The organism is Pseudomonas sp. NBRC 111131, assembly GCF_001320525.1.
Taxonomy (GTDB): domain Bacteria; phylum Pseudomonadota; class Gammaproteobacteria; order Pseudomonadales; family Pseudomonadaceae; genus Aquipseudomonas; species Aquipseudomonas ceruminis.
This window is the reverse complement of sequence record NZ_BCBH01000016.1, coordinates 57,672-112,163: the sequence shown is the minus strand read 5'-3', so window position 1 is coordinate 112,163 and position 54,492 is coordinate 57,672. Positions and strand designations below refer to the sequence as shown.

Here is a 54,492-nt window from a genome sequence, read left to right as displayed (position 1 = left end):
GGCGCCTGTGGCTTGAGCTTGCAAGGGGGTGAAGCGTTGGCCGACACGCTGCACGTAGAGCCACGCCGCCTGGTGATCGCCGTGCTGGTCCAACCAGTGTTGCCATTGCGTGTGCACCTGCGGGCCGGCGTGCTCGTCCTGCAGTTGCACGTACCAGTGCGCGGCTTCCTGCAGGCTGGCATGGCTGAGTTTCTGCACCGGTGTGGTCATGGCGTCACTCCACCAGCAAGCCGTCGAGTTCGGCCTCGAGGATGGCGCAGTGCAGCAATGCCTGAGCCAGGTATTTTTTGACCATGCGTTCACTGACACCGATGTGCAAGGCGATCTCGCGGTAGGCCAGGCCGTCGATCTGGGCCAGCAGGAAGGCCTGACGCACCCTGGCGGGCAAACGCAGCAACAGGGCGTCGACCTCGTGCAGGGTCTCGACGATCAGTGCCCGTTGCTCGGGGGACGGCTGCAGGGCAGGGGGCTGCAACGCCAGGTGCTCCAGCCAGGCCTGCTCCAGCTTCTGGCGGCGCCAGTGGTCGATGCACAGCCCGCGGGCGATGGTTGCCAGGTACGAGCGCTCACCCGCCTGGCCATCGAACTGGCGCGGGCGATGCAGCAGACGCACGAAGGTGTCCTGCACCAGGTCTGCTGCATCCGGGCGATTACCCAGGTGCCGGTGCACAAAGCCCAGCAGCCAGCGCGAGTGGCTCTGGTACAGGGTATGGATCGAGTTGTTCAACTCAGGTATCGAAACCACGGCGGCATCCGGCGCAAGCGCTGACTGGGTGCGAATGAGAAATGCTCGCAATATAGGGGTGCCGGCCAAATACTGCAATCGGCGTATTGCACAGCGAAATGCGCATGAGACAACCTGCCGCCTTGCCTCGAGCCACGCAATTTGTTTGTGCTGGCATTTCAGATACAATCAACGAAACGATTCAGCCTGTCGGTCAATTCGACAAAAGCCTGGGTCGTTTTCTGGTTCTTTAAGTCGCTGAACAATGATCACAAAAAGCCTGCGCGGAAGAACACGAAGCACCTGGGTCAGCCACAGGCCCGTCCTCCGTTCTACAGACTGGAATTGATCAATGTTCAAGAAAGCTGGCAAGACCTTGCTGGGTCTGGCTGTCGCTGCGAGCTTCATGCAAGCGCACGCCGCAGAAACCAAGAAAGTCGATGTGCTGCTGGTCGGCGGCGGCATCATGAGCTCCACCCTGGCCGTGTGGCTGCACGAGCTGGAGCCGAGCTGGTCGATGGAGATGGTCGAGCGCCTGGACGGCGTCGCCGAAGAAAGCTCCAACGGCTGGAACAACGCCGGTACCGGCCACTCCGCGCTGGCTGAGCTGAACTACACCCCGGAAGACAAAGACGGCAACGTCAACATCTCCAAGGCCATCGAAATCAACGAAGCCTTCCAGATCTCCCGCCAGTTCTGGTCGTGGCAGGTCCGCCAGGGCGTGCTGAAGAACCCGCACTCGTTCATCAACACCACCCCGCACATGAGCTTCGTCTGGGGCGATGACAACATCAAGTTCCTCAAGAAGCGCTACGAGGCGCTGCAGGCCAGCCCGCTGTTCCGCCCTATGCAGTACTCCGAGGACCACGCGCAGATCGCCAAGTGGGTCCCGTTGATGATGGAAGGCCGCGACCCTAACCAGAAGCTGGCCGTGACCTGGACCCCGATTGGTACTGACGTCAACTTCGGCGAGATCACCCGCCAGTTCGTCGGCCACCTTAAGACCCAGGAAAACTTCGACCTGAAGCTGTCCAGCGAAGTGCAGGACATCACCCGCAACAAGGACGGCTCCTGGCACGTCGAGTACAAGAACCTGAAGGACGGTACCGAGTCGGCCACCGACGCCAAGTTCCTGTTCATCGGTGCCGGCGGCGGCGCGCTGAAGCTGCTGCAGAAGTCGGGTATTCCTGAAGCCAAGGAATACGCAGGTTTCCCGGTTGGCGGCTCGTTCCTGGTAACCGAGAACCCGACCGTTGCCATGCAGCACATGGCCAAGGCCTACGGCATCGCCTCCACCGGCGCGCCACCCATGTCGGTACCGCACCTGGACACCCGAGTGCTGGACGGCAAGCGCGTGATCCTGTTCGGGCCATTCGCCACCTTCTCGACCAAGTTCCTGAAGAACGGCTCGTACCTGGACCTGCTGAGCAGCACCACCCTGCACAACGTATGGCCGATGACCAAGGTCGGTATCGAGCAGTACCCGCTGGTCGAGTACCTTGCAGGTCAGCTGATGCTGTCGGACGAAGACCGTTTCGATGCACTGCGCACCTACTTCCCGAACGCCAAGAAGGAAGACTGGAAGCTGTGGCAGGCCGGTCAGCGCGTGCAGATCATCAAGCGTGACGCAGAAAAAGGCGGCGTGCTCAAGCTGGGTACTGAAGTCGTAGCCTCCGAAGACCGCACCATCGCGGGTCTGCTGGGCGCATCGCCAGGTGCTTCGACCGCAGCGCCGATCATGCTGAACGTGCTGGAAACCGTGTTCAAAGAGAAAGTGGCCACCCCGCAGTGGCAAGCCAAGATCAAAGAGATCGTGCCGAGCTACGGCACCAAGCTCAACGATTCGGCTGCTGCCACCCAGAAAGAGTGGAACTACACCGCTGAAGTACTGCAGCTGGAGAAGCCGCCGGTGATCGACCAGAGCGTCGGCACCAGCACCGGTGCTACCCAGCCGGTTGAAAGCAAGCCAGAGAACGACATGGCGCTGTAAGCGGCAGTGTTGTGATCGAAAGCCACGGGGGTGACCTCGTGGCTTTTTTTTTGCCGTATCGGCCGCTTAGCGACTGAATCCGCGAAGCGATCAGTGTTGATTCAGCGCTGGCGCAGAATGCACGCCAGCAACCCGGGGAACCGTTCGTCGAGCATTTCGCAGCGCAGCGAATTCATATGGGTAGTGCCCACATTGCGCGTATGCACCAGCCCCGCATCCCGCAACACGCGAAAATGATGGGACATGCTCGATTTCGGCCGCCCGCCGTCCAGTTCGCCGCAACTGGCTTCGTCAACGCCCGCCAGGTGGCGCACGATCTCCAGGCGCACGGGGTCGCTCAAGGCATAAAGCAGGCGCTCGAGAATCAGGTCTTCAGGGTTGGGGTGTTTGTAGGCTCGCATAGTGGCCATGATAACGGGGGTTTCATTAATTGCCATAGTTCGATTATGATCGAACTATCGTATTCAGATGAACCGGAGTCTTTCCATGTCCGCACTGTTCCAACCCTATACCCTCAAGGACGTCACCCTGCGCAACCGCATCGCCATTCCGCCGATGTGCCAGTACATGGCCGAGGACGGCATGATCAACGACTGGCACCATGTGCACCTGGCCGGTCTGGCCCGTGGCGGGGCCGGTTTGGTGGTGGTCGAAGCCACCGCAGTATCGCCTGAAGGGCGGATCACCCCGGGTTGTGCCGGGATCTGGAGTGATGCCCATGCCCAGGCCTTCGTGCCGGTGGTGCAGGCGATCAAGGCCGCAGGTTCGGTGCCAGGCATCCAGATTGCCCACGCCGGGCGCAAGGCCAGCGCCAATCGCCCGTGGGAGGGGGACGACCACATTGCCGCCGACGACGCCCGTGGCTGGGAAACCATCGCCCCGTCGGCCATCGCCTTTGGTGCTCACTTGCCCAAAGTGCCGCGTGAAATGACGCTGGACGACATCGCCCGGGTCAAGCAGGATTTCGTCGACGCCGCCCGCCGTGCGCGTGATGCCGGCTTCGAATGGATCGAGCTGCACTTCGCCCATGGTTACCTGGGGCAAAGCTTCTTCTCTGAACATTCCAACCAGCGCACCGACGCCTACGGTGGCAACGTTGAGAATCGCAGCCGCTTCCTGCTGGAAACCCTGGCGGCCGTACGCGAGGTCTGGCCGGAAAACCTGCCGCTGACCGCGCGTTTCGGGGTGCTGGAATACGACGGTCGCGACGAGCAGACCCTGGAAGAATCCATCGAGCTGGCGCGTCGCTTCAAGGCGGGTGGCCTGGACTTGCTGAGTGTCAGCGTAGGCTTCACCATCCCCGACACCAATATCCCGTGGGGCCCAGCCTTCATGGGGCCGATCGCCGAACGCGTGCGCCGCGAAGCGGACCTGCCCGTGACCTCGGCATGGGGCTTTGGTACGCCGCAGTTGGCGGAAGGGGCACTGCAGGCCAACCAGCTCGATTTGGTATCGGTGGGGCGCGCCCATCTGGCCGACCCGCACTGGGCCTATTTCGCTGCCAAGGAGCTGGGCGTGGATAAAGCGTCCTGGACCTTGCCCGCACCGTATGCGCACTGGCTTGAGCGTTACCGCTGAGGGTGATCCCTGGTGCCAACCATGGTGCACTTGCTCTGGGCATCGCCTTGAGGGCCGCACAGCGGCCCTGTTTCAAAATCGGTCCAGCCGATAGGCCTTCACCTCGGCACCAGGTTCCCGCTCAGCCAACCGCCCCAGCCATTGCGCCGTCACCGCCGCCTGGGTCAACCCCAAGTGCTGATGCCCGAACGCAAGCAGCACCCGCCCATCGCACACCCGATCGATGACCGGCAATGAATCGGGCAGTGAAGGCCGCAGGCCCATCCACGGGGTTGCGCCCTCGGCATCCAGGTCCCGCTGGAACAAACCCTTGCTCAAACGGTGCAACTGCCAAGCGCGCTGCATGCTTGGCGGTGCATCGAGCCCGGCGAACTCCACGGTGCCGGCCAGGCGCAAACCGTCGGCCATCGGTGTCATGATGAACTTGCGCTCCAGCGACGTGACGGCAAACGGCAGGCGCTGGCTTTCCCCCGGCAACATCAGGTGATAACCACGTTCGGTGTCCAGCGGTACGCGTTTGCCGGTAAGGGCCTGGGTCAGGTGCGCAGAGTGGGCGCCGCAGCTGATCAGCACCTGGCGCGCGTGGAACGTGCCCTGGTCGCTGCTCAACGTGACGCCTTGGCCATGCAGATGTCCCCCGTTGACCTGTGCCTGGACGAAGCGTACGCCGTTGGCCTGGGCTGCCTCGAACAGTTCGCAGACCACCCGATATGGGTCCAGAAAGTGCCCAGTACGCGGGAAGAACAGCCCACCCCGGATCGACGGGCTCAATTGCGCTGCTGCAGCGCTGACACTGGCAGCCGACCAGAACTCCACCGGCACCCCCTGCTGCTGCATGCGTGTTTGCAAAGCGTGCAACGCCTGGTGCGATTCAGGCCGCTCGAACACCAGCAGCGAGCCATCTTCCTTGAACAGGTCACTGCGCCCGATCGAGCCGAGCAAGCGCTGCCATGCACCCAGGCTGCCTTCGTTGAGCGCGCGGATGCCGGCCACGCTGCGCCGCAATGGCGCCGGCCGCAAGTTGAGCAGTAGCCGGGTAAACCAGGGCAACGCCTTGGGCAGGTACTTCCAGTCCAGGCGCAGCGGGCCCATCGGGTCGAGCAGCATGCGCGGCAGGCGCTTGAGGATCGTCAGGTCAGCAATTGGGAACACCTGCTCGGTGGCCAGGTGCCCGGCATTGCCGTAGGAGGCACCGTGGCCGGGTTGCTGGCGGTCGATCAGCAGCACCCGGCGGCCTTGGCGTGCCAGCTGCAGGGCGCAGGCGACGCCGACGATGCCGGCGCCAACCACGGCGATATCGCTATCAGTAGACACAGCGACCATGGCTCAGCGTTCCCGCCTGCCGTCGAGCAAACGTTGCAGGTGCAACGGGTTGCCATGCTTCAACGCCTGCGGCAGCAAGGCATCGGGGAAGTCCTGGTAGCACACGGGGCGCAGGAAGCGCAGGATCGCCGCCGTGCCTACCGAGGTGCTGCGAGCATCGGATGTCGCCGGAAACGGCCCGCCGTGGACCATCGCATCGCACACTTGCACCCCAGTCGGCCAGCCGTTGACCAGGATGCGCCCGGCCTTGCGCTCAAGGGTGGGCAGCAGATTGCGTGCACTGTCGATATCGCCATCGTCCAGTTGCAGGGTAGCGGTCAATTGCCCTTCCAGGTGCTCGGCTACCTGGCGGACCTGCTCGTCGCTTTCGCAGGTGACCACCAGCGAAGCGGCGCCAAACACTTCAGCTTGTAGTGCAGGGTCGGCCAGGAATGCATCGGCCTGGGTGACGAACAGCTGCGCCTGGCATTGGTTAGGCCCTTGTTGCAGTTGGCCGCTGGCGGCGACCTGGGCGTTGGCGTTGTTGGCCAGGGCGCCAATACCGGCTTCATAAGCACTGAAAATGCCAGGGGTGAGCATGGTTTGCGCCGGCACTTGCCGTATGTGCTCGCTGGCAGCGGTGATGAAGCGCTGCAACGCTGGGCCTTGGCGGGCTATGACCAGGCCGGGGTTGGTGCAGAATTGGCCGGCGCCCTGGGTCAGCGACGCGACGAAGCCCTGCGCCAGGGCCTCTGCCCGCGCCTGCAAGGCCGCGTCGAACAGGAACACCGGGTTGATCGAGCTCATCTCGGCATAAACCGGTATCGGCTCCGGGCGAGCCTGGGCAGCCTGGCACAGCGCAAGGCCGCCGCTGCGCGAACCAGTAAAGCCAACGGCCTTGATGCGCGGGTCGCTGACCAGGGCAATGCCCACTTCGCGGCCCGCGCCATACAGCAGCGAGAATACGCCCTCCGGCAGGCCGCACAACATCACGGCCCGGGCCACTGCCTGGCCGACCAGCTCACTGGTACCGGGGTGTGCGCCATGGGCCTTGACCACCACCGGGCAGCCGGCTGCCAGGGCCGAGGCGGTGTCGCCACCCGCTACCGAAAAGGCCAGGGGGAAGTTACTGGCGCCAAACACTGCCACCGGGCCCAGTGCCACCTGGCGTTGGCGCAGATCGGCGCGGGGCAAGGGTTGGCGCTCGGGTTGGGCGTTGTCGACCCGTACATCAAGCCATTCGCCGCTGCGCACCACCCGGGCGAAGGTCCGCAATTGGCCACAGGTACGGCCACGTTCACCTTGGATGCGCGCCTTGGGCAATCCGCTCTCGGCCACGGCGCGGTCGATCAGCACCTCGCCCAGTGCTTCGATCTGTTCGGCGATGGTTTCGAGAAATGCAGCGCGTTGTTCAAGCGAGGTTTCGCGGTAGCTGTCGAACGCGGCCCAGGCCAGTGTGCAGGCCTGGGCCACGTGTTCGCCGGTGGCTCCGGCGTAAGCGGGCTCAAGGGCCAGGTTGGTGGCCGGGTTGATGGCGTGGATCGCTTCGCGGCTGCCGGTTACGGCATGCTGGCCGATCAGCAGGTTGCCTGTCAGGGTCATGGTACGTCCTCTGGAATTGAAGTCGGTATCAAGGGGCGCCGCTGCGCCTTTAGGGGCGGGTGTAGCCGCCCTACAGGCGCAGCGGCGCGTCCTTGCAATCAGGTCAGGTTCTGTTCGGCGGACCAGCTGGCGTACCAGGTGCGGAACAGCGCGTACTGCTGCTCGGCGTAGTGACGTTGGGCCTCGGTGAGTGCGTCGGTCTCGTTGAAGTGCAGGGTGTATTCGCTGTCGCCGTTGAGCACCATCAGGTGCTTGTAATACAGCACCAGGTCGCAACCTTCATCGAACGACGACAGCACTGCCAGCGCCGCCTCCAGCTCACGCGCCAGGCGCCGCGCCCTGGCATCGCCCTTGGCGGCCTGTTTGCTCAGGCTTACCAGTTGCAGCACTTCACGCGGCAGGGCGTTGCCGATGCCGGTGATGGCACCGGTGGCGTTGCAATTGACGAAGCCATGCACCACCTGGGTATCGACGCCGACCATCAAGGTCACGTCGTCGTCCTTGGAGGTGATGTGTTCGGCGGCGTAGCGCAGGTCGGCAGCGCCGCCGAACTCCTTGAAACCGATCAGGTTGGGGTACTCGCGGCGCAGTTCGAAGAACAGGTCGGCGCGGGTGGCGAAGCCATAGTAGGGGCTGTTGTAGATCACCGCTGGCAGCTTGGGTGCGGCCTGCAGGATCGCGGCAAAGTGGTGCTTCTGGGCAATCAGCGAGGCGCCGCGCGACAGCACGCGGGGGATGACCATCAGGCCCGCGGCACCGACCTTGGCCGCATGGGCAGCATGGGCCACGGCCTCACGGGTATTCACTGCCCCGGTGCCGACGATGGTTGGGATGCCCGCGGCCACCAGACGCGCCACGCCTTCCTGGCGCTCGGCCTCGGTCAGCAGCGGCCAGTCGCCCATCGACCCGCAGTACACCACGGCGCTCATGCCGGCCTCGATCAGTTGCTGGCCCTTGCGCACCAGGGCATCGAAGTCCGGTTTACGCTCGGCGGTGCAGGGGGTCATCAGGGCAGGCATGCAGCCGGTGAAGATGTTGTCGCTCATGGGTGTCACTCCTTGCTGTGTTCAGTAGAGAAAAGGCCGGGTCAGATGCCCCAGGCGAACGGGTCCTGCTCGTCGATCAGCAGGGTGCTGTCGGCGGTCATGTAGGCGCGGCCGGTGATGAACGGGCGGATATGCTCGCCTTCACGCAGGTAGCGGCCATGGAACTGGCTGCCGGTGATGCTGGCCTGGATCCAGGTCTGGCCCTCGCCGAGCTTGCCGTCGGCGGCTAGACAGGCCAGCTTGGCGCTGGTGCCGGTGCCGCAGGGCGAGCGGTCATAGGCCTTGCCCGGGCACATGACGAAGTTGCGGCTGTCGGCCTCGGGGTCATCGGCAAACAGCTCGACATGGTCGATCAGCGCGCCGTTTTCACCGGTGATGCCTTGGGCTTCAAGGGCCTTGAGCATCGCCCAGGTGTATTCGGTAAGGGCCTCGCGGTTATCCAGCTCGATGCGTTGGCCGTGTTCGGACACCAGGAAGAACCAGTTGCCCCCCCAGGCGATGTCGCCGTGCACCACGCCATGGCCCGGCACCTCGACGGCCACCTGCTGGCGGTAGCGGTAGGCCGGTACATTGCCGACAGTGACCGCGCCGTCTGCATGCAGGGTGGCAGTTACTGGGCCGACCGGGGTATCGATCCTGTGCTCGCCCGGCTCGATCAAGCCCAGGTGCTGCAGCGAGGCGACCAAGCCGATGGTGCCGTGACCGCACATGTTCAAGTAGCCGGCATTGTTGAAGAAGATCACCCCGCAGGTGGCGCCTTCAGACACCGGCGCGCAGTACAGGGCGCCCACCAGCACATCGTTGCCGCGTGGCTCCAGCAGGCAGGCGCGGCGCCATGGGTCGTGCAGCTCGCGCAGTTCGTCGCGCTGCTCGGCCATGCTGCGGCCATGCAGCTGTGGGAAGCCTTTGATCACCAGACGGGTCGGTTCACCGCCGGTATGCGAGTCGATGACGTGTACGTGTTTCATGGGCATGTCCATTCCAGAGGGGTCAGGAGGCGATGGCGGCAGGGTGCTGGCCACTGTAGGGGGCGCCGGTGGCTTCGCTTTCGTCCTCACCCTCCAGCCGCACCAGGTGGGCAGGCACGCCGGTGGCGGCACCCCAGTAGTAAATGCACAGGGCGCAGACGGCGACGGCGACGGTGTCGAACGGGTGGCCGATGACACCCAGGCCGCCGAAGCTGCCAAGCCAGGAGAGCAGGATGGTGACGGCGTAGAAACCGATCAGCCAGGCGCAGGAGCGCACTTGCTGGGCCAGCGACAGGTGCTGGGTTGGTACGAAACGGCCGCACAGCAGGTACAGCACGAACATCACGATCTGCAGGGCCAGCAGCCACGACACGGTATTCCAGCCGGACCAGTACACGATCAGTGCGGCGATGATGAAGGACAGTGGGCCAAGCACGCCCATGCCCTTGACCCGGAACGGGCGTGGCATGTCGGGTGCATTGCGGCGCAGGGCGGCGACGGTGACCGGAGCCACGGCGTAGCTGAGCACCAGGGCCGCCGACACCACGTTGATCAGTGCCTCCCAGGAAGGGAAGGGCAGGGTCCAGAACACCGCCAGGCCGAAGGTCAACCACAGCGCCGGGCGGGGGATGCCGGACTGCTCATCGATGCGGGTGAAATACCTGAAGAAGGTGCCGGTCTGCGCCCAGCCGTAGACCACGCGCGGGGTGGCGTTCATGTAGATGTTGCCGCAGCCGCTGGGCGAGATCACGGCATCGGCCACTACCAGGTAGGCCAGCCAGCCCACCCCCAGCGCCAGGGCGATGTCACGGTAGGGCAGGGCCAGTTCCTGGGTCACTGCGGCCCAGCCGTTGGTCAGCATGTGGGTCGGTACGCTGCCGAGGAAGGCCAGTTGCAACAGGGCGTAGATGGCGGTGGACAACAGCACCGAGAGGATCAGCGCGATGGGGATGGTGCGCTGCGGGTTCTTCACTTCGCTGGCCACCGAAATGATCGGCGTCAGCCCCAGGTAGGCGAAAATGATACCGCCGGCCGACACGGCCATTTCCACGCCGGACATCCCGAACGGGGCGAAGCCGTGGACTTCGAAGTTCTCCGGTTTGAAGAACGTGAACAGCACGCCGATCACCAGCAACGGCACGATGAACTTGAACACGCTGACCAGGTTGTTGGCCTTGGCGAAGGTCTTGACGCTGCGATAGTTGAGCAGGAAGAACAGCCCCAGCAGGGCGAACTGCACCAGCCAGCCGAGCACCGTCGGGTCGCTGGACCCGGTCTTGGTCAGTGCTGGAAACCAGGCGGCGGCGTACTGGCGCGAGGCAACCACTTCGATGGCGATCAGGCTGGAAAAGGCGATCAGCGTGATGAAGCCCATCAGGTAGCCAAGCAGCGGGCCGTGAGAGTACACCGGGTAGCGCACCACACCACCGGCGCGCGGCAGGGCGGCGCCGAGTTCGCAATAGACGATACCCAGCAACAGCACGGCAAAACCGCCGAGAAACCAGGAAAGGATACCGGCCGGGCCGGCGATAGCCGAGACATGGCTGGCGGCGAACAGCCAGCCGGAGCCGAAGATGGCACCAAGGCCGATGAAGGTGAGGTCGAGCAATGACAGCTGTTTCTTGAATTTGCCTGACATGGGGGAGCGCCTTTTTGTAGGTTTTGGATAGGCAGGTCTGATGTCACGAGGTGCGGCTTTCTGGGCCGCGCTCTTGTAGGTCCTGGGCGGCTTGCGTGGGGCATAGAGTGGACCGATCAGGGCGGCGGTTCTTGATGGTTTTCTGCAGGGGGAATGACGAAATCGGCACAGTTGCAGAAAAGCACTGGCGGCGAGGTGGCTTTGCTGGATAGGCTGAAGGCCGCACTGCGCAAGGGCTGCAGCTGTTCGACGGCAGTCACGGCGCGTTCGCCGAGTTACCCGTTAAAGCGCCAGCGGCTTCAACCAAGAGAATCGAGATGACACCAGACCCCCTGGCAACCCTGTATCAGTCCCTCGATCAGCAGCGCCCCGCCACCCTCGAGGCGCTGCTGGCCGGCGTAGCCCTGCTGCTGCCGATCCTCGACGCCATCCCCAACGCCGCGATCTTCATCAAGGACCCCGACGCTCGCTATGTGCTGGCCAACACCACGCTGGTCCAACGCTGTGGCCTCAAGCGCCTGCAGCCGTTGCTGGGCAAGACCAGCGCCGAGGTGTTCCCTGCGCAATTGGGCCCCGGCTACACCGAGCAGGACCGCCGCGTGCTCAAGGATGGGCTGGTGCTGGAAGACCAGCTGGAACTGCACCTGTACGGCAGCCGCGAACCAGGCTGGTGCCTGACGCACAAGCGCCCGTTGTACAACCCGGCAGGCCAGATCATCGGTCTGGTGGGGATCTCCGTCGACGTGCAGTCAGCCGCCGACACCCATCCCGCCTACCAGCGCCTGGCCGCAGTGGACGAACATATTCGTCGGCACTTTCATCAGCCCATCAGCATGGGGGAATTGACCCGTATCGCCGGGATCTCCGTGGCGCAACTTGAGCGCTACTGCAAACGGGTGTTCCACCTCACGCCACGGCAAATGATCCACAAGGCCCGCCTGGAGCAGGCCCATCGGCTATTGCATTCGGAGCTGCCCATCACCGAGGTCGCGCTGCGGTGCGGCTACACCGACCACAGCGCGTTCAGCCGGCAGTTCAAGCAGTTGACCGGCTTCACACCCAGGCAGTATCGCCAGGCGACAGCCGATCAGTCGGCTTGAAACAGCGTGCGTGCCTCGGCGAAGCACTGTTCGGCAAGCGCCGAGCGTGGCTCGCTGCGGCGCAGCAGCAGGCCGACCGGGCTGTGGATGCTGGCGTCGGTGATGGGGAGGATGCGCATGTGGTCGCTCAAGTCCTCCAGCCCGCAATCCAGTGGCATGATCGCGCAGCACACGCCGGTGTTGATGGCCTGGATCAGCTGGAAGGTCGAATCGCTCTCCAGTACGGCGTTAGGCTCCAGGCTGCGGCTGCGGAAGCTCAAGTCCAGCGACTGACGGTAGTGCATCCCTTTGCTCAGCAAACCCAAGGGGAGGCTGCCGAGGTCTTCCCAGCGCAAGCTGTCGGCGGTGAACTGAAAGTGGCGGGTATCATGCAGCAGGCCCATGGTGGTGGTGCCCAGCTCGATGACTTCGAAGAAGCTGGCGTTGACCTGGTCCAGGTAACAGATGCCCAGGTCGAGCTGGTTGCGGCTCAAGCCGTCCATGATCTGCTCGGTGCTGTGCGAGCTCAGTTGAAACTGCAGTTCGGGGTATTTTTCGCGCAGCGGCAGCAGCAGATGCATGGGGTTGAAGCTGGCCAGTGGCACAGTGCCCAGGCGTAGGCTGCCGACCACCTGGCCACGGCAGCTGGCGGCCTCGGCCTGTAGGCCGTCGTGGGCGGCGAGCAGGGTGCGGGCCCAGGCCAGGATGCGTTCGCCGGCTTCGGTGAAGCCTTCAAAGCGCTGGCCGCGTTTGACCAGCACCAGGTCCAGTTCGTCCTCCAGGTTGCGTAGGCGCATCGACAGGGTCGGTTGGGTAATATGGCACAGCGCCGCCGCCTGGCCGAAATGGCGGGTCTGGTCGAGGGCGATGAGGAACTTGAGCTGCTTGATGTCCATGGGCGTGCCTGGGGTCTGGTTGTGCTGACCTTAACCAAGTCTGCGATAGATGTCATTGATCGGTCGGTATGCGATATCGATTGGACGCTGGGTAGTTGCCCCTCTAGCGTTGCGACAATGCCCTACAAGGAGCTTCATTGTGCGTGTTCAACCCGACGCGGTCTTCGTACCGCTCAATATCGCTGTGCTGACGGTCAGCGATACCCGAACTTACGATAACGACACGTCCGGCGAACTGCTCGCCAGCCGTTCGGTGCAGATCGGCCATCGACTGGTGGCGCGTGAGCTGCTCAAGGATGACCTGTACAAGATCCGCGCCCAGGTCGCTACGTGGATTGCCGATGACCAGGTGCAGGTGGTGCTGATCACCGGCGGCACGGGCTTTACCGGCCGCGACAGTACACCGGAGGCGGTGCAGTGTCTGTTCGACAGGCAGATCGATGGCTTTGGCGAACTGTTTCGCGCGCTGTCGATTCTCGATATCGGGTCCTCGACCGTACAAAGCCGGGCGCTGGCCGGCATGGCCAATGGTACCTTGGTGTGCTGCCTGCCGGGCTCTACCGGCGCCTGCCGTACCGCGTGGGAAGGCATCCTGGCGGAACAGCTCGATGCGCGGCACCGGCCGTGCAATTTCGTCAAGCATCTGAAGCCCATCGCAGCCTGCGAAAGCCGAGGCTGAGCTGCGCCGGCAGCCATCGAGCGTCAGCGCAACACATAATCCACCGGCAATAAGGCCGGTGGCAGCGGCTCAACCCCCAAGGCCCCCAGCACATCCCGCTCGATGGTGCGCACCATGGCATCGGTCGGCAGGTCGTTCTCGTCCCGCCCGAACGGGTCCTCCAGCTCATTGCCAATGGCATCCAGGCCGAAGAACGTGTAACCGACGATGGTGGTGAACAGCGGCGCCAGCCAGCCCAGCGGCTCGGCCAGGGCGAAGGGCAGCAGCAGGCAGAAGATGTAGATGGTGCGGTGCAGCAGCAACGTATAGGGGAACGGCAAGGGGGTGCCCTTGATCCGTTCGCAGGTTGCCTGCACTTCCGACAGGCCGACCAGGCGCTGTTCCAACAGGCTGTAGCGCCAGTCGCTGATCTGCTGCTGTTCGGCGAGCCGTGAGCACTGTGCGCCGATCTCACGCAGGAGGGTGTCGCAGACATTGTGCGGGCGGATGGCAGCGGTGTTGCTCAGCCAGGGCCTTGCGGCAGCCACGTCATCCTCACCGCGCAGCCGCGCATTCAAAGCATGGGAGAAGCCACACAGGTTGCGCAGCAACTCGGCGCGCAGCTTTTCATCGGCGATCACCACGCTTTCGCGTATGAACGAGCGGGTCTCGATGATCATCTTGCCCCACGCCTTGCGCCCCTCCCACCAGCGGTCGTAGCAGGCGTTGTTGCGAAAGCTCATGAAAATCGACAGCGATAGGCCGAGCAAGGTGAAGGGCGTTGCGCTGACCGGGTAGAAAAATGCCGGGAAGTGGCGCTCGATCAGCACGATCAGGGCGGCCAGCAAGGTGACCATCAGGCAGCGCAAGGCAATGCGTTTGAGGATCGAACCTTTGAGAGTGAACAGCACACGCAGCACATCGGGGTTGGGGTGGACGATCATGGAAATCCAAAGGCAGCCGGTCAGCCGCCGGTCATGTTCATGAAACGCAGAATCTGCACATCGCCGCCCACTTCGAAGTGATGGCGATAGGGCTTGAGGTGCAGTGACGCACGAATGGCTTTCTCCAGCCGTGCGGCGTCGCCCGGATGGGCGCGCAGCACTTGCTTGAGGTCCATCGAATGCTCGTTGCCCAGGCACAGCAGTAGCCGGCCTTCAACGGTCAGCCGCACGCGGTTGCAGGTGGCGCAGAAGTTGTGGCTGTGCGGCGAGATGAACCCGACACGGGTGTGCGGCGCTTGGGCAAGGCGCCAGTAGCGCGCCGGCCCTTGGGACGATTCGGCCGACTCGACCAGGGTGAAGTGTTCGCCAAGGCGCGCGCGCACCTCATCACTGGAGCAGAAGGACTCGCCGCGTTCATGCTCGCTGATGACACCCAGCGGCATTTCTTCGATGAAGGTGATGTCCAGCTCACGGTCGATGGCGAAGCGCACCAGGTCGGCCAGTTCATGGTCGTTGCGGCCCTTGAGCACCACGCAATTGAGCTTGGTGCGCTGGAAGCCGGCGCGGCGGGCGGCATCGATGCCAGCGATCACCTGGTGCAGGTCGCCGGTGCGGGTCAGTTGCTTGAAGCGCTCGGCATCGAGGCTGTCCAGGCTGATGTTCAGGCGAGAAACACCCGCGTCGAACAGCGGCTGGGCCAGGCGGCCAAGTTGCGAGCCGTTGCTGGTCATGCACAGCTCGCGCAGGCCGGGCAGGGCGGCGATACGCCGGCACAGATCGACGATGCCCTGGCGCACCAAGGGCTCGCCGCCGGTGAGGCGTATCTTGCGGGTGCCCAGCGCGACAAAGCGTTCGGCTACCTGGAACAGCTCTTCGAGGCTGAGGATCTGCTGGCGCGGCAGGAACTGCATGTCTTCGGCCATGCAATACACGCAGCGGAAGTCGCAACGGTCCGTGACCGACATCCGCAGGTAGTCGATCTTGCGATTGAAGCCGTCGATCAGGGCCCGGCTGTTCTGTTCCACGTTCGCGCTCGGCTGGGGGAGGGGTACTAAGTCCAAGCTATAACCTGCGGTGACCCCCGTCAAATTGCTTTGCCCGACTGTTTCATCAATCTCCTCTATCACGGTTACAAGGCCCCTGATCGAAACGGCCTATCACCCTGTAAGACATATCGATTGGACGCCCATGCACCCGCCTCAATAGGCTGAAAAGAAGCACCGGACGACATGCTCCGCTGCACCTTTTCAATGCCGCGTGAGGATCGACCCCATGAGCCAGGACGAACACATCAGGGACTACAAAGGCCCCGCCGCCGGCTGGGGCGCGCTCAAGAGCGTGACCAAGAGCTGGTTGGGCAGCGACAACGCCTTCAAGAACCTGCGCGCCATGCTCAAGACCAACCAGAACGGCGGCTTCGACTGCCCTGGCTGCGCCTGGGGCGAATCGCCGGAAAGCGACATGGTCAAGTTCTGCGAGAACGGCGCCAAGGCGGTCAACTGGGAGGCCACGGGCCGTTCGGTCGACCCGGCATTCTTTGCCAAGTACAGCGTCAGCGCCCTGGCTGAGCAGACCGACTACTGGCTTGAGTACCAAGGCCGCCTTACCCACCCGATGCGTTACGACGCGGCCACGGACCATTATGTGCAAACCTCCTGGGAAGAGGCTTTTGCCCTGGTCGCCAAGCACCTGCGGGCGCTCGATTCAGCCGATCAGGCCGAGTTCTACACCTCCGGCCGTGCCAGCAACGAGGCGGCGTTCCTCTACCAGCTGTTCGTGCGTGCTTACGGCACCAACAATTTCCCCGATTGCTCGAACATGTGTCACGAGGCCAGCGGTGTGGGCATGTCGCAAACCTTGGGGGTGGGCAAGGGCACTGTGGTGTTCCACGACCTGGAACTGGCCGACGCAATCTTCGTGATCGGCCAGAACCCTGGAACCAACCACCCGCGCATGCTCGAACCGCTGCGTGAGGCGGTCAAGCGCGGCGCCCAGGTGGTGTGCTTCAACCCGCTCAAGGAGCGCGGCCTGGAGCGCTTCCAGCATCCGCAGCACCCGTTCGAGATGCTCAGCAACGGCTCCGAGCCGACCAACACCGCTTACTTTCGCCCGGCCCTGGGCGGTGACATGGCGGCCATGCGCGGTATTGCCAAGTACCTGTTGCAATGGGAACGCGAAGCCCAGGCCAAGGGTGAGCCTGCGGTGTTCGACCACGCCTTCATCCAGGCGCACACCAGCGGCGTCGATGACTACCTGGCGGCGGTGGATGCCACGTCGTGGGAGCACATCGTCGAGCAGTCTGGCTTGAACCTGGCCGAGATCGAACTGGCTGCGCGTATGTACCGCAAGGCCGAACGGGTGATCATGTGCTGGGCCATGGGGGTGACCCAGCACCGCCACTCGGTGCCGACCGTGCAGGAAATCGTCAACCTGCAGCTGCTGCGCGGCAACGTCGGCAAGCCCGGTGCTGGCCTGTCGCCGGTGCGTGGCCACAGTAACGTGCAGGGCGACCGCACCATGGGCATCGACGAGAAGCCCAAGGCGGCGTTGCTCGATGCGCTGGAAAAACGCTTCCACTTCCGCGTGCCCCGCGCCCACGGGCATAACGCCGTGCTGGCGATCAAGGCCATGGAGGAGGGGCGGGCCAAAGTGTTCATCGCGCTTGGCGGCAACTTCGCCCAGGCCACGCCAGACACCCCGCGCACCCATGCGGCCCTGCGCAACTGCGCGCTGACCGTGCAGATTTCCACCAAGCTCAACCGCTCGCACCTGGTCACCGGCGGTGATGCGCTGATTCTGCCGTGCCTGGGGCGTACCGAGATTGACCTTCAGGCCACCGGCCCCCAGGGCGTGACGGTGGAAGACACCTTCAGCATGGTGCATATCTCCCATGGCCAACTGCGCCCGCGTTCGCCGCACCTGCGTTCGGAGCCCTGGATCATTGCCGGTATGGCCAAGGCCACCCTGGGCAATCAGCCAATCGACTGGGAATATGCCGTTGCTGACTACAGCCGCATACGCGCCATGATCGCCGACGTCATTCCCGGCTTTGCCGACTTCAACGAGCGTCTGCAGCACCCGGGTGGCTTCCACCTGGGCAACAGCGCGGCCGAGCGCAACTGGCGCACCACCACAGGCAAGGCACGCTTCAGTCCCAGCCCGTTGCCTGAGCACCTGGTCAACGCCCAGGTACTGGCCCGCGGCGACAAACCGGACCTGATCCTGCAGACGATGCGTTCGCACGACCAGTACAACACCACGCTGTACGGGCTCGACGATCGCTATCGCGGGGTGTTTGGCCTGCGTGAAGTGGTATTCGTCAGCGAGGCGGACATCCGTCGCCTGGGCTTCGAGCCGGGCGAGCAGGTGGACCTGGTGTCGCTGTGGGAGGATGGCGTGGAGCGACGCGTGTCGGGGTTCCGCCTGGTGCCCTATGACATTCCAGACGGGCAGGCGGCCGCCTACTATCCGGAAACCAACCCGCTGGTGCCGCTGGAAAGCTATGGCGAAGGAACCTACACGCCAACCTCCAAGTTCGTTGCCATTCGCCTGGAGAAGGCCAAGGCCGGTAACCGGATCGAGGCGGTGTTGGCAGCGGATTGACCGGTGCCCACCACCGCCGATCAGGTTCTGTGCACCGGGTACGCCGTGGTGTACTTCATCTGCTCCATGGCAAAGCTCGAGGTGATGTTGGAAAGCCCGTCGGTGCGGGTGATCAGCTTCTTGTAGAAGCGGTCGTAGGCTGCAATGTCACCCACCACCACCCGCAGCATGTAGTCCCAGTCGCCAGACATGCGATAGAACTCCATCACCTCCTCGAAGCCCTTGACTGTCGTGGCAAACTGCTCCAGCCAGGCGCTGTCGTGGCGCTGGGTCTTGAGCTGGACGAACACGGTCAGCCCAAGGCCCAGGCGTTCGGGGTCGAGCAGGGCGACGCGGCCGACGATGTAGCCGTCCTCCTCCAGGCGCTTGACCCGTTTCCAGCAGGGCGTAGTGGACAGGTTGACGGCTTCGGCCAGGTCCTTGAGCGAGATCGAGGCATCGCGCTGGAGCAGGGTGAGGATATGCTGGTCGAACGTGTCCATGACGAAGGCGCCGCGCAGAAAAATGTCCCACAGCCTACCCCAGGAGTAGAAAAAATTCCTGCAGCGGCCGGCACTATCACGGCCTGTGAGTGTGCGATAGTTGTGCACTTCCCTCTTTCACTGGGCCAGACCATGTCCGACAAGCCGCGCAATTTCGCCACCCGTACCATTCATGCTGGTCAGCAGTTCAGCGTGGCCGACAATGCGATCTTCCCGCCGATCTACACCGCCAGCTCGTATACCAAGCGCAGCCTCGACGACAACCCCGAATACGCCTACAGCCGCGTCGGCAACCCCACCCGGCATGCCTACGAAACCTGTGTCGCCGCCCTGGAGGAAGGCGTTGGCGCGGTGGCCTGTGCCTCGGGTGTCAACGCCACCGCCACGGTGCTGGAGTTGCTGCCCAAGGATGCCCACGTGGTGGTGATGAACGGTGTCTACGGTGGCACTTTCCGCATTCTTGAAGACTACCGCGGGCGCACTTCGGGCCTGACCACGACCTACGTCGACCTCAATGACCTGGCGGCAGTGGCGGCGGCCATCAGGCCGGAAACCCAACTGATCTGGATCGAGTCGCCGACCAACCCGTTGCTGCACCTGGTCGACATCAAGGCCGTCTGCGACCTGGCCCGGTCGCGCGGCATTCTCACCTGCATCGACAACACCTTCTGCTCACCCTGGAACCAGCGCCCGATCACCCTGGGCGTGGACCTGGTAATGCACTCGGCCAGCAAATACATCGGCGGCCACTCCGACCTCACCGGCGGCGTGGTGGTGGCCGCCAACGAGGCATTGCTGGCGCGTTTGCGCAAGATCAGCATGGCAGTGGGCGCAATCCAGGGCCCCTTCGACTGCTACCTGGCCTTGCGTGGCCTGAAGACCCTGGATGTACGCATGGAGCGCCAGTGCGCGAATGCGCTGCAGGTGGCGCGCTTTCTTGAAAGCCACCCACAGATCGAGCAGGTGTACTACCCCGGGCTGGAAAGCCACCCGCAGCATGACCTGTGCAAGCGCCAGATGCGCGCTGGCGGGGCCGTGGTGGCGATGAAGGTCAAGGGCGGCGACCGGGCGGCGCTCAATCGCTTGATCGAGGCCCTGCAGATCTTTGTCCTGGCTGATTCGTTGGGCGGCGTGGAGAGCATGATCAACCACTCCTGGAGCATGTCGCACAATTCGCTGAGCCCTGAGCAGAAGGGGGTGATGGGGATCAGTGAGGGCTTGCTGCGGCTGTCGATCGGGATCGAGGACTACCGTGACTTGATCGAGGACCTGGACGGGGCGTTGCAGGCTTCGGCGGCCGTGTAAAGGCGGTGGCCGCTTTGCGGGTCAACCCGTTCCTGCAGCGAGTGTGCTGCTTTGGCATGCACCGCAGCACCTGTGGGAGCGGGTTGCCCGCGAAGCGGACGATCGAGTCAGCAGAAACCCATCAGGATTTCGGCGGATGAATGATCCGTTCGATCTTGTCCTTGATCAGCAACCTCTCCTTGCGTAGGCGGTTGACGGTATCGTCGTTGGTACCATTGCCTTCGGCGGCGACCACCTCCTTGTCCTTGGCGTTGTATTCCTTGTGCAGCTTGTGAAGGTCCTGGTCCTTGTCTATCAGTGCCTGGAATGCATCAGCGGTAACGTGCAGGTCAGCGAGCAGATCGTGCGGAACTGGCATTTCTTCACCTCTGTCAGGGTTGTCGTTAAGGTCCTGACCTTTGAGGATAGCCGCCTTTGCGCGGCTGGGGGACTGGGGTAGGCTGTCGCATCTCCTCACCGCCTGGAACCCGCGCCATGCCGCACCTGAACCTGGAATACAGCGATAACCTGAAAACGCTCAATGTCGATGTGCTGCTGCTACGCCTGAACCACGCGCTGGTCGGCAGCGGCCAGTTTGCCGATGAGGCGGATATCAAAAGCCGTGCCCAGGCCTTCTCGCACTACCGCGTTGGCACCGCGCCCGGTGAGCGCGCGTTCGCCCATGTGCGCCTGGCTATCCTGAGCGGTCGCTCACCGGAGGTGAAAAAGCAGCTGTCCGCCAGCTTGCTGGAGGTGCTGCGCGAGGCCGCACCGGAGCAGGACGGCGTGGACATCCAGTTGTGTGTCGAAATACTCGATATGGACCGTGAGCCGTACGCCAAGCTTCGCCTGCCAGGCTGAATGGCGCCTGAATGAACTTCATTTAATGGATAAAAGACGCCGCTTCACGAATTTGTTGGCGTCTTTTTCACAAAAAATTGATGGTGTCCTTTCTAGAGTTCGGCCAACTTTCCCACGGTGCCTTCTGGCCGGGGGGTTGATAACCACTCTTGATTGCGAATGCCGATGCTCAACGTCAAATACCTGCGGACTGAATGGGTCACGCTGCTGGCCAGCCTGTACCTGCTGATTGGCTTCAATCTCTTTCTCTGGGAGCACCTGCAGCAGGTGGTACCCGCCGGTCTCTCTGGGCTCTGGCTGAGCCTGGCGTTTGCCGCGCTGATGTTTTTCGCGTTCAACATGGTATTGACCCTGTTTGCTTTCCGCTATGTTTTAAAACCCCTGCTGATCGTGTTGTTCATGAGTGGCGCAGGTGTCGCTTATTTCATGAACCAGTACGGTGTACTTATTGACGCCGGCATGTTCCGCAATATCGCCGAGACCAATGTCGCGGAAGTGCGCGACCTGCTGTCGCTGAAGTTTGCCGCTTATATACTGCTGCTCGGCGTATTGCCTTCAGTCGTGTTGTACAAGGCCCCGATCGCCTACCGTGTCTGGCACCGCGAACTGCTGGGCAAGCTGGTGGTCAGCGGTGCCTGTGTGGTGGCGCTGGGGTCGGTGGCTCTGATCAACTACCAGGGGCTGTCATCGCTGTTTCGCAATCACCACGAACTGCGCCTGATGCTGACGCCCAGCAATATCGTCGGTGCGTCCATCGGTTATGTCAGTGAGCGTATCGGTACCGCGGCCAGGCCGTTTCAGAGTTATGGCACCGATGCGCGCCGTGATGCCGCCTGGCAGCACCATGAGCGCAAATCGTTGACCGTGCTGGTGGTCGGTGAAAGTGCGCGGGCAGACCATTTCAGCGTGCTCGGCTATGACCGTGAAACCACGCCCAAGCTCGCCAAAGAACAAGGGCTGCTGGCATTCGCCGATGTGCGTTCCTGCGGGACTGAAACGGCGGTATCGGTGCCGTGCATGTTCTCGGGCATGACGCGCAAGGAATACGATGCCCGGGTGGCGAAGAACCGTGAAGGGCTGTTGGACATCCTCCAGCGCGCGGGCCTGGCCGTGCAGTGGCGCGATAACCAGTCAGGGTGCAAGGGCACCTGTGACCGCGTGCAGTTCATCGATGTCAGCAACCTCAAGGACCCCACCTTGTGCGCGGGTGGCGAATGCCATGACCAGATTCTGCTGCAGGGCCTGGGTGAACTGATCGACAACCTCGACAAGGACACCGTGCTGGTCCTGCACCAGATGGGCAGCCATGGCCCCGAGTACTTCAAGCGCTACCCCGAGGGCGGCGACCGGTTTACCCCGGTGTGCCACAGCAACGCGCTGAACCAGTGCAGCAAAGAGGAAATCATCAACGGCTATGACAACACCCTGGCCTACACTGACAACGTGCTGGCGTCGTTGATCGACACCCTGCGCAGCAAGCAGGACAAGGTCGACACGGCGATGATCTACCTGTCCGACCATGGTGAATCGCTGGGTGAATACAACCTGTTCCTGCACGGTACCCCCTATGCGATCGCACCAGACCAGCAAAAACACATACCGCTGCTGACCTGGTTCTCGGACAGCTACAAAGAGGACTTCGGCCTGGACACCGACTGCCTGGCCAAACTCAGCGATGCACCGCTGTCGCAAGACAACCTGTTCCACTCGATGCTCGGCCTGCTGCAGGTGCGCACCGAGGTCTACCAGCAGTCGCTGGACATGTTCGCCAGCTGCCGGCCGTGGCTGGCGGCCAAGCGCTGATCCTGCGGCGCATGCCGTTCATCAATTGCAAGGATGGCGCAGGTTTCACCCGCAGTGCCCGCGCCGTATATACTGCGCGCCAATGTTAGTGGGAGAGCCTCGTGGCCATCGAAATACACTGGATCCGTGACGACCAGACCCTGGCCGAACACTGCCAAAGCTGGCACGAACTGCCCTTCGTAGCGCTCGACACCGAATTCATGCGGGTCGATACCTTTTACCCGAAAGCCGGCCTGATCCAGGTCGGCGACGGCCAGCGGGCCTACCTGATCGACCCGCTGCTGATCGGCAACTGGCAGCCGCTGGGCGAGCTGCTGGAAAACCCGGCCGTGGTCAAGGTGCTGCATGCCTGTAGCGAAGACCTGGAGGTGCTGCTGCGTCTGACGGGTAAGCTGCCGCAGCCGCTGTTCGATACGCAACTGGCCGGTGGCTACCTGAACCTGGGCTTCTCCATGGGCTATTCACGCCTGGTGCAGGAGGTGCTGGGCATCGAGTTGCCCAAAGGCGAGACCCGCTCCGACTGGTTGCAGCGCCCGCTGTCGGAAACCCAGATCAGCTACGCCGCCGAAGATGCCGTGCACTTGGCCGAACTGTTCTCGGCCCTGCGCCCCCGCCTGTCCGATGACAAGTACGCCTGGGTGCTGGAAGACGGTGCCGAACTGGTTGCTGCCTTGCGCCGTGAGGTCGACCCCCAGGCCCTGTACCGCGACGTCAAGCTGGCCTGGAAGCTGGGCCGCCAGCAACTGGCCGTGCTGCGCGAGCTGTGCGCCTGGCGCGAGCGCGAAGCGCGCAGCCGTGACGTGCCGCGCAACCGCATCCTCAAGGAGCACTCGCTGTGGCCCATGGCCAAGACCCAGCCCGACAACCTGTCGGCGCTGGCCAAGGTCGAAGAAATGCACCCGCGTACCATCCGCCAGGACGGCGCGCTCCTGATCGAGCTGATCAAGCGTGCAGCCAGCCTGCCGCCTGAGCAATGGCCGGCGACCCTGCCCGAGCCTCTGCCAATCGAAGCCGCCGGCATCCTCAAGCGCCTGCGCGCCATCGGCCAGGCCGAAGGCGAGCGCCTGGGCATCGCCCCCGAGCTGATGCTGCGCAAGAAAACCCTGGAAGCCCTGCTCAAGAGCGGCTACCCCAATGGCCCCTATCAACTGCCTGATTCGCTGCGCGGCTGGCGCCGTGAGCGGATGGGCCAGGCCCTGCTGGACGACCTGGCGGGCGCCGGAGAAACCCGATGAAACGTATTTGCTCGATCTACAAGAGCCCCCGCAAGAACGAAATGTACCTCTACGTGCTCAAGGCCGAGGGCCTGGAGCGCGTGCCCGAGGCCCTGCTGCCATTCTTCGGTACGCCTGTGCATGCCTTCGACCTGGTGCTGACCCCCGAGCGCAAGCTGGCCCGCGAAGACATCGTCAAGGTGCTGGAGAACCTCGAAAACCAGGGCTACCACTTGCAGATGCCGCCGGCTGAAGAAGAGTACATCGAGCACCTGCCCGAAGAGCTGCTGCGCCGCAACGACCCGGTCTGACCCCGGCCCGCTCCCTCACCTACCCAGGAGGCCCGCGCGCCGGGCCTCCTTCGTTGTTTGCCAAGGTTGTCACTTTGATGCGCGTTCTGATCGCTGAGCAGGATCATGCCACCTATGCCCGTCTGCTGCGTGAAGCAGCGCCTGAACTGGAAGTCCTGACCAGCGGCGACTCTGCCGAACTGGCCTCCCAGGCCCCCCGATGCGAAGTGTGGCTGGGCCAGCCAGACCTGCTGGCAAGCTTGCTGCGCCAAGGCCACAAGCCCGAATGGGTGCAATCTACCTGGGCCGGCATCACGCCGCTGTTGGCCGAGGGGTTACCTCGTGATTACCGCCTGACCCGTGCGGTCGGCATTTTTGGCCAGGTGATGGCCGAGTACATGCTCACCTACATGCTCGGCCACGAGCGTGAAGTACTGTCGCGCCTGGTGAGCCAGGTGGAACGCCGCTGGGACGATCGACCCGGGCGTTCGCTTGAAGGGCGCAAGGTGCTGATCGTGGGCACCGGTGATATCGGCCAACGCGTGGCCGAATTCCTCGTGCCGTTTGGCGTGACTGTGTACGGCGTGGCCAGCAGTGCGCGTGAGCAAGCGCCGTTCGTCGAAGTTGCAGGGCTGGCAGAGCTGCCGCGCCTGGTCGCGCAGGTGGACTACGTAATTAACCTGCTGCCGGATACGCCGGCAACCCATGATTTATATGATGCGGCACTGTTCAAGTGCTTCCGGCCCAGCGCCCTGTTCATCAATGCAGGGCGCGGTGTTGCGGTGGTCGATGCCGACCTGGTCGAGGCGTTGAAGGAGGGGCACCTGGCGGGCGCGGTGATCGATGTGTGCAGGCAGGAGCCGTTGCCGCAGCGGCATCCGTTCTGGACGGCATGGGGGCTGCTGTTGACTGGGCACAGTTCGGCGCCCACCTCGCCGGCGGCGATGGTGCGGTTGTTTGTCGAGAATACAGGGGCGTATGCGGCGGGGCAGGGGCTGCGCGGGGAAGTGGACTTTGCCCGGGGGTACTAGCCGCAAGCTGCAAGCCGCAGGCTGAACGCGGCTCCTGCCACCCAGCTTGCAGCTTGCATCTGTTTCAGAGGCTGAAATCACCCTCAGCCGCCAGTTCACTCAGTGGCCGGCGCGGGCTTGGCACTTCGCGGGCCTGCAGGGCTTCGGCCAGGCTGGCCTTGTCACCCAGTTTGCCGACCGCGATCATGGCATGCAGCTCGTAACCCTCGGGGACCTTGAGCTCGGTGCGCGCCAGCGCTTTGTCGAACCCAGCCATGCCATGGGTGTGCCAGCCGCTGATGCTGGCCTGCAAGGCCAGATGGCCCCAGGCGGAACCGGTGTCGAAGGTGTGCCACAACGCCGGGGTCTCTTCACTGGCGCCAGGGGCGGTGAACGTGGTCTTGGAAATGATCAGCACCAGGGCCGACGCCTGCTGTGCCCAGCTGCGGTTGAACGGCACCAGCAGGTTCAGGTAACGCTCCCAGTTTGGCGTATCGCGGCGAGCGTAGAGAAACCGCCACGGCTGCGAGTTGTAAGCCGACGGCGCCCAGCGCGCAGCTTCAAGGAAGCTCAGCAGGGTTTCTTCGCTGATTGGCTCGGCGGTGAACGCCCGGGGCGACCAGCGATTGATGAACTGTTCGTTGATGGCGTAATCGGCGATGCGAGGGGTGGCGCTCATGACTGCTCCTGCAACTGGAGGGGAAAGATCGCACGCTACTGCGTCCAGTCGGCACTGACAAGCGGTCTGGCATTGCCGAAGGCCAGGCTCTAGACTGGCGCCGCCATGGCGCCCAGCGACAAGATGCACGCTGCAAGCCACAAGAAAAGCCGTACCCGCCGCTGTTGCTTGCAGTTCGAAGTCTGCAGCGGGTTCAATGCAGGAAACCCGTGTGATGATCGCTGAAAGCGCGCCGTTCTGGCGGCGCAAGACCCTCGAACAACTCGACCCGCAAGAATGGGAGTCGCTGTGTGACGGCTGTGGCCTGTGCTGTCTGCAAAAGCTCGAGGACGAGGACGACAACAGCGTCTACTACACGCGTATCGCCTGCAAACTGCTGGACCTGAACACCTGCCAGTGCAGTGATTACCCCAATCGCTTCGCCCAGGTGCCCGACTGTATCCAGCTCACCCCCGGCAAGGCCGATCAGTTCAAGTGGCTGCCGAGCACCTGTGGTTACCGTCTGGTCAGCGAAGGCAAGGACCTGCCTGCCTGGCATCATCTGGTGTGTGGCGACCGCAAGCAGGTCCATGAACAGCGTATTTCCCAGTCGGGGCGTATGTTCAGTGAGCATGATGTTGATGAAGACGACTGGGAAGACCATCTGATTTTTCGCGCCAGCTGAGCGGCGCGGCCCGTCGTCTCTGGGAACAAGGAGTTTCTGAATGCGTTGCCAGCTGTTGCTGTTTATGGGCCTGTTGGCCTGTTCCCCGGCCTGGGCGAAGAAAGTCGACCTTGATTACCAGGTGCGCCTGCTGCCTGCCAGCGGGCAGGCCGAAGTGCGCCTGACCCTGGCCGAAGGCAGCGCCGTACGTAGCCTGGATTTTGACCTGGGCACGGCGGGGGCATACAGCGGTTTTCAGGCGGATGGCCAGTGGCAAGAGCAGGGTGAGCGTGGTGTGTGGCACCCGGCTGCCGGCAAGACCAGCCTCAGCTATCGGGTCAAGCTCGACCAGAAGCTGCGCAGCGGCGCCTATTCCTCGCGCATCACACCCCACTGGGCATTGTTCCTGGGCGACCAGTTGGTCCCGCCGGCACGCCTCGACCAGCAGGACGGCACCGAACTGGTAGCACGCTTGTCGGTTGACCTGCCAGACGGCTGGAACAGCATCGAAACCGCCTGGCCGCGGATCGGCAAGGACAAGTTCCGTATCGACAATGTCTCGCGGCTGTTCGACCGCCCTACCGGCTGGATGCTCGCCGGCGACCTCGGGAGCCGGCGCGCTCGCTTGGGTGAGACGGATGTGACCGTGGCCGCACCCGTTGGGCAGGGCATGCGGCGGATGGACAACCTGACCTTGCTGACCTTCGTCTGGCCGCAACTGCAGGCTGTGTTCCCGCGTAACCCGCCCAAGCTGCTGCTGGTCGGCGCCCGCGATGGCATGTGGCGCGGGGCGATGGCGGCACGAGGCTCGCTATACCTGCACAGCTCACGTGCCATGGTCGGCGAGAGCGGCAGCAGCCCATTGCTGCGCGAGCTGGTGCAGTTGTTTGCGCAGATCCACGTGGGTGCTGACAGCGACTGGCTTGGCCAAAGCATTACCGATTACTACGCCAACGAACTGCTGCGCCGGGCGGGGGGCATCAGCGAGGACCGCTACCAGGTGTGGCAGGCGCGTTTGCAGAAGCAGGGCGCGAAGGTGACCCAGCTCAAGGGTGACCATGCCAGCCCGGCCCAGGTGGCCCGGGGTGTGCTGCTGTTGCAGGCGCTGGACAAGGAGATCCGTATCCATACCCAGGCCAAGCGGTCACTGGACGATGTGACCCAGGCTCTGATGCGTTTGCCCAAGGTCAATACCGAGGAGTTCGTACAGATCAGCGAGCATGTGCTGGGACGGCGCTCTGAAGTGTTGCAGAGCAAAGCGTTGAAGTAATGCGTGTGGCAGTTGCAGCGGCCTCGTTACGGCTTCACCCGCGAGGAGGCCGCTGCAACCCCCCTCAACTGTCTGCCATCGGGTCCTTCCCGGTCACCGTGACCCCCTGCGTCGCCGCTTTGGCACTGCGCTTGAGTGCTTCAAGGTCTGCCGCGCTGCGCTCGATATCCAGGCGCAGGCGGTTGTATTCCTGCCGGTGCCGCTGCCACCAGGTCTTGGCCGCACAATGCCCCTTGACCCCGCGGGCGACCGCCAGGCCGCCAATGGCCATCTGCACCAGCCCGACCAGCCCCCCGCGGCGCAAGCCCTTGGTGAACATCAGTGCGCCACCGGCCAGCGAGCCGACGCGCTCCAGGCCTTGGACATTGTGCTGCGCAGACGCCGAAGCGGAATGAATATCGAGCATGGCAAGCCCTCCATGTGAAGTGTAAGCAGGTGACCGCTTACCGGTCGCAGCCGTTCAGTCGACTTGCCCAGCGGCGCCGCTGTTCCACCCTCAGCACCAGCGTGTCACTTGAACTTCGGCCCCGAGCGGGTATTGAGCCCCTTGGCCAGCCGGTCATACAGCACCACGTTCACCGTGGCCGCCAGGTTCATGCAGCCCTCGGTCGGGATGTAGATGGTTTCTTCACACCACGCGCGTACGCTGGCATCGAGGCTACCGTCTTCCGGGCCGAAGATGTAGATGGCGCGGTCGGGGTGGGTGTATTCAGGCAAGGGTCGAGCGCCTTCGACCAGTTCCACGGCAACCGGCGTACAACCCAGGGGGATGATGCGTTGCAGGTCGTCGATGCCGATCAGCGGAATGTCGTAGTGCACACGCTTGGTGTCGGTGACGAAATCGCGGGCGCGTTCATAGCGCTTGCCGGTGTAGAACACCGAGTTGACGCCGTAGCAACCCGCTGCGCGCATTACCGAACCAACGTTCTCTGCAGACTTGGGGTTGAACAGGCCGATGCAGCTGTACCGTTTGTTTGCCACGTGCCGGGGCCCTTCGCAAAAAGCGCGATTATACGGGCTGGCCGACAGCAGCGGGGCGTGTATCGACGGTCAGTCTTGAGCATGCCGGCCAGGGCGGCGAACGGGTTATGGCGAGAGGGCCTGCCGGCACCGCTCAGGTTCAGGGCGCTTAGCTTCAAGGCAATGAGCGAACTGGGGGTATTTTTCTGCGCTAGCGCGAAGCCCACGCTTCACGGTATTGAACCAGGAAATCGACAAAAGCGCGCACCCTCTGCGGGACATGACGCCCATGGGGGTAGAGCAAGGTGTACGGCCTCGATTGCCCACTGAACGGCTTTAATACTTCGACAAGTCGCCCATCAGCCAGCTCCTGTTCCACGATGAACTTGTAGGTTTGGAATACGCCGGCACCACACTTCGCAAGGGTGACCCCGCCCAACACATCATCGGAACAGCAATAGCTTCCAGCGGTGAACACTTCACGCTCTCGTCCGTTTTCTTGGAACAACCACGAAATACGCCTACCGCTACTGGGAAGTTCAAATTGGATGCATTCATGCTGGTCCAGGTCTTCCAGTGCCTGCGGTGCCCCGAACTTCTCCAGGTAGGCCGCAGAGGCTACGACAACCAGCTTTGCATCCTCCAGCAACCGGGCAGTCATCGTGGAATCAGGCTGAGCCCGTACTCGAATCGCCAGGTCGTATCCCTCTGCAACGAAGTCGATATTTCGATTGCCCAAGTGGATATCAATGGTCACATCAGGGTACAGGTCGCGAAATTTAGGCAGCAACGGCAGGATTCGGTGGTGCCCATACGTGGTGGGCAGACTGATGCGAAGACGCCCTGAAGGCGTTGCTTGAGCGCCCATGACTGCTTGCTGGGCCTCCACCAATTGCGTAAGCGCCTGGCTGCACTGTTCGAAAAAATCCTTTCCCGCATCGGTCAATCGAATACTTCGGGTTGTCCTTGCGAACAGCCGAGCGCCCAGCCTTTTTTCCAAGCGAAGGATCGATCTACTCACCGCGGCCGGAGTAACGCCAGCGAGTTGAGCGGCGGCAGTAAAGCTGCCGGCTTCTGCAGACAGACAAAACAGCTCAATGCTTCCCAACTGCAAATCGTCAAAATGCCGCTTCATAGGGTTTGTACCGTGTAGGGGCTGATACAAGACTGGCCATCGGGCACTGCGCTGGACAGATACTCCGACCTGACAAGGCAGCTTGACATTTAGACCGCTCGGTCCAATTATCCTTGGATGGACATTCCAGCGAAAGCCCCCAGGCGCGGGCGCCCTCCAAAAAACTCGCGTAGCGATCCCGATACTCGGCGTGCACTGATACGTTGTGGTGTGGAGTTGCTGACCGAACAAGGATTCAACACTACCGGTATTGAACAGGTCCTCAAGCGGGTTTCAGTACCGAAAGGGTCCTTCTACCACTATTTCGACAGCAAGGATGCTTTCGGCCGTGAAGTTCTCGCTGAATACGGCAAGTTCTTTGAGCGCCGTCTGCGGCGGATCCTGCTCAACCCCAATCGGCCGCCGTTGGAGCGCATCCAGGATCTTCTGCAGGAGTCGCTTACCGGCATGGAAAAGTACACCTGGCGTCGAGGTTGTCTCGTGGGCAACCTGGGCCAGGAAGTGACTTTGCTGCCCGACGATTTTCGCGATCAGATAGAGAAGATTTTTCGAGTCTGGGAGGCGTTGCTCAGCCAATGCCTCCAAGAAGCGCAGGCCAACCAATCGATACACCCGTCTGTTGAGTGTGAACAACTGGCAGCTTTCTTCTGGATTGGCTGGGAGGGCGCGATCATGCGCGCACGTCTCTGCGAAAGTGCTCACCCACTCACGATCTTCGTCAGGGGATTTCTCGCCGGCATTGCCCGGTGAGTTTTGTCGCTGACTACTAGACAACCGGTCTAAAAGGAGTCGCTATGTTCAATGCAGTCGTTGTAGAGAACCAGGAGGGCGCTAAACAGGCCCGTTACCGCCAGCTATCCGATGACCAGCTGCCCGGCGGCAGCGTCACCGTAGCGGTATCTCACAGTACGCTGAACTATAAAGATGCCCTGTGCATCACGAGCCGAAGCCCGATCGCTCGGCACTTCCCCATGATTCCGGGGATTGATTTTGTAGGGGTGGTAGCGCGCAGCGAAGACAGCCGCTATCGCGAGGGTGATGCTGTTTTACTCAATGGTTGGGGTGTTGGGGAAAGTCATTGGGGCGGGCTATCACAGAAAGCCAGGGTGAGTGCAGACTGGCTGATACCTCTTCCACAAGGCATGACACCCCGTAACGCCATGGCGATAGGCACCGCAGGCTACACATCGATGCTTAGTCTGATTGCCCTGGAGCGTGCCGGGCTCAGACCTGATGCAGGGCCTGTTTTGGTAACAGGTGCGAACGGTGGCGTCGGCAGCATTGCCATTGCGTTGCTCGCCGCCCGGGGGTACGAGGTCATTGCTTCGACCGGTCGGTTGGATGAAGCAGAACACTTGAACCAGCTGGGCGCGACACAGGTGATTGATCGAAACACGTTAAGCGCACCTGGTAAGCCGTTAAGCAAGGAGCGCTGGATAGCGGCGATCGATTCGGTAGGCAGTCACACCCTCGCTAACGTATGTGCCCAGACCAAAGCCGACGGCTGGGTTGCCGCTTGTGGCCTGGCACAAGGCATGGATTTCCCGGCTACAGTAGCGCCCTTCATTCTGCGGGGGGTAAGTCTCTTGGGGATCAACAGTGTCACACGTCCCTATGCTGAACGAGTCGAGGCATGGGCTCGGCTTCACGCGGAAATTGATTTGTCGATCCTGGCACAGTTAACAAAAGAAGTACCGTTGTCAGCGGTAATTCCTGTTGCAGATGACCTGTTGGCTGGAAAAATTCGTGGTCGCCTGGTTGTTGATACCAGCGTTTAGCCCGTAGCCGGAGCGCGTTCGACGCTTTCGATAAGGCCAGGCCCCCGATTTGGGGCCAGGATGGCTATCAACTTAAAATACCAATCGGAGTACATGCCAGTGAAGGATACTCAACGTGATGCACTAGACGCTCTCGATAAAGTGACGCTCATCGAGGCTGCAACGCCGATTCAGCGGCTACAACAACTTGAACTGCGACTGGGAATCAAGCGTGTCAATCTGTACATCAAACGTGACGATCACATGGCGTTCGCCGGTGGCGGCAACAAGCTTCGTAAGCTTGAGCTCCTGTTAGGTGAAGCGCTCGCGCAAGGCTGCGACACAATCGTCACAACCGGTGGTCTTCAGTCGAACCACGCACGACTGACTGCCGCTGCCGCTGCACGCTTGGGCTTGAACTGCGAACTGGTTCTCGGCCGGGTGGTGCCACGGCAGGATGCTGAGTACGAACACAACGGCAACGTTCTGCTTGATCAGATCTATGGCGCCAAGCTGCATATACTCCCGCCGGGAGAAAAGGCAGGCGAATTCGCATCGAGAAGAATCCAACTGTTAAGTGAACAGGGCAAGAAACCCTACCTGATCCCCATGGGCGGATCATCAGCGCTTGGGGCTCTGGGTTACGCCAAATGCAGTGACGAGATAATGCAGTATGAGAGGGATCACGGCATTCGCTTTGAGAAGGTTCTACTGCCTAATGGCAGTTCGGGGACCCACGCCGGTCTAGCCGCAGGTTTCGTCTCTCGTGGACGCTCTCCTACTATCATTCGATCCTATTCGGTGTTGGTAGATAAAGAACAGGCGGTGCAGCAAACGTTGAAGCTCGCTAATGACGCACTGGCATTGCTGGATATCTCAGGGATCACGCCCAGTGAGATCGATGTCGATGGGCGTCATCGGGGGGAGGGTTATGGAATTCCGACGCAAGAGGCGCTTGAGGCCATTACTTCCCTAGCGCAGGCCGAAGGTATATTGCTTGATCCGGTGTACTCTGCAAAAGCCTTTGCCGGCATGCTACATGACATCGCCGCGGGAGATTTTGTCGATGGGGCAAACCTACTGTTCTTGTTCACGGGCGGGGGACCAGGCGTTTACGCCTATCGCAGCGCATTCGTTCTCTAGACAAGCATCTGCCTTTACAGTGAGTCTGCTCATCACCGGAACGTCCCGATGATGAGCATTCTTTCGATCAATGGCCTGCGCTCTGCCCGCCGTCGACGTGCAGGATCTCGCCGGTGACAAATGCAGCGCTGTCCAAGTAGAGGATCGCTTGAACGATGTCGTTGATCTCACCCATATGGCCGACAGGGTGCAGTTGGCCCAGGGCATCGTGAGTTTCGGCGGCGTGCATCGGGGTTTTGATGATGCCAGGCGACACGGCGTTGGCGCGGATGCCTCGCTTGGCATACTCAATGGCGATTGATTTGGTAGCCGCGTTGATCCCACCTTTGGTGAGCGATGCCATTACCGACGGAACGCCGTCGATGGCATGATCAACCAGGCTGGTGGTGACGCTGACCACATGCCCGCTACCGTTCTTCTCCATTTGCGCGATGGCCAGTTGGGAGATGTAGAAGAAGCCGCTCATGTTGGTTGCGACGATTTGCGCATAATCTTCTTTGGTGTAGCGCGTGAACGGCTTGGCGACGAAGATCCCGGCGTTGTTGACGAGGGTATCGATGCGCCCGAAGCGGGCGACGGCTTCGCCCACCACTCGTTCTGCAGTGGCCGGGTCCGCGATATCACCAGCAACCGTCAGAATATCCGGATCGGTCGACGGCTGAATGGAGCGCGAGGTCGCCACTACCTTGTGGCCGAGGGCGCGAAACCCATCTACCACTCCGGCACCAATGCCTTGAGAGGCGCCAGTTACGATGATTACTTTTTGAGAACTGCTCATGATCGTTCCTCTACGATAAAGGGGCGTTGTTAAACGGTTTTCTGTACTCAGTTGTCGTAATTCCGGAGTAGCCCCAGTTATCCGTATCGACTTCTTCGATTACGATGTGCGTTAACTTCGGGTCTTTATGAAGCACGCGCTCCATTGTTTCAGTCATTTCTTTTATTACCTGAGCTTTTTGCTCCCGGGTAACACCATCGCGAGTGATGCGGACGCTGATGAATGGCATGGGACGTTTCTCCATCAAATGTGCGTTTGGGTGAGGCGCAGCTGATGGAGGAACTTTAAAAATTCACAACGAATTGATAAATAGGCCTAGAGTCACATCATTTGTGACGTTGTGTATCGAATCACGGACTGGGAGGGTTTGCTGGCGTGTTAGCGCTCTGGGCGCAGCTGTGGCAGCCCATGGCTATCAGATCGTGCTTCGCACAGATGAAGGGGAATGGGGACTAATTACTTCAAAAAAGCCGCGAGGCCCTAGGGATCGCTCCCTTGCTCGCTTATTTCAATGCAGCTCAAGTGATGGGGGTCAAAGTGTCGTGATACAGGGGCCGATATTGGTGGGCGAAGATGCACCGTTGTCTGCATACCGATGCTTTTTGCCCCCAATATGGCGGCCACACGATGAGTTGCTTGTTGATTGAGATCTTTTTTTTATGATTGTGATTTGCTTTTCATAAGGTCGGCAAGTGCTGCAAATGGGTTGTGTGTTGCGGTTGAGGTTTTTGGTGAACTCAAAGACGACTCGGAAAAATACTGCTGATCCGTATAGCGTGAGTGTTCATTGTCATGGCAGAACAAACAGAGAAGCTCCCAGTTCGATCCATCCTGAGGGTTGTTGTCGTGGTTATGATCACGATGGTGAACGGTCAACTCGCTCAGGCGCTTGCCGGAAAACTCGCGGGCGCAGCGGCCGCACACGTGCGGGTACATTTTCAGGGCCTTGTCGCGGTAGCCCATCTCCTTGTCGCGCTTGGCGTCGGCGAGGATGCGGTCGAGGCGGGCGGTGGCGGCGGAAGTGGAGGCCGAACTCATGGTGTGTTTCCTTTGTTCTGATCAGGCATGTGACGGTTATGCCAAAGAGTCTAGCGCGCTTGCAGGCCAGGCGGACAGGCGAAAACGTTCATTAAGGCGTAGCCTGTAGGCATGTTCAGACAGGAGGTGGCTGATGTTTCATGCGATCCTCGTTGCGCTGCTGGTAGCGGGCTTGCCCGTGGCGCAGGCCGCCGGCACACCGCCGCGCATCAATACGCCAGTGCCCGGCGCGCCCGGCACCGCGACGCCCACACCCTACCCGCAGATCACTCCGAGCACCCCGCCCAAGGCCTATGACAGCCAGCCCGGCGGGCCGCTGCTGCCGCCCATGCCGGTGCCAGGGCCGCCCAAGGACCAGCCGCTACCCGGCTTGCGCACCGAGCCGGCCAGGCCGGCGCCGGATGACGACTAGAGCGACAGGCGCTGCCCGTCCTGCATGCGTAGGCGCCTGGACAGGGCCACTGCCAGTGCGCGGATGATACGAGCAGCAATGCGTGGCGCTTCGTTGAGCATCTTCTCCAGCGAGTCCTTGCCCAGGGTCAGCAATTGGCAGTCGCTGACCGCGATGCAACTGGCCGAACGGCGCTCGCCGTCGAGCACAGCCATTTCGCCAAAGGCCCGACCGCTGCGCAGGGTGGCGATTTCCACCTGATTGCCGTTGCCGTCGGTCTTGCGCACCGAGACCGTGCCCCGGTGCAGGATGCACATGAACGTCCCGGCATCGCCTTCGTTGAAGATGGTTTCGCCCTCAAGCATGGTGGTCAGGCTGAAATAACCGGCGGCGCAGTGGAAGTCGCCAGGCTGCAGGGTGTCGAACAGGCCGCAGTCCATGAGCATGTCGCGGATTTCGGCGCTGAGGTGGGTCTGGTCGGGCATGTGTTGTTCTTCGTGTTGTCCGGGAGCGGGAGCGCCTCTGAACCCTGTGGGAGCACGTCTGCCCGGCCCCACAGGGATGTTAGGCGTTCCTATGACAACAAAAAACGCGTTTTACGCCACACCCAGCTCATTGAAGACGAACGCATATTCCAGCGCCACATCCCGCAGCCCCTGGTAGCGCCCGCTCATGCCGCCGTGGCCTGCGCCCATCTCGGTCTTTAGCAGCAGCAGGTTGTCGTCGGTCTTGCGCGTACGCAGGCGCGCCACCCATTTGGCGGCTTCCCAGTACTGCACGCGGCTGTCGTTGTAGCCGGCGACCACCAGCATGGCCGGGTAGGCCTGGGCGCTGACGTTCTCGTACGGGGCATAGCCCTTGATCCGCTCGTACACCTCAGGCGCTTCAGGGTTGCCCCATTCATCGTACTCGGTGACGGTCAGCGGCAGGTCAGGGTCGAGCATGGTGTTGAGCACATCGACGAACGGCACTTCGGCAATCGCACAGCGGAACAGTTCCGGACGCAGGTTGAGGACCGCGCCTATCAGCAGGCCACCGGCGCTGCCACCGCTGATGGCCAGGCGGTCGGAGGCCGTCACGCCGGTGGCGATCAGGTGCTCGGCGCAGGCGATGAAGTCGTTGAAGGTGTTGTGCTTGTGCTCCTGCTTGCCGGCGCGGTACCAGGCCTCACCCAACTCGCCGCCGCCGCGCACATGGGCGATGGCAAAGCCTACGCCGCGTTGCAGCAGGCTCAGGCGGGCGTGGGAGAACCACGGGTCGAGGCTTTCGCCATAGGCGCCATAGCCGTACAGGTACAGCGGCACGGTCTTGCCCAGGTCCTGTTTGCGGCGGACCAGGCTGATCGGCACCTGGGTGCCGTCCTCGGCGGTGGCCCACAGGCGCTCGCTCACATAGTCGTCGGCATCGAATTCGCCCAGCACCGGGGTCTGCTTGAGGACTGTCTGCGCGCCTGTGGCCAAGTCCAGCTGGCGCACCTGGGCCGGGCGGTTGAGTGCCTCGTAGCGCAGACGCACACGGCTGCTGGCGAACTCCAGGCTGTCCTGCACGTACAGGCTGTAGGCGGCATCGGGCAGTTCCACGCGGTAAGCCGGCACGCCTTGCGGGCGCACTTCGATGATCGGCAGGCCACCTTCACGTAGGCTCAAGGTCAGTGCGCTGGCGTTCAGGCTCAGGCCTTCGAGCATGACGTCGTCGCGGTGCGGCACCAGCACCTGCCATTGCTCGCGGGTTGGCACCGCGTCTGCCGTGGCCTGGTAAAGGGCGAAGTTGATCCCGTCCTGGTTGCTGCGAATGAACCAGCGCCACTGGCCGTCGAGCTGGCCGTGGTCGGCGAAGTATTCGTGGCCTTCGACGCGCGGCGCCAGGCAGGTGAATGCCGCCTGCGGGGTCGCGGCGTCCAGCACCCAGACCTCGCTGGTGGTCTTGCTGTTGAGCAGCAGGACCAGTTGTTTTTCCGAGCTTGAGCGGTAGCAGTGCAGGAAGAAGCGGCCATCGGGCTCTTCGAACACGGTATGGGCGTCAGCCTCGCCCAAGCGGTGGCGGCGCAGGCGCCAAGGGCGGTGAGTGTCATCCAACTCGGCGAAGAACAGCGTCTGGCTGTCGTTAGCCCAGGTCAGGCTGCCGTCGCAATCGTCAAAGGGCAGGGTGGTTACGGTGCCGCTGGCCAGGTCCTTGACGTACAGGGTGTAGATTTCGTCGCCACTGGTGTCCAGGCTATAGGCCAGCAGGCGATGGTCGGGACTGATGTTGAACGCGCCCAGCGACAGGAAGCCACCATTGGCCAAGGCGTTGGGGTCGAGCAGCAGTTGCTCCTGGCTGACATCTACCGTGTTCGAATCGTCCGCCGGGCGGGGGCAGCGGTAATGGCGCGGGTATTCGTCACCTGCGGTGGTGCGGGTGTAGTACAGGTACGGGCCCCAGGGCGAAGGTAGCGACAGGTCGGTTTCGAGAATGCGGCCTTTGATCTCTTCGAACAGCTGTTCACGCAGGGGCGCCTGGGCGGCCAGGCAGGCCTGCTGGTAAGCATTTTCCGCCTGCAGGTAGTCGAGCACCTCGGCGGTGTCGCGCTGCTGCAGCCAGGCGTAGGGGTCGGCGGCCTGGTCCTGACGGGCGATGGGGGGCTGGAGCGCGTTGGGCATCGTGGATCTCTTGGCTAGGGGGCGCCTGCGCCCGGAAAAGTGTTTATCATAGGCAACTCTTTGCCTGGCTTGCACGATCACCATGACCGAGAACGACTATACCCTCGCCTGGGGCCTTTATGCCGTTGCTGCCCTGGGCTGCATCTGGGTGGGCTTCAAGCTCACTGGCTGGATGTGGCGCTGGCTGCGTGAGCCACTGCGGGTGATCCTTGCGGTCCTGCTGCTGACCCCGACCGTGGTCGACCCGGGCAAGGATGCCATGGCCCCGGCCATTGCCATCACCGCCCTGGACCTGGCCTTCAAGGTGGGCAACAACGCCTGGCGCGCCGTGTCCGATTTCGCCATGTACGGCATGATCGCTTTTGGCCTGTACCTGGTCTTCGTGCTGCTGCGCTGGCCGCTGGAAAAGCGCGCCCGTGCGCGCCGTGAGCAAGCCGACGCCGCTGCCAAGCGCCGGGTCGCCGAGGACGACCCGTTGGCGGTCGATGCGCCGCTGGCCGCCGAGCGCCGTGACCGCTACCGCGATGAACCGCCTCCTGCCGCGCCTCTTGGCGGCCGGGGCCGGGTCGAGCCACGTTTGTAAGCGGAGACCCGAACATGTGCGAACTGCTGGGCATGAGTGCCAACGTCCCTACGGACATCGTTTTCAGTTTCACCGGCCTGATGCAGCGTGGCGGGCGTACCGGCCCGCACCGTGACGGCTGGGGCATCGGCTTCTATGAAGGCCGCGGCCTGCGCCTGTTCCAGGACCCGGCGGCGAGCAGCGAGTCGGAAGTGGCCAACCTGGTGCAGCGCTACCCGATCAAGAGCGAGGTGGTCATCGGCCACATCCGCCAGGCCAACGTCGGCCGGGTGTGCCTGTCCAACACGCACCCGTTCGTCCGGGAGATGTGGGGGCGCAACTGGTGCTTCGCGCATAACGGGCAACTCGGCGACTTCGCCGGCCAAGCGACCTTTTATCGCCCGGTAGGCGACACCGACAGCGAAGCGGCTTTCTGCGACCTGCTCAACCGTATCCGTGCGGCGTTCCCGGAGCCTGTCGAGGTGGAACAGCTGCTGCCGGTGCTGGTCGAAGCCTGTGCCGAGTATCGCAGCAAGGGTGTGTTCAACTGCCTGCTCAGCGATGGCGACTGGTTATTCTGCTTCTGCTCGACCAAGCTGGTGCACATCACACGCCGTGCGCCATTTGGTGCGGCACGGTTGAAGGATGTCGACCTGATCGTCGATTTTCATACCGAAACAACCCCAAACGACGTGGTCACGGTGATCGCCACCGAAGCCTTGACCGAGAACGAGACCTGGCGGCGTTACGAGCCCGGCCAATGGGCCCTGTGGCGGCACGGAGAATGCGTTTCGCAAGGCCAGAGCTAAGGAAGCTGCATGTTCAGAAGTTACCTGCGGTTGCTGCTGTTCACTGTCGGCCTGCTGGCCGGTATCCAGGTCCCAGGGTTGGTCAAGGACTACAGCCAGCGGGTCGAGGCGCACCTGTTCGAGTCGCGCCAGGCGCTCGACGGCTTCAAGCAGACGGCCGAGCGCTTCTTCAACGGCGACCTGCAGGCGCTGGTGCGGCATTACCGCAGCAGTGACGACCCGGTCTTCAACAGTGATGCCAACAGCATCGAAAGCCTGTTGATCCGCAACCAGTTGCTGGAGAACGAGTGGCAGGCACTGCAGGGCTCCTGGGTCACCACGACCTGGCATGTGCTGGTGCAGCCAGACCCACAACTGCGTGAAGAGACGCTCAAAGGTTACAGCTACCAGATTCTGCTGGTGCCGGAGGCGATCGGCTGGGGTGTGGGCGCAGGGTTCGTGCTGGCATTCGTGGTCGAGAGCCTGTTGCTGGGGATTGGCTGGGTGATTTTGGGCGGGCGGCGCAAAGCAGTGAAAGAAAGCTGGCGCTGATCCGCTGTGGCTGTGTCGGCCCTGCTTGGGTGAACCCGCGCAGGCGCCGGCCCTGTCCACCGGGGCTCAGACCAACACAATTCTCTGGGCCCCTACATCCTGCGCATAGTGCTCAAGCACCTGCCGGCACACCCCGACCACCTCATCCACCAACGCCACCCCGGTCTGCCACGCCACTACCAGCTCCAGGCTCGGTGGCGGTTGCAAACCCTCGAGCAGCACCAGTTCGCCGCGGCTCAATTCACCCTCCACCAGCGCTGGCGGCAGGGCGCCAATGCCGAAGCCATCGCGCAGCAGACGAGTGATTGCTGCTACCGAGTTCACGCAGTTCAGCCGCGGGGCTTGGACACCTGCGTTCTGCAGCAGGCTGAGCACTTCCTGATGCGGCCGCGAGTTCTTCGAGAAGGTGACGATGCGCTCGCGTGCCAATTCGGCCAGCGAGGCGTAATCACGGTGCTGGGTCGAGCCGGCTGCTGCGATCCAGCCCATGGGGTAGCGTGCCAGGTCCAGGCTGCGGATCGACTGTTCGCGCAGCAAATCCGTCTGCAGGATCACGTCGAGAAACCCTTTTTGCAACTGCTCGCGCAGGTTCAGCGCGGTATCGGCCACCAGCTCTATCTCGACCTGCGGGTAACGCTCGCCCAGCTCGGCCACCAGTGCGTTCATCCAGGTGTGGATCACCGTGTCCATCACACCGATACGGATACGCCCGACCTTGGCCCGGTCGTTGTCCAGCGACTGCTTCATCGCCTTGGCGGTATCGAGCATGCGCTCGGCATACTCCAGGACCTTGCTGCCCTCCGGCGTCAGGCTCACCCCGCGGGAGTCGCGCAGTAACAGCTTGACGCCAAGGTCGGCTTCCAGCGCCGCGATGCGGCTGGAGACCGAGGCCTGTGTGGTGAAGAGTTTCTCGGCGGTGAGGCGAAAACTCTTGAGCCGGGCGACCCAGACGAATGTTTCGAGGAAACGAAGGTTCATGATCAGTTTTTCTTGTTCCAGACCGGGCGTTTTTTTCGTTGGACTCACCAGGCGCGCGCTCTGAACAATGAAGCCCAGGCCGCGACGCCCTACGTCGCTCATAAAACAATACCAACAAGCCGAGGCAAGCATGAACCCGACCGGCGTGCAGCAGCAGGTTTCGCCTTCACCCTCGACCGGGCCTTTGGCCTGGTACCGCGACATCGACCAACAGCAACGACGTACCTTCTGGAGCTGCAAGATCGGCTATGGCCTGGATGGCATGGACACGCAGATGCTCAGCTTCGTCATCCCCACGCTGATCCTGATGTGGGGCATCAGCACCGCCGAGGCGGGGTTGATCCACACCAGCACCCTGATTGCATCGGCCATCGGCGGCTGGATCGCTGGCATCCTCTCTGACCGTATCGGCCGTGTGCGCACCCTGCAACTGACGGTGCTGTGGTTCGCCTTCTTCACCTTTCTCTGCGGCTTCGCTCAGAACTACGAGCAACTGCTGATCGCCCGGACCCTGATGGGCTTTGGCTTTGGCGGCGAATGGACCGCTGGCGCGGTGCTGATCGGCGAGGTGATCCGTGCCCAGGACCGCGGCAAGGCCGTGGGTATGGTGCAATCCGGTTGGGCCCTGGGTTGGGGCCTCACGGCGATCCTGTACGCGCTGTTGTTTTCCTGGCTGCCCGCAGAGCAGGCCTGGCGTGCGCTGTTCCTGCTGGGGCTGGTGCCGGCGGTGTTTGTGATCTTCGTCCGCCGTCTGGTCAAGGACCCCGAGGTGTACCGCCAGGCCAAGGCTGTGGAAACGCCCGAGGCGCCTGCGCAGTTCTACGAAATCTTCGCCTCCGGCATGCTCTGGACCACCGTGCGCGCCTCCTTGCTGACCACCGGTGCGCTGGGCGGCTATTACGCCATTACCTCGTGGTTGCCGACCTTTCTCAAGAACGAGCGCGGCCTGAGCGTACTCGGTACCGGGGGCTACCTGGCCATGGTGATCGTCGGTTCCTATGTGGGTTATGTGGTCAGTGCGTACCTGTCGGACCTGCTGGGGCGCAAGAAGAACTTCATCCTGTTCGCCGTAGGTTCGTTCATCATCGTGCTGCTCTACACACAGATGCGGGTGAGCGATGGCGTGATGCTATGGCTGGGCTTCCCGCTGGGTTTCTTTGCCTCCGGCATCTTCAGCGGCATGGGCGCCTTTCTCACAGAACTGTTCCCAACGCGTATCCGGGGTTCGGGGCAGGGGTTCTGCTACAACATCGGCAAAGTCATCGCGGCGATGTTCCCATTGCTCATCGGTCTGCTCGGCGAGAAAGTGCCACTGGGCCTGGGCATCGGTGCTTTCGCTGCGGTGTCGTACGGCGTGGTGATCGTGGCGGCCTTGAGCCTGCCGGAAACACGCGGCAAACACCTTCAGGCGCGCTAAGGTAGGCACATGAACATCGACACAGGAGCTCGCCAGGTGAAACGCCTGCTACTCAACTGCGACATGGGCGAAAGTATTGGCAGCTGGCGCATGGGCCTGGACGCCGAAGTCATGCCCTACATCGACTGCGCCAACATCGCCTGTGGCTACCATGCCGGCGACCCCGGCACCATGCGCCGCACGGTGGCCCTGGCGCTGCAGCACGGGGTGATTGTCGGTGCCCATCCGGCCTACCCGGACCTGGTCGGCTTCGGCCGCCGGTCCATGGCCTGCAGCGCCGAGGAAATCCGTGACCTGCTGCATTATCAGATCGGCGCCCTGGATGGCATCTGCAAAGTACTGGGTGGCCGCGTGGCCTATGTCAAACCCCACGGCGCGCTGTACAACGACATGATGGCCGACCCCCTCAAGCTGCGCGCGGTGCTCGAAGCCGTGGCAGCCTATGGCAGTGGGCTGCCGCTGATGCTGATGGCGACTGCAGACAACAGCGCGGCCCAGGCCCTGGGTGATGAAATCGGCGTGCCATTGTGGTTCGAGGCCTTTGCCGACCGTGCCTACACCGCCAGCGGTCACCTGATGTCGCGGCGCCTGCCCGGCGCTGTGCACCATGAGCCGGCCATGGTGGTCGAACAGGCTGTGCGCCTGGCCCGTGGTGAAACACTGGTGGCGGACGATGGCAGTGCAGTGCGCCTGCAGGCCAGCACGCTCTGCGTGCACGGTGACAACGACAGCTCGGTGGCGGCGGTGCGGCAGATCCGCCAGGCGCTTGATGCGCTGGAGCACCCATGAAGGTGCGCATCGAAGTGGTCGCCATCGATACCCTGATGGTGCGCCTGTTCGACACCATCGACGAACGCAACATGCCGTGGATGCTTGCCGCCAGCCAGCGCCTGAGCGCCGCCTTCGGCCCGCATCAGGTCGACCTGGTGCCGTCCTACACCACGCTGATGGTGCAATTCGACCTGCCGCCAGGGCAGGCGAAGGCGCTGATCGTCAAGGCGCTGGAAGGGCTGCAGCCGGGCACGGGCAACGACGGGCGCCGGCATGAAATTGCCGTGTGGTACGACGCCAGTGTCGGTCCTGAGCTGCCGGTGCTGGCCGCGCGCTGCGGTTTGAGCGAGCGCGAGGTGATCCGCCTGCACAGTGGGCGGGAGTATCCGGTCTTCGCCCTTGGCTTTGCGCCGGGCTTCGGCTTCATGGGGCTGGTGGACGAACGGTTGGCATCGCCGCGCCTGAGTACTCCACGCAAACGCGTGGCGGCTGGCAGTGTCGGCATTGCCGAACGCCAGACCGCAGCCTATCCGGCCGTCTCGCCCGGGGGCTGGAACCTGATCGGGCGCACCCCGGTGCGCCTGTTCGATCACGAACGTGAGGGCTACAGCCTGCTGCAACCGGGTGACCGGGTGCGTTTCGTGGCGGTTTCCCATGCCGAATTCATGGCATTGGGCGGTGATGACAGCCCGCTGGAGGCACAGGCATGACGCACTTGAGGATCGAAGCCAGCACTGCCTTGTGCCAGTTGCAGGATGCCGGGCGCTTTGGCGTGCGCCACCTGGGGGTCACCCAGGGCGGCGCGCTGGATTGGGTGGCGATGTACTGGGCCAACTGGCTGCTGGGTAACCCGCTGGGGGCGCCGGTGATCGAGGTAGCGCTGGGCGGTTTCACCGTGGTGGCTGAACAGGATTGCGTGCTGGCCCTGGCCGGTGCCGACCTGGAGGCGCGCATCGATGACCAGCCATTAGCCGCCTGGCGCAGTTTTAGCTTGGCCAAGGGCCAGCGGCTGGCCTTGAAGCAGCCGAAGCAGGGCGTGCGCGCCTACTTGGCGGCGCCGGGCGGATTCCAGGGTGACGCTGTGCTGGGCAGCTGTGCCACGGTGGTGCGTGAAGCACTGGGCGGTATCGACGGGCGCGGCGCGGCGCTGGGCAAGGGACAGGTGCTGGCGTTTGCCGGCGCGCCCGCGGTGCTGCGCGAAGTACCCGAAGCGCTGCGCCCGCGTTATTTGCAAGCGCCTGTGCTCGACCTGGTGATGGGCGCGCAGATCGGCGATTTCAGCGGTATCAGCCTGTTCGAGGCCTTCAATCGCGATTGGACCTTAGACAGCCGGGCGGATCGCATGGGCATCCGCTTGCTGGGGCCGCAGCTGGTTTATCAGGGCGCGCCGATGATTTCCGAAGGGATCCCGCTGGGGGCGGTGCAGGTGCCACCGGACGGGCAGCCGATCGTGCTGCTCAATGACCGGCAGACCATCGGTGGCTATCCGCGTCTGGGGGCGTTGACGCCGTTGGCGCTGGCGCAACTGGCGCAGTGCATGCCGGGGACGGCGGTGCGGTTCAGGGCGGTGGTGCAGGAGCAGGCCTGGCGCGAACAGCAGTCTTATCTGGACCGCTGGCGGTGAATCCACCGACCTCTTCGCGGGTCCACCCGCTAAGAGGCCAGTGCAGGCAATCCTACTTGGACAGGTAACGCATCCCTTCTTCCAACCCTTGCAAGGTCAGGGGGTACATCTTGTCTTCGATCAGGTCACGCACCAGGTGGGTCGACGCGGTGTAGTCCCAGGCCTGCTTGGGGTATGGGTTGATCCAGATGATTTTCTTGAATTTCTCCATGAAGCGCTGCATCCACACGTAGCCGGCTTCTTCGTTCCAGTGCTCCACGCTTCCGCCGGGCTGGGTGATCTCGTACGGCGCCATGGCGGCATCGCCGACGAACACCACTTTGTAGTCGTCGCCGTATTTGTGCAGCAGGTCGAACGTGGAAAAGCGCTCGGATGTGCGGCGCAAGTTGTTCTTCCACACCGACTCATAGACGAAGTTGTGGAAGTAGTAATATTCCAAGTGCTTGAACTCGGTCTTGCAGGCCGAAAACAGCTCTTCGCAGACCTTGACGTGGGCGTCCATCGAACCGCCAATATCGAACAGCAACAGCAGCTTGACCGTGTTGCGCCGCTCGGGGCGCATCTGGATGTTCAGCAGCCCGGCGTCACGCGCGGTGTGGTCGATGGTGCCGTCGATGTCCAGTTCTTCAGCCGCACCTTCGCGGGCGAATTTGCGCAGCCGGCGCAGGGCCAGCTTGATGTTGCGGGTGCCAAGTTCCACCTGGTCGTCGAGGTTCTTGTACTCGCGCTGGTCCCACACCTTCACCGCCTTGCCCTGGCGCTTGCCGGCCTCGCCGACGCGGATGCCCTCGGGGTTGAACCCGCCTGAGCCAAACGGGCTGGTGCCGCCGGTGCCGATCCACTTGTTGCCGCCCGCGTGGCGTTCCTTCTGTTCTTCAAGGCGTTGCTTGAACGCCTCGATCAGCTTGTCCAGGCCGCCCAGCGATTGTATCTGCGCACGCTCTTCGTCGCTGAGCGAACGCTCGAACTCCTTGCGCAGCCAGTCTTCGGGAATCAGCGCCTCAAGGTGCCGGTCAAGGTTCTCCAGGCCCTTGAAGTAGGCGGAAAACGCCCGGTCGAACTTGTCGAAGTGGCGCTCGTCCTTCACCAGGATGGCCCGCGCCAGGTAGTAGAACTCGTCCATATCGGCGAACACTACGCGCTGTTGCAGGGCGTTGAGCAGGTCGAGCAGTTCGCGCACCGACACCGGTACCTTGGCCGCACGCATTTCGTTGAACAGGTTGAGCAGCATGGCCGGCTCCTGTCAGCGGTTGCCGCGCCGGCTCATGAAGGCCAGGCGCTCGAGCAGTTGCACGTCCTGCTCGTTCTTCACCAGGGCGCCTGCCAGCGGCGGAATCGCCTTGGTCGGGTCGCGCTCGCGCAGCACGGCCTCGCCGATATTGTCGGCCATCAGTAGCTTGAGCCAGTCGACCAGCTCGGAAGTCGAAGGCTTTTTCTTGAGGCCCGGCACCTTGCGCACGTCAAAGAACACATCCAGCGCTTCACTGACCAGCGATTGCTTGATGTGGGGGAAGTGCACGTCAACGATCTGCTGCAGGGTATTGCGGTCGGGGAAGGCGATGTAATGGAAGAAACAGCGGCGCAGGAAGGCGTCAGGCAGCTCTTTTTCGTTGTTCGAGGTAATGATGATGATCGGGCGCTGCCTGGCCTTGATGGTCTCGTCGATTTCGTAGACGTAGAACTCCATCTTGTCGAGCTCTTGCAACAGATCGTTGGGGAACTCGATGTCGGCCTTGTCGATTTCGTCGATCAGCAGGATGACCCGCTCGTCGGCCTCGAAGGCCTCCCAGAGTTTGCCCTTCTTGAGGTAGTTGCGCACGTCGTGGACCTTGTCCACACCCAGTTGCGAGTCCCGCAGGCGGCTGACCGCGTCATACTCGTAAAGACCCTGGTGGGCCTTGGTGGTGGACTTGATGTGCCAGGTGATCAGGCGCGCGCCGAAGGAGGCCGCGAGTTGCTCGGCGAGCATGGTCTTGCCGGTGCCCGGCTCGCCCTTGACCAGCAGCGGGCGTTCGAGGGTGATGGCCGCGTTGACCGCTAGTTTCAGGTCGTCTGTGGCGACGTAGTCGCGGGTGCCTTCGAACTTCATTGGAATTGTCCTCTGCGGGGTGCCTGTACTGGCCTTGTCGCCGGCTTGCCGGCGCTAGGGCCGCAACGGGCAATACATGTTTGTCGTTTGTCAGCGACTATACCCCGGCCCCAGACGCGTGCAAACGCAGACCGGGTATTCAGTCCCTGAATGGCCCGTCACGCCCGCTCAGTCGGCTTTTGGCGGCGACTGCTCGTAACGTGCGTTGAATGCCTGGATAAACCCGTTGCGCAAGATCTGCAAAAACGCCTCGAAGGCGCTGATGTCCTGTTGGTGCACGCTGCCACTGAGCTCCACGCGGGTGGCGAACTGGTTCTTGCGCTGGTTCTTCAGCGCCGTTTCGCTGGCACCTACCACCGCTTCCCACACCGAGCGGAAGAAACCCTTGTCCTTGTTCTCCACGTCCTGCTGCCAGTCGAACACATCGACATCACGCAGCAGGGGTTTGATATAGCCGTTGAGGCGGCCGTTTTCGGCCTGGGCTTCTATCACTACGTCACCGTGGCCGGCATTGAAATCGAACTTGCCATAGGCGCTGGCGAAGTCGTTGAGCTGGCGCAGCTCGATGCCGGTGGCGCGCAGGCGGAACTCGAAATCGTCGAAATCGCTGAACGGGTCGAAGGTCGCGCGGCTCTCGACCTTGGCGTCGCCCAGCAGCAGGGCCTTGGCGTCAAAGCTGGCGTCGCGCCGGCCTTTTTCGTCCCGCACGTTGGTCAGGTTGCGGATGTTGGCATCCAGCTGGGTGGCCTTGAGGTCGACCGGGGGTTTGGCGTTGAAGTTGCGAAAGCTCAGCGTGCCGTCATTGATGCGCACGTCGTTGAGGGTGATGGGCAACAGCTTTTCCAACTGCTGGCGCCAGTCGGTGCCCTGGCCAGTCTGCGAGGCCTGCTTGCTGCCACCGTCGACAAAGTTGAGCACGGGGCGCAGGAAGGTGACTTCGGCCACCACGGCGTGGTCGTACCACAGCGAATGCCAGCTCACCGACAGGTCGATCAGCGGCGCGTCGAGCAGCGGCACCGGGACCTTGCCGCTGGTCTTGACGATTTTCAGCCCGTTGATCTGGTAGGCACCGCGCCACCAGGCAAGGTCGACGTCGGTGACCTGGCCGCGGTACTCACCCATGTCCGCCAGCTTGTCGTTGAGGTAGTCGCGCACCAGGTAGGGCAGGGCCAAGTGCAGGGCCACCAGCACTATGACCAGGCTGACCAGGCCGACCAGCGGCCAGCGATAACGGGCTTTCATCGCGGCGTTCTCCAAGGCGGGATGTGTGGTTGACCGCGCGCTTGCTGGCTGAGTTCGAACGGGCTTTACGGGCCATCGGGGCGGGCTTACCCTTTAAGTCTTTCCCTGCCTTTACTTGCCAAGGACCCCTGCCATGAGCCGTATCTACGCAGACAACGCCCATTCCATCGGCAACACGCCGCTGGTGCAGATCAACCGCATCGCCCCGCGTGGGGTGACTATCCTGGCCAAGATCGAGGGGCGCAACCCAGGTTACTCGGTCAAGTGCCGGATCGGCGCGAACATGGTCTGGGACGCCGAAAGCAGCGGCAAGCTCAAACCAGGCATGACCATCGTCGAGCCGACTTCGGGCAACACCGGTATCGGCCTGGCGTTTGTCGCCGCCGCCCGTGGCTACAAACTGATCCTGACCATGCCGGCATCGATGAGCCTGGAGCGGCGCAAGGTGCTCAAGGCCCTGGGTGCCGAGCTGGTACTGACCGAACCGGCCAAGGGCATGAAGGGGGCCATCGAGAAGGCCAACGAGATCGTGGCGTCGGACCCTGCGCAGTACTTCCTGCCGGGCCAGTTCGATAACCCGGCCAACCCGGCCATCCACGAAAAGACCACCGGCCCGGAAATCTGGAACGACACCGACGGCGCAGTCGACGTGCTGGTGGCCGGTGTCGGCACAGGCGGCACCATTACCGGCGTGTCGCGCTACATCAAGCACACCGAGGGCAAGTCGATCCTTTCGGTGGCGGTGGAACCTGTGTCCTCGCCGTTGATCACGCAGACCTTGGCTGGCGAAGAGCTCAAGCCCAGCCCCCACAAGATCCAGGGGATCGGCGCGGGCTTTGTGCCGAAGAACCTGGACCTGTCGATCGTCGACCAGGTCGAGACGGTGACCGATGAAGAATCCAAGGCCATGGCCATTCGCCTGATGCAGGAGGAGGGCATCCTCTGCGGTATTTCCTGCGGCGCGGCGATGGCCGCGGCGGTGCGCCTGGCCGAGAAACCCGAAATGCAAGGTAAGACCATTGTCGTAATCCTGCCTGATTCGGGCGAGCGCTACTTGTCCAGCATGCTGTTCAGCGACCTGTTCAGCGAGCAGGAAAACCAGCAGTAATCGCCCCGGCCGCTGATCCGGCGCAATAGTCGGCGGCTGGGTTTATTGCAGAATCTTCATCACCCCGATCCCGCCCTGGTTGTTTTTACTGGGGCAGGAAGGGTTTATGATGGCCGGATGATTTTTTCCGGAAGCAGACGGCGCAGGCCTGCTGCTTCTCCAAGGAGTGTTGCATGACCTTTTCCTTCGTCGCCAAGGCAGGTGTCCTGCTGGTGTTTTTCGGCAGCGTGCTTTTCGTGCACCTGCGCGGCAAGGCGCGCCTGCCGGTTTTGCGCCAGTTCGTCAACCATTCGGCGCTGTTCGCTCCTTATAACAGCCTGATGTACCTGTTCTCGGGCGTGCCGTCCAAGCCATACCTGGACCGCCAGCGCTTCCCGGAGCTGGATGTACTCAAGGACAACTGGCAGGTCATCCGCGAAGAGGCCATGCGCCTGTTCGACGAGGGTTATATCCGCGCGGCCGAGAAAGACAACGACGCCGGTTTCGGCTCGTTCTTCAAGAAAGGCTGGAAGCGCTTCTACCTGAAGTGGTACGACAAACCGCTGCCGTCGGCCGAAACCCTGTGCCCGAAAACCGTCGAGCTGGTCAGCAGCATCCCCAATGTGAAGGGCGCGATGTTCGCCCTGCTACCCGGTGGCAGCCACCTGAACCCGCATCGCGATCCATTCGCCGGTTCCCTGCGCTATCACCTGGGCCTGTCGACCCCCAATTCCGATGCCTGCCGCATCTACGTCGACGGCGAGGAGTACGCCTGGCGTGACGGTGAGGACGTGATGTTCGACGAAACCTACGTGCACTGGGTCAAGAACGAGACAGACGTCACCCGCGTGATCCTGTTCTGCGATATCGAGCGCCCCCTGAGCAGCCCGCTGATGACCCGCATCAACCGCAAGGTCAGCGCCTTCCTGGGCCGTGCCACTGCGCCGCAGAATACCGATGACGAGCGCGTGGGCGGGATCAACCAGGCCTATGCGTGGAGCAAGCGTTTCAGCAACAAGATCAGCACCCACGTGAAGCAGTTCAAACGTGCCAACCCCAAGGCCTACCGCATCCTGCGGCCAGTGTTGGCGGTGGTGGTGGCGTACCTGCTGTACCGCTGGTTATTCTGAGGGTAATGCTCGCCTGGCCTGGCTCCATCGCGGGTTTACGCGCGAAGGGGCCAGGTCAGGTGGTCGAAAAGGCAGCAGTTGCCCAAGCCCTGATTCAACGTTATATTCCGACACATTCCTTCTTCGAAGACCCTGTTCATGCCTGCTATCCCTTCCACCACTAGCCCTGTCTTCGCGCCCGTCGCGAGCACGGTCGTGCGTGGCAGCCAGCAGCCGGTCATGATCAGTCATTACCCACCACCTGTCAGTGGCGTCGTAGGCGGCGTAGCTCCGCCTCGCTGCGTGGTCGTGCTGGGCTGATCGGCTTCTGGCCGCATCCCGTCACACGCGCAACCTACTGAACACGGTCGGCTACTTCCCTCACTGAAGTTCACGCCCACCGTTCGGCTTATTTGCCCGAATACAGGTGCATACATGTCTGTCCTTTCCAAAGCATCCGTGGCCTCGGCGGCCACTACTGGCTTGTTCGTCCTGCTGTGGAGCAGCGGCGCTATCGTTTCCAAGCTCGGCCTGGCCCAGGCCAGCCCCTTTGCCTTCCTGCTCCTGCGCTCGGCGCTGGCGCTGGTTGGCCTGTTACTGATCGGCCCGCTGCTTGGGCTGCGCTGGCCACGTACGCGCGGGGCAATGCTGCGGGCCCTGGGTACTGGCTGTGTCCTGCTGGGCGCGTACCAGATCTTCTACTTACTGGCGCTCAACACCCATGTCACCCCGGGGATTATGGCCACAGTGATGGGGGTGCAACCGATCCTCACCGTGGTGCTGATGGAGCGTCAGCGCTCCGGGCGCCGGCTGTTCGGGCTGGGGTTGGGCCTTGGTGGACTGGTGATGGTCGTTTACCAAGGCATCAACCTCGCAGGCGCGTCACTGGCCGGCATGCTGTTTGCCCTGCTGGCCCTGGCCAGCATGACCTTCGGCTCGATCCTGCAGAAGCGCATCACCGACAACCCCATGGGCACGCTGCCGTTGCAGTACCTGGCGGGGTTCGCCCTGTGTGCGGTGTTCGCGCCGCTGCAGCCGCTGCACGTTGAATGGAACGGCACGTTCATCGGTGCGCTGCTGTGGATGGGGCTGGTGGTTTCGCTGCTGGCGACCTTGCTGCTGTACCGGCTGATAGCCCAGGGCAACCTGGTCAATGTCACCAGCCTGTTCTACCTGGTGCCTGCGGTGACTGCGGTGATGGATTATCTGATCTTTGGTAACCGGCTGGCACCGCTGAGCCTGTTGGGCATGGGGTTGATCGTGATCGGTTTGCTGTTCGTGTTCCGCAAGCCTGCAGCGCGTCTGGCAGAGGCGTAGGCCTTAACGAAACTCTTCGGGGATGGCGTGGCGCAGTACGCCTTCCTCGAAGTCCAGGGCGCCGGCTTCGCGTTGCGTCAGCAGGTAGTAGAGCAGGGTGTCGAGGGCACGCGTGGGCGGCACTTCGACGGCCAGCATCCTTACCGCCTTTTCAACTTCGCTGGGGCAGCCAAACTCCTCCAGCGCCGCGCGCACCTGTTCCAGATCGCCCAGGGCCTTGACCCGTACGCGAAAGACCGAAGCACCGCCATTGTGCTGCAAGGCCTCGAACCAGGTCTGTTCGCCGTCCTCTCGAATGCTGATGGTGTCGCCGGGCGCGATGCCGTAGGCATAGAAGGGGATGCTAGCGACCTGGAAGCCGGTAGCAGTGCGTTTTGCCCAGAGGCCCTCTACCGAGGCGGGTGGATAGCCCTGGGCATCCTGCTCCAGGCGCCAGAGCACGATTTTGTAGTCGCAGGGCATGTCAACAAGGCTTGAAGAAGGGTAGGGGGCTATCGTAGAGCGCTTTGCCCGTCATGTCTGCAATAACCTGGGGGCAAGCAGCCCCGCCCTTTATCAGGCGCGTGAAGGCTTGAGCACCAGCCACAGCGCTACACCGATCAGCAACCCGCCATACAGGTGGCCCATGGACAGCGATTCGTCCAGCAGCCATGCCCCCCACAGTACGCCGAACACCGGGATCAGAAAGGTCACGGTACTGGCCTTCACTGGGCCGATTTCGGCCAGCAGGCGGAAGTACAGAATGTAGGCGAACGCCGTGCACACCAGCCCCAGCCCGAGCAATGACATCCATACCTGCCAGCCGCCCCAGCTGGCCGGTGGTTGAGTCAGCGCGCTCCAGGCGAACAGGGGGGACATCATCAGCGTGGCGCCGAGCATGCTACCCAGCGCCGAAAGGCGGCTGTCCAGGCCTGTGATCCAGCGCCGCGCGAGGAACCCGGCAAAGCCATAGCAGGTGGTGGCCGCCAGGCAGGCAAGGGCGCCTTGCAGCAGGGCCGTGTCCAGCGCCACGGGGCCGGCGCCGCTGAGGATGCCGACGCCGAACAGGCCAAGAAAGATGCCGCACAGCTTGGGCAGGGTCATCGCCTCGCGAAAGAACAACGCGCCAATCAGCACGCCCATCAGCGGTGTGGTGGCGTTGAAGATCGCCGAATAGCCGGCCGGCAATACCTGCGCCGCCACCGAATAGAAGGTGGCCGGGATACCCGAGTTGATCATGCCCAGCACCAGGCAGGCGCCAAGCTTGCCCTGGAAATTCCAGCGCACCCGGGCGGCGGCGAGGATGGCGATCAGCCCCAGGCAGGCGATGGAGACGCGGAAGAAGGCGGTGGGCACGGTCCCCAGCTCCGGGGCGATGATGCGCATGAACAGGAAACTCGCTCCCCAGACGGCGGCAAGGATCAGCAGACGGGTCAGGGCGATGGGGCTCACAGCAGTCTCCAGTTACAAGGCAGGGCGGGAGTGTACGCGAGGGCGTGGTGCGTTTCTTGTGCTTTCTTGCTGTGTGAATGTGTGCCGGCCTCTCAAGTTTCCTGCGCCAGCTAAGCTGTCTATCTCACCCCGCAGCGAGGTGTCCTGCATGACCCAACACTGGCCGGCCGGCGAAATCGCCCAGATGATCCTCGATGGCTTTGACGACTACCGGGAACACTTTCGCCGCATCACCCTCGGTGCGCGCGAGCGTTTCGAGCAGGCCCGCTGGCAAGATATCCAACGGGCGGCAGCGACGCGGATCAACTTGTACGAGCACAAGGTCGGCGAGGTCAACGGCTGGCTGCGTGACGGGTTCGAGCCCCAGCTGCTGCTGGAGGTCGAGCAGTGGCCTTTGGTTAAAAGTGCCTACATACGCCTGATCGACCCGCGCCTGGACGATGAGCTGGCCGAGACCTGGTACAACTCGCTGTTCTGCAGCTTGTTCAGCCATGACCAGATCAGCGATGGCTGCATGTTCATCCACACCACGCGGCCGTCGCTGCGCAGCCATGAACGGGCTGCGCAAACCCGTACCTACCGCCCCGATGGCAGTCTCAAGGGGCTGCTGCGAGCCCTCTTCGCCGACTACGCCTTCGCCTATGGTGATCTTGAGGGTGATGTCGCACGCCTTGAGGACCAGCTCAGGGAGTGCCTGCCGGACTGGGTCTGCAAGGACCCGGCCCTGGCGGTGGAGCTGTTCGTGCCGGTGCTGTACCGCAACAAAGGCGCCTACTTGGTGGGCCGGCTGTACAACAGCGATGAGCAGTGGCCGCTGGTGATCCCGTTGCTGCACCGCGAGGGCCATGGTATCGAGGCCGATGCCCTGATCACCGACGAGGCCGAGGTGTCGATCATCTTCTCGTTCACCCGTTCGTATTTCATGGTGGATGTGCCGGTACCGGGGCAGTTCGTCAATTTTCTCAAGCGTATCCTGCCGGGCAAGCACATTGCCGAGCTGTACACCTCGATCGGCTTCTACAAGCACGGCAAGTCGGAGTTCTATCGGGCATTGATCAACCACCTGGCCAGTAGCGACGACCGCTTCGTCATGGCCCCGGGGGTGCGCGGGATGGTGATGAGCGTGTTCACCCTGCCGGGCTTCAACACCGTGTTCAAGATTATCAAGGACCGCTTCTCGCCCGCCAAGACCGTCGACCGCGCCACAGTGGTCGAGAAGTACCGGCTGGTGAAGAGCGTCGACCGTGTGGGGCGCATGGCCGACACCCAGGAGTTTGCCGATTTTCGCTTTCCGCGAGCCAAGTTCGAGCCCGAATGCCTGGCCGAACTGCTTGAAGTCGCGCCCTCGACCGTGGCGGTGGAGGGCGATACGGTGCTGATTCGCCACTGCTGGACCGAGCGGCGCATGACCCCGCTGAACCTCTACCTGGAGCAGGCCAGCGAAGGCCAGGTGCTCGAGGCGCTGGAGGACTATGGGCTGGCGATCAAGCAACTGGCGGCCGCCAATATTTTCCCGGGGGATATGCTGCTGAAGAATTTCGGCGTGACCCGCCATGGCCGCGTGGTGTTCTACGACTATGACGAGATCAGCTACCTGACCGAGGTGAATTTCCGCCATATCCCGCCGCCGCGCTATCCGGAGGACGAGATGTCGGGCGAGCCGTGGTACTCGATCGGGCCGCACGATGTGTTTCCCGAGGAGTTTCCGCCATTTCTGTTCGCCGATATCGGTCAGCGCAGGTTGTTCAGCCGCTTGCACGGCGAGCTGTACGACGCGGATTACTGGAAAGGGCTGCAGGCATCGATCCGCGAAGGGAAGGTGATCGATGTGTTTCCGTACCGGCGCAAGGTGCGCTGATCAAGGGTTGTCAGGCCGGCCCTATCGGGGGCCCTGACGCCCGGGTCTATCCTTTCAAGCACTTGAGCTCACTGAAGTCTGTCCGCACCTTGGCCAGCCGGCCTTGCAGGAACTGGCGCTGCGCCGGGGTGCTTTGCTGCAGCAGATCGACCAGCAGGCTGCGGGTCTGCTGCTCGCTGTTATGAAAGGCCATGCGGTACTCCGGCGTCCACAGGCTTTCCTTGTGTTGCAGCAGTTGCGCCAGGCGCGGCTCGAAGCTGG

The 54,492-nt window shown here is 62.6% G+C and carries 57 protein-coding genes (2 of these 57 running past the window's edge); 28 read left to right on the top strand and 29 right to left on the bottom strand.

Features of this window, described 5'->3' with window-relative positions; all coding sequences use genetic code 11:
- Nucleotides 1–210 carry the 5' portion of a FecR domain-containing protein gene (locus tag APH34_RS16190; protein WP_054902035.1) on the bottom strand. It extends 756 nt beyond the left edge of the window, so the window shows 210 of its 966 coding nt (coding positions 1–210); its start codon is at nucleotides 208–210; its stop codon lies beyond the left edge, outside the window.
- 4 nt (nucleotides 211–214) lie between these two features.
- Nucleotides 215–745, bottom strand: coding sequence for a sigma-70 family RNA polymerase sigma factor (locus APH34_RS16185; protein WP_054902034.1), 531 nt, complete (start codon nucleotides 743–745; stop codon nucleotides 215–217).
- A gap of 331 nt (nucleotides 746–1,076) precedes the next feature.
- Here APH34_RS16185 and mqo point away from each other — a divergent pair, with 331 nt between their 5' ends.
- A complete protein-coding gene (gene mqo / locus APH34_RS16180) occupies nucleotides 1,077–2,714 on the top strand; it encodes a malate dehydrogenase (quinone) (protein ID WP_054902033.1) in 1,638 nt (545 codons plus the stop codon).
- Nucleotides 2,715–2,815: 101 nt separating this feature from the next.
- Here mqo and APH34_RS16175 read toward each other — a convergent pair whose 3' ends face one another.
- Nucleotides 2,816–3,151: a helix-turn-helix transcriptional regulator gene (locus tag APH34_RS16175; protein WP_054902032.1), complete on the bottom strand. Its 336-nt coding sequence runs from the start codon at nucleotides 3,149–3,151 to the stop codon at nucleotides 2,816–2,818.
- Between the two features lie 49 nt (nucleotides 3,152–3,200).
- On the opposite strand from APH34_RS16175, the gene xenA reads away from it, so the two are divergent.
- Nucleotides 3,201–4,292, top strand: coding sequence for a xenobiotic reductase XenA (gene xenA, locus APH34_RS16170; RefSeq protein WP_054902031.1), 1,092 nt, complete (start codon nucleotides 3,201–3,203; stop codon nucleotides 4,290–4,292).
- A 72-nt stretch (nucleotides 4,293–4,364) separates the two neighbouring features.
- Here xenA and APH34_RS16165 read toward each other — a convergent pair whose 3' ends face one another.
- From APH34_RS16165 to APH34_RS16145, 5 genes are all read right to left on the bottom strand, one after another.
- Nucleotides 4,365–5,615, bottom strand: a complete 1,251-nt coding sequence (locus APH34_RS16165) for an FAD-binding oxidoreductase (protein ID WP_054902030.1) — start codon at nucleotides 5,613–5,615, stop codon at nucleotides 4,365–4,367.
- 3 nt (nucleotides 5,616–5,618) lie between these two features.
- The gene (locus APH34_RS16160) at nucleotides 5,619–7,196 is read right to left on the bottom strand and encodes an aldehyde dehydrogenase (NADP(+)) (protein ID WP_054902029.1); all 1,578 of its coding nucleotides are present in this window, start codon (nucleotides 7,194–7,196) and stop codon (nucleotides 5,619–5,621) included.
- A gap of 98 nt (nucleotides 7,197–7,294) precedes the next feature.
- Nucleotides 7,295–8,242, bottom strand: a complete 948-nt coding sequence (locus tag APH34_RS16155) for a dihydrodipicolinate synthase family protein (RefSeq protein WP_054902028.1) — start codon at nucleotides 8,240–8,242, stop codon at nucleotides 7,295–7,297.
- A gap of 41 nt (nucleotides 8,243–8,283) precedes the next feature.
- Nucleotides 8,284–9,210, bottom strand: a complete 927-nt coding sequence (locus tag APH34_RS16150) for a 4-hydroxyproline epimerase (protein ID WP_054902059.1) — start codon at nucleotides 9,208–9,210, stop codon at nucleotides 8,284–8,286.
- A 22-nt stretch (nucleotides 9,211–9,232) separates the two neighbouring features.
- On the bottom strand, nucleotides 9,233–10,849 hold the full coding sequence (locus APH34_RS16145) for an APC family permease (protein ID WP_054902027.1): 1,617 nt from the start codon (nucleotides 10,847–10,849) through the stop codon (nucleotides 9,233–9,235).
- Between the two features lie 317 nt (nucleotides 10,850–11,166).
- On the opposite strand from APH34_RS16145, the gene APH34_RS16140 reads away from it, so the two are divergent.
- Nucleotides 11,167–11,949, top strand: a complete 783-nt coding sequence (locus APH34_RS16140; RefSeq protein ID WP_054902026.1) for an AraC family transcriptional regulator — start codon at nucleotides 11,167–11,169, stop codon at nucleotides 11,947–11,949.
- Here APH34_RS16140 and APH34_RS16135 read toward each other — a convergent pair.
- A complete protein-coding gene (locus tag APH34_RS16135) occupies nucleotides 11,937–12,824 on the bottom strand; it encodes a LysR family transcriptional regulator (protein WP_054902025.1) in 888 nt (295 codons plus the stop codon). The genes APH34_RS16140 and APH34_RS16135 overlap by 13 nt on opposite strands.
- 139 nt (nucleotides 12,825–12,963) lie before the next feature.
- Between APH34_RS16135 and moaB the strand changes: the two genes are divergently transcribed.
- Entirely contained in the window at nucleotides 12,964–13,503 is a 540-nt protein-coding gene (moaB, locus tag APH34_RS16130) for a molybdenum cofactor biosynthesis protein B (protein WP_054902024.1), read from the top strand.
- 23 nt (nucleotides 13,504–13,526) lie between these two features.
- Here the strand turns inward: moaB and APH34_RS16125 are convergent, their stop codons facing one another.
- Complete coding sequence (locus tag APH34_RS16125; protein ID WP_054902023.1) at nucleotides 13,527–14,426, bottom strand: bestrophin family protein; 900 nt, start codon at nucleotides 14,424–14,426, stop codon at nucleotides 13,527–13,529.
- A 20-nt stretch (nucleotides 14,427–14,446) separates the two neighbouring features.
- Nucleotides 14,447–15,451, bottom strand: a complete 1,005-nt coding sequence (gene moaA / locus APH34_RS16120) for a GTP 3',8-cyclase MoaA (protein ID WP_054902022.1) — start codon at nucleotides 15,449–15,451, stop codon at nucleotides 14,447–14,449.
- 247 nt (nucleotides 15,452–15,698) lie between these two features.
- On the opposite strand from moaA, the gene APH34_RS16115 reads away from it, so the two are divergent.
- Nucleotides 15,699–18,029, top strand: coding sequence for an FdhF/YdeP family oxidoreductase (locus APH34_RS16115; RefSeq protein ID WP_054902021.1), 2,331 nt, complete (start codon nucleotides 15,699–15,701; stop codon nucleotides 18,027–18,029).
- Between the two features lie 20 nt (nucleotides 18,030–18,049).
- Here the strand turns inward: APH34_RS16115 and APH34_RS16110 are convergent, their stop codons facing one another.
- Complete coding sequence (locus APH34_RS16110) at nucleotides 18,050–18,511, bottom strand: Lrp/AsnC family transcriptional regulator (protein WP_054902058.1); 462 nt, start codon at nucleotides 18,509–18,511, stop codon at nucleotides 18,050–18,052.
- Between the two features lie 120 nt (nucleotides 18,512–18,631).
- Between APH34_RS16110 and APH34_RS16105 the strand changes: the two genes are divergently transcribed.
- Nucleotides 18,632–19,816 carry a PLP-dependent aspartate aminotransferase family protein gene (locus APH34_RS16105; protein ID WP_054902057.1) on the top strand — a complete coding sequence of 395 codons (1,185 nt, stop codon included), beginning with the start codon at nucleotides 18,632–18,634 and terminating at the stop codon, nucleotides 19,814–19,816.
- Nucleotides 19,817–19,937: 121 nt separating this feature from the next.
- Here APH34_RS16105 and APH34_RS16100 read toward each other — a convergent pair whose 3' ends face one another.
- The gene (locus APH34_RS16100; protein ID WP_054902020.1) at nucleotides 19,938–20,174 is read right to left on the bottom strand and encodes a YdcH family protein; all 237 of its coding nucleotides are present in this window, start codon (nucleotides 20,172–20,174) and stop codon (nucleotides 19,938–19,940) included.
- 116 nt (nucleotides 20,175–20,290) lie between these two features.
- Here APH34_RS16100 and APH34_RS16095 point away from each other — a divergent pair, with 116 nt between their 5' ends.
- From APH34_RS16095 to APH34_RS16075, 5 genes are all read left to right on the top strand, one after another.
- Nucleotides 20,291–20,656 carry a 5-carboxymethyl-2-hydroxymuconate Delta-isomerase gene (locus APH34_RS16095; protein ID WP_054902019.1) on the top strand — a complete coding sequence of 122 codons (366 nt, stop codon included), beginning with the start codon at nucleotides 20,291–20,293 and terminating at the stop codon, nucleotides 20,654–20,656.
- 165 nt (nucleotides 20,657–20,821) lie between these two features.
- Complete coding sequence (locus tag APH34_RS16090) at nucleotides 20,822–22,459, top strand: phosphoethanolamine transferase (RefSeq protein WP_054902056.1); 1,638 nt, start codon at nucleotides 20,822–20,824, stop codon at nucleotides 22,457–22,459.
- Between the two features lie 101 nt (nucleotides 22,460–22,560).
- A complete protein-coding gene (gene rnd / locus APH34_RS16085) occupies nucleotides 22,561–23,694 on the top strand; it encodes a ribonuclease D (RefSeq protein ID WP_054902018.1) in 1,134 nt (377 codons plus the stop codon).
- Nucleotides 23,691–23,984: a YcgL domain-containing protein gene (locus APH34_RS16080; protein WP_054902017.1), complete on the top strand. Its 294-nt coding sequence runs from the start codon at nucleotides 23,691–23,693 to the stop codon at nucleotides 23,982–23,984. Before rnd ends, APH34_RS16080 begins: the two co-directional genes overlap by 4 nt.
- A 77-nt stretch (nucleotides 23,985–24,061) precedes the next feature.
- Nucleotides 24,062–24,994, top strand: a complete 933-nt coding sequence (locus APH34_RS16075) for a D-2-hydroxyacid dehydrogenase (RefSeq protein WP_054902055.1) — start codon at nucleotides 24,062–24,064, stop codon at nucleotides 24,992–24,994.
- 64 nt (nucleotides 24,995–25,058) lie between these two features.
- On the opposite strand, the gene APH34_RS16070 is transcribed toward APH34_RS16075, so the two are convergent.
- Nucleotides 25,059–25,652, bottom strand: a complete 594-nt coding sequence (locus APH34_RS16070; RefSeq protein ID WP_054902016.1) for a nitroreductase family protein — start codon at nucleotides 25,650–25,652, stop codon at nucleotides 25,059–25,061.
- Between the two features lie 214 nt (nucleotides 25,653–25,866).
- On the opposite strand from APH34_RS16070, the gene APH34_RS16065 reads away from it, so the two are divergent.
- Nucleotides 25,867–26,316 carry a YcgN family cysteine cluster protein gene (locus APH34_RS16065; RefSeq protein WP_054902015.1) on the top strand — a complete coding sequence of 150 codons (450 nt, stop codon included), beginning with the start codon at nucleotides 25,867–25,869 and terminating at the stop codon, nucleotides 26,314–26,316.
- 40 nt (nucleotides 26,317–26,356) lie between these two features.
- A complete protein-coding gene (locus tag APH34_RS16060) occupies nucleotides 26,357–27,565 on the top strand; it encodes a hypothetical protein (RefSeq protein ID WP_054902014.1) in 1,209 nt (402 codons plus the stop codon).
- Between the two features lie 64 nt (nucleotides 27,566–27,629).
- On the opposite strand, the gene APH34_RS16055 is transcribed toward APH34_RS16060, so the two are convergent.
- The 3 genes from APH34_RS16055 to APH34_RS16045 form a co-directional block, all read right to left on the bottom strand.
- Complete coding sequence (locus APH34_RS16055; protein WP_054902013.1) at nucleotides 27,630–27,971, bottom strand: YgaP-like transmembrane domain; 342 nt, start codon at nucleotides 27,969–27,971, stop codon at nucleotides 27,630–27,632.
- Nucleotides 27,972–28,075: 104 nt separating this feature from the next.
- Entirely contained in the window at nucleotides 28,076–28,546 is a 471-nt protein-coding gene (locus APH34_RS16050) for an RNA methyltransferase (protein ID WP_033699757.1), read from the bottom strand.
- Between the two features lie 190 nt (nucleotides 28,547–28,736).
- Nucleotides 28,737–29,660 carry a LysR family transcriptional regulator gene (locus APH34_RS16045; RefSeq protein WP_054902012.1) on the bottom strand — a complete coding sequence of 308 codons (924 nt, stop codon included), beginning with the start codon at nucleotides 29,658–29,660 and terminating at the stop codon, nucleotides 28,737–28,739.
- A gap of 117 nt (nucleotides 29,661–29,777) precedes the next feature.
- On the opposite strand from APH34_RS16045, the gene APH34_RS16040 reads away from it, so the two are divergent.
- From APH34_RS16040 to APH34_RS16030, 3 genes are read left to right on the top strand one after another with little or no spacing between them, the layout of a single operon-like run.
- Complete coding sequence (locus APH34_RS16040; RefSeq protein WP_054902011.1) at nucleotides 29,778–30,410, top strand: TetR/AcrR family transcriptional regulator; 633 nt, start codon at nucleotides 29,778–29,780, stop codon at nucleotides 30,408–30,410.
- Nucleotides 30,411–30,454: 44 nt separating this feature from the next.
- Nucleotides 30,455–31,438, top strand: a complete 984-nt coding sequence (locus tag APH34_RS16035) for an MDR family oxidoreductase (protein ID WP_054902010.1) — start codon at nucleotides 30,455–30,457, stop codon at nucleotides 31,436–31,438.
- A gap of 60 nt (nucleotides 31,439–31,498) precedes the next feature.
- Entirely contained in the window at nucleotides 31,499–32,560 is a 1,062-nt protein-coding gene (locus tag APH34_RS16030; protein WP_256215682.1) for a D-cysteine desulfhydrase family protein, read from the top strand.
- 67 nt (nucleotides 32,561–32,627) lie between these two features.
- Here the strand turns inward: APH34_RS16030 and APH34_RS16025 are convergent, their stop codons facing one another.
- The 3 genes from APH34_RS16025 to APH34_RS16015 form a co-directional block, all read right to left on the bottom strand.
- Nucleotides 32,628–33,338 carry an SDR family NAD(P)-dependent oxidoreductase gene (locus tag APH34_RS16025; protein WP_054902009.1) on the bottom strand — a complete coding sequence of 237 codons (711 nt, stop codon included), beginning with the start codon at nucleotides 33,336–33,338 and terminating at the stop codon, nucleotides 32,628–32,630.
- A gap of 10 nt (nucleotides 33,339–33,348) precedes the next feature.
- Nucleotides 33,349–33,567, bottom strand: coding sequence for a 4-oxalocrotonate tautomerase family protein (locus APH34_RS16020; protein ID WP_054902008.1), 219 nt, complete (start codon nucleotides 33,565–33,567; stop codon nucleotides 33,349–33,351).
- Between the two features lie 428 nt (nucleotides 33,568–33,995).
- The gene (locus APH34_RS16015; protein WP_054902007.1) at nucleotides 33,996–34,376 is read right to left on the bottom strand and encodes a YajD family HNH nuclease; all 381 of its coding nucleotides are present in this window, start codon (nucleotides 34,374–34,376) and stop codon (nucleotides 33,996–33,998) included.
- A 133-nt stretch (nucleotides 34,377–34,509) separates the two neighbouring features.
- Between APH34_RS16015 and APH34_RS16010 the strand changes: the two genes are divergently transcribed.
- Entirely contained in the window at nucleotides 34,510–34,788 is a 279-nt protein-coding gene (locus tag APH34_RS16010; protein WP_054902006.1) for a hypothetical protein, read from the top strand.
- Here the strand turns inward: APH34_RS16010 and APH34_RS16005 are convergent.
- Together APH34_RS16005 and APH34_RS16000 are read right to left on the bottom strand one after the other, a co-directional pair.
- On the bottom strand, nucleotides 34,785–35,252 hold the full coding sequence (locus APH34_RS16005) for a cyclic nucleotide-binding domain-containing protein (protein WP_054902005.1): 468 nt from the start codon (nucleotides 35,250–35,252) through the stop codon (nucleotides 34,785–34,787). The two genes, APH34_RS16010 and APH34_RS16005, sit on opposite strands and share 4 nt — an antisense overlap.
- Nucleotides 35,253–35,363: 111 nt before the next feature.
- Nucleotides 35,364–37,406 (bottom strand): S9 family peptidase, encoded by a 2,043-nt coding sequence (locus APH34_RS16000; RefSeq protein WP_054902004.1) that lies wholly within the window; start codon nucleotides 37,404–37,406, stop codon nucleotides 35,364–35,366.
- 82 nt (nucleotides 37,407–37,488) lie between these two features.
- Between APH34_RS16000 and APH34_RS15995 the strand changes: the two genes are divergently transcribed.
- From APH34_RS15995 to APH34_RS15985, 3 genes are read left to right on the top strand one after another with little or no spacing between them, the layout of a single operon-like run.
- Nucleotides 37,489–37,989 (top strand): hypothetical protein, encoded by a 501-nt coding sequence (locus tag APH34_RS15995; RefSeq protein WP_054902003.1) that lies wholly within the window; start codon nucleotides 37,489–37,491, stop codon nucleotides 37,987–37,989.
- A gap of 14 nt (nucleotides 37,990–38,003) precedes the next feature.
- Nucleotides 38,004–38,777 carry a class II glutamine amidotransferase gene (locus APH34_RS15990; protein WP_054902002.1) on the top strand — a complete coding sequence of 258 codons (774 nt, stop codon included), beginning with the start codon at nucleotides 38,004–38,006 and terminating at the stop codon, nucleotides 38,775–38,777.
- Nucleotides 38,778–38,786: 9 nt separating this feature from the next.
- Nucleotides 38,787–39,308, top strand: a complete 522-nt coding sequence (locus APH34_RS15985) for a DUF2937 family protein (protein ID WP_054902001.1) — start codon at nucleotides 38,787–38,789, stop codon at nucleotides 39,306–39,308.
- A gap of 66 nt (nucleotides 39,309–39,374) precedes the next feature.
- On the opposite strand, the gene APH34_RS15980 is transcribed toward APH34_RS15985, so the two are convergent.
- Nucleotides 39,375–40,286, bottom strand: coding sequence for a LysR family transcriptional regulator (locus tag APH34_RS15980; protein WP_054902053.1), 912 nt, complete (start codon nucleotides 40,284–40,286; stop codon nucleotides 39,375–39,377).
- Nucleotides 40,287–40,416: 130 nt separating this feature from the next.
- Between APH34_RS15980 and APH34_RS15975 the strand changes: the two genes are divergently transcribed.
- Genes APH34_RS15975 through APH34_RS15960 form a run of 4 tightly spaced genes read left to right on the top strand, consistent with a single transcriptional unit; the run spans nucleotide 40,417 to nucleotide 44,098 of the window.
- Nucleotides 40,417–41,703, top strand: coding sequence for an MFS transporter (locus APH34_RS15975; protein WP_054902000.1), 1,287 nt, complete (start codon nucleotides 40,417–40,419; stop codon nucleotides 41,701–41,703).
- A gap of 9 nt (nucleotides 41,704–41,712) precedes the next feature.
- Nucleotides 41,713–42,492 (top strand): 5-oxoprolinase subunit PxpA, encoded by a 780-nt coding sequence (locus tag APH34_RS15970; RefSeq protein ID WP_054901999.1) that lies wholly within the window; start codon nucleotides 41,713–41,715, stop codon nucleotides 42,490–42,492.
- Complete coding sequence (gene pxpB / locus APH34_RS15965; RefSeq protein ID WP_054901998.1) at nucleotides 42,489–43,184, top strand: 5-oxoprolinase subunit PxpB; 696 nt, start codon at nucleotides 42,489–42,491, stop codon at nucleotides 43,182–43,184. Before APH34_RS15970 ends, pxpB begins: the two co-directional genes overlap by 4 nt.
- Complete coding sequence (locus tag APH34_RS15960; RefSeq protein ID WP_054901997.1) at nucleotides 43,181–44,098, top strand: biotin-dependent carboxyltransferase family protein; 918 nt, start codon at nucleotides 43,181–43,183, stop codon at nucleotides 44,096–44,098. Before pxpB ends, APH34_RS15960 begins: the two co-directional genes overlap by 4 nt.
- A 52-nt stretch (nucleotides 44,099–44,150) precedes the next feature.
- Here the strand turns inward: APH34_RS15960 and APH34_RS15955 are convergent, their stop codons facing one another.
- The 3 genes from APH34_RS15955 to APH34_RS15945 all read right to left on the bottom strand — a co-directional run bounded on the left by APH34_RS15955 (nucleotide 44,151) and on the right by APH34_RS15945 (nucleotide 47,429).
- The gene (locus APH34_RS15955) at nucleotides 44,151–45,329 is read right to left on the bottom strand and encodes a VWA domain-containing protein (RefSeq protein WP_054901996.1); all 1,179 of its coding nucleotides are present in this window, start codon (nucleotides 45,327–45,329) and stop codon (nucleotides 44,151–44,153) included.
- Nucleotides 45,330–45,341: 12 nt separating this feature from the next.
- Entirely contained in the window at nucleotides 45,342–46,187 is an 846-nt protein-coding gene (locus APH34_RS15950; protein WP_054901995.1) for a MoxR family ATPase, read from the bottom strand.
- 168 nt (nucleotides 46,188–46,355) lie between these two features.
- Nucleotides 46,356–47,429, bottom strand: coding sequence for a DUF748 domain-containing protein (locus APH34_RS15945; protein ID WP_054901994.1), 1,074 nt, complete (start codon nucleotides 47,427–47,429; stop codon nucleotides 46,356–46,358).
- 133 nt (nucleotides 47,430–47,562) lie between these two features.
- Between APH34_RS15945 and cysK the strand changes: the two genes are divergently transcribed.
- The 3 genes from cysK to APH34_RS15925 all read left to right on the top strand — a co-directional run bounded on the left by cysK (nucleotide 47,563) and on the right by APH34_RS15925 (nucleotide 50,942).
- On the top strand, nucleotides 47,563–48,537 hold the full coding sequence (cysK, locus tag APH34_RS15940) for a cysteine synthase A (RefSeq protein ID WP_054901993.1): 975 nt from the start codon (nucleotides 47,563–47,565) through the stop codon (nucleotides 48,535–48,537).
- A 173-nt stretch (nucleotides 48,538–48,710) separates the two neighbouring features.
- Nucleotides 48,711–49,646 (top strand): aspartyl/asparaginyl beta-hydroxylase domain-containing protein, encoded by a 936-nt coding sequence (locus APH34_RS15935; RefSeq protein ID WP_054901992.1) that lies wholly within the window; start codon nucleotides 48,711–48,713, stop codon nucleotides 49,644–49,646.
- 414 nt (nucleotides 49,647–50,060) lie between these two features.
- Nucleotides 50,061–50,942, top strand: coding sequence for a DMT family transporter (locus APH34_RS15925; RefSeq protein ID WP_054901990.1), 882 nt, complete (start codon nucleotides 50,061–50,063; stop codon nucleotides 50,940–50,942).
- Nucleotides 50,943–50,945: 3 nt separating this feature from the next.
- Here the strand turns inward: APH34_RS15925 and APH34_RS15920 are convergent, their stop codons facing one another.
- A complete protein-coding gene (locus tag APH34_RS15920) occupies nucleotides 50,946–51,404 on the bottom strand; it encodes a DUF4265 domain-containing protein (RefSeq protein WP_054901989.1) in 459 nt (152 codons plus the stop codon).
- Between the two features lie 93 nt (nucleotides 51,405–51,497).
- Nucleotides 51,498–52,373: a DMT family transporter gene (locus tag APH34_RS15915; protein ID WP_054901988.1), complete on the bottom strand. Its 876-nt coding sequence runs from the start codon at nucleotides 52,371–52,373 to the stop codon at nucleotides 51,498–51,500.
- Nucleotides 52,374–52,521: 148 nt separating this feature from the next.
- Between APH34_RS15915 and aceK the strand changes: the two genes are divergently transcribed.
- Nucleotides 52,522–54,231, top strand: a complete 1,710-nt coding sequence (aceK, locus tag APH34_RS15910) for a bifunctional isocitrate dehydrogenase kinase/phosphatase (protein ID WP_054901987.1) — start codon at nucleotides 52,522–52,524, stop codon at nucleotides 54,229–54,231.
- 46 nt (nucleotides 54,232–54,277) lie between these two features.
- On the opposite strand, the gene APH34_RS15905 is transcribed toward aceK, so the two are convergent.
- Nucleotides 54,278–54,492: the end of a DUF6279 family lipoprotein gene (locus APH34_RS15905; protein WP_054901986.1), read on the bottom strand. The gene runs 646 nt beyond the window's last position; the window shows 215 of its 861 coding nt (coding positions 647–861); its start codon lies off the right edge, out of view — the gene reads right to left on this strand; the stop codon is at nucleotides 54,278–54,280.

Excerpts from the sequence above, each read along its gene's own strand:
- mqo (WP_054902033.1), top strand. The coding sequence starts at position 1,077 with ATGTTCAAGAAAGCTGGCAAGACCTTGCTGGGTCTGGCTGTCGCTGCG.
- APH34_RS16175 (WP_054902032.1), bottom strand. The coding sequence starts at position 3,151 with ATGGCAATTAATGAAACCCCCGTTATCATGGCCACTATGCGAGCCTAC.
- xenA (WP_054902031.1), top strand. The coding sequence starts at position 3,201 with ATGTCCGCACTGTTCCAACCCTATACCCTCAAGGACGTCACCCTGCGC.
- APH34_RS16165 (WP_054902030.1), bottom strand. The coding sequence starts at position 5,615 with ATGGTCGCTGTGTCTACTGATAGCGATATCGCCGTGGTTGGCGCCGGC.
- APH34_RS16160 (WP_054902029.1), bottom strand. The coding sequence starts at position 7,196 with ATGACCCTGACAGGCAACCTGCTGATCGGCCAGCATGCCGTAACCGGC.
- APH34_RS16155 (WP_054902028.1), bottom strand. The coding sequence starts at position 8,242 with ATGAGCGACAACATCTTCACCGGCTGCATGCCTGCCCTGATGACCCCC.
- APH34_RS16150 (WP_054902059.1), bottom strand. The coding sequence starts at position 9,210 with ATGAAACACGTACACGTCATCGACTCGCATACCGGCGGTGAACCGACC.
- APH34_RS16145 (WP_054902027.1), bottom strand. The coding sequence starts at position 10,849 with ATGTCAGGCAAATTCAAGAAACAGCTGTCATTGCTCGACCTCACCTTC.
- APH34_RS16140 (WP_054902026.1), top strand. The coding sequence starts at position 11,167 with ATGACACCAGACCCCCTGGCAACCCTGTATCAGTCCCTCGATCAGCAG.
- APH34_RS16135 (WP_054902025.1), bottom strand. The coding sequence starts at position 12,824 with ATGGACATCAAGCAGCTCAAGTTCCTCATCGCCCTCGACCAGACCCGC.
- APH34_RS16125 (WP_054902023.1), bottom strand. The coding sequence starts at position 14,426 with ATGATCGTCCACCCCAACCCCGATGTGCTGCGTGTGCTGTTCACTCTC.
- APH34_RS16115 (WP_054902021.1), top strand. The coding sequence starts at position 15,699 with ATGAGCCAGGACGAACACATCAGGGACTACAAAGGCCCCGCCGCCGGC.
- APH34_RS16110 (WP_054902058.1), bottom strand. The coding sequence starts at position 18,511 with ATGGACACGTTCGACCAGCATATCCTCACCCTGCTCCAGCGCGATGCC.
- APH34_RS16100 (WP_054902020.1), bottom strand. The coding sequence starts at position 20,174 with ATGCCAGTTCCGCACGATCTGCTCGCTGACCTGCACGTTACCGCTGAT.
- APH34_RS16095 (WP_054902019.1), top strand. The coding sequence starts at position 20,291 with ATGCCGCACCTGAACCTGGAATACAGCGATAACCTGAAAACGCTCAAT.
- APH34_RS16090 (WP_054902056.1), top strand. The coding sequence starts at position 20,822 with ATGCTCAACGTCAAATACCTGCGGACTGAATGGGTCACGCTGCTGGCC.
- APH34_RS16080 (WP_054902017.1), top strand. The coding sequence starts at position 23,691 with ATGAAACGTATTTGCTCGATCTACAAGAGCCCCCGCAAGAACGAAATG.
- APH34_RS16075 (WP_054902055.1), top strand. The coding sequence starts at position 24,062 with ATGCGCGTTCTGATCGCTGAGCAGGATCATGCCACCTATGCCCGTCTG.
- APH34_RS16070 (WP_054902016.1), bottom strand. The coding sequence starts at position 25,652 with ATGAGCGCCACCCCTCGCATCGCCGATTACGCCATCAACGAACAGTTC.
- APH34_RS16065 (WP_054902015.1), top strand. The coding sequence starts at position 25,867 with ATGATCGCTGAAAGCGCGCCGTTCTGGCGGCGCAAGACCCTCGAACAA.
- APH34_RS16060 (WP_054902014.1), top strand. The coding sequence starts at position 26,357 with ATGCGTTGCCAGCTGTTGCTGTTTATGGGCCTGTTGGCCTGTTCCCCG.
- APH34_RS16055 (WP_054902013.1), bottom strand. The coding sequence starts at position 27,971 with ATGCTCGATATTCATTCCGCTTCGGCGTCTGCGCAGCACAATGTCCAA.
- APH34_RS16045 (WP_054902012.1), bottom strand. The coding sequence starts at position 29,660 with ATGAAGCGGCATTTTGACGATTTGCAGTTGGGAAGCATTGAGCTGTTT.
- APH34_RS16040 (WP_054902011.1), top strand. The coding sequence starts at position 29,778 with ATGGACATTCCAGCGAAAGCCCCCAGGCGCGGGCGCCCTCCAAAAAAC.
- APH34_RS16035 (WP_054902010.1), top strand. The coding sequence starts at position 30,455 with ATGTTCAATGCAGTCGTTGTAGAGAACCAGGAGGGCGCTAAACAGGCC.
- APH34_RS16030 (WP_256215682.1), top strand. The coding sequence starts at position 31,499 with ATGGCTATCAACTTAAAATACCAATCGGAGTACATGCCAGTGAAGGAT.
- APH34_RS16025 (WP_054902009.1), bottom strand. The coding sequence starts at position 33,338 with ATGAGCAGTTCTCAAAAAGTAATCATCGTAACTGGCGCCTCTCAAGGC.
- APH34_RS16020 (WP_054902008.1), bottom strand. The coding sequence starts at position 33,567 with ATGCCATTCATCAGCGTCCGCATCACTCGCGATGGTGTTACCCGGGAG.
- APH34_RS16015 (WP_054902007.1), bottom strand. The coding sequence starts at position 34,376 with ATGAGTTCGGCCTCCACTTCCGCCGCCACCGCCCGCCTCGACCGCATC.
- APH34_RS16010 (WP_054902006.1), top strand. The coding sequence starts at position 34,510 with ATGTTTCATGCGATCCTCGTTGCGCTGCTGGTAGCGGGCTTGCCCGTG.
- APH34_RS16005 (WP_054902005.1), bottom strand. The coding sequence starts at position 35,252 with ATGCCCGACCAGACCCACCTCAGCGCCGAAATCCGCGACATGCTCATG.
- APH34_RS16000 (WP_054902004.1), bottom strand. The coding sequence starts at position 37,406 with ATGCCCAACGCGCTCCAGCCCCCCATCGCCCGTCAGGACCAGGCCGCC.
- APH34_RS15995 (WP_054902003.1), top strand. The coding sequence starts at position 37,489 with ATGACCGAGAACGACTATACCCTCGCCTGGGGCCTTTATGCCGTTGCT.
- APH34_RS15990 (WP_054902002.1), top strand. The coding sequence starts at position 38,004 with ATGTGCGAACTGCTGGGCATGAGTGCCAACGTCCCTACGGACATCGTT.
- APH34_RS15985 (WP_054902001.1), top strand. The coding sequence starts at position 38,787 with ATGTTCAGAAGTTACCTGCGGTTGCTGCTGTTCACTGTCGGCCTGCTG.
- APH34_RS15980 (WP_054902053.1), bottom strand. The coding sequence starts at position 40,286 with ATGAACCTTCGTTTCCTCGAAACATTCGTCTGGGTCGCCCGGCTCAAG.
- APH34_RS15975 (WP_054902000.1), top strand. The coding sequence starts at position 40,417 with ATGAACCCGACCGGCGTGCAGCAGCAGGTTTCGCCTTCACCCTCGACC.
- APH34_RS15970 (WP_054901999.1), top strand. The coding sequence starts at position 41,713 with ATGAACATCGACACAGGAGCTCGCCAGGTGAAACGCCTGCTACTCAAC.
- pxpB (WP_054901998.1), top strand. The coding sequence starts at position 42,489 with ATGAAGGTGCGCATCGAAGTGGTCGCCATCGATACCCTGATGGTGCGC.
- APH34_RS15960 (WP_054901997.1), top strand. The coding sequence starts at position 43,181 with ATGACGCACTTGAGGATCGAAGCCAGCACTGCCTTGTGCCAGTTGCAG.
- APH34_RS15955 (WP_054901996.1), bottom strand. The coding sequence starts at position 45,329 with ATGCTGCTCAACCTGTTCAACGAAATGCGTGCGGCCAAGGTACCGGTG.
- APH34_RS15950 (WP_054901995.1), bottom strand. The coding sequence starts at position 46,187 with ATGAAGTTCGAAGGCACCCGCGACTACGTCGCCACAGACGACCTGAAA.
- APH34_RS15945 (WP_054901994.1), bottom strand. The coding sequence starts at position 47,429 with ATGAAAGCCCGTTATCGCTGGCCGCTGGTCGGCCTGGTCAGCCTGGTC.
- cysK (WP_054901993.1), top strand. The coding sequence starts at position 47,563 with ATGAGCCGTATCTACGCAGACAACGCCCATTCCATCGGCAACACGCCG.
- APH34_RS15935 (WP_054901992.1), top strand. The coding sequence starts at position 48,711 with ATGACCTTTTCCTTCGTCGCCAAGGCAGGTGTCCTGCTGGTGTTTTTC.
- APH34_RS15925 (WP_054901990.1), top strand. The coding sequence starts at position 50,061 with ATGTCTGTCCTTTCCAAAGCATCCGTGGCCTCGGCGGCCACTACTGGC.
- APH34_RS15920 (WP_054901989.1), bottom strand. The coding sequence starts at position 51,404 with ATGCCCTGCGACTACAAAATCGTGCTCTGGCGCCTGGAGCAGGATGCC.
- aceK (WP_054901987.1), top strand. The coding sequence starts at position 52,522 with ATGACCCAACACTGGCCGGCCGGCGAAATCGCCCAGATGATCCTCGAT.